This is a genomic window from Allobosea sp. BH3 (genome assembly GCF_025499465.1).
In the GTDB taxonomy this organism is placed as follows: Bacteria; Pseudomonadota; Alphaproteobacteria; order Rhizobiales; family Beijerinckiaceae; genus Allobosea.
This window is the reverse complement of sequence record NZ_JAIMCA010000003.1, coordinates 626,169-682,470: the sequence shown is the minus strand read 5'-3', so window position 1 is coordinate 682,470 and position 56,302 is coordinate 626,169. Positions and strand designations below refer to the sequence as shown.

Sequence of the window (56,302 nt, the reverse complement as noted above, 5' to 3'; positions counted from 1 at the left end):
GCGAGGAGATGGCCAGGCTCTATGGCTGGCTGAAGCCGCAGATCGCGATCCCCGCCCATGGCGAGGACCTGCATCTGGCCGAGCATGAGCATTTCGCCCGCAACCTCGGCGTCAAGCACGTGCTGCGCGCCGGCAATGGCGACGTCGTCGCGATCGGGGCCGCAGGCGCCTCCAAGATCGACGAGGTCCCGCATGGCCGGCTCTATCAGGATGGCGCCCTGCTGGTGAACGCGCTGGAGAAGACGGTGCAGGAGCGCCGGCGCCTCTCCTTTGCGGGCATCGTCTCGATCGCGGTCGCGGTCGACGAGAAGGGTAGCATCGCAGGCGAGCCGGAGATCGCCGTGCTCGGCCTGCCGCCGCGCACCCGCGACGGCACCGATTTCGACGAGTACGTTGCGGACACCGTCGCCGACCTGCTCGATAATATTCCGAAGGCCCGCCGCCGTGACCCGGAGGCGCTGCGCAACGCGCTGGAGCGCGGCGTCCGCAGCGCCGTCAACGAGGAGTGGGGCAAGAAGCCGCTGGTGCACGCGCTGGTGATCGAGGTGTAGAACAGGCCCTAGATCATCGCGCCGCCCATGGGAGGCGATAACGATGATCTATCGCATTGGTATCGCATCGGACCGAAAAGTGGATTCCACTTTTCGGTCCGATGCTAGAGTGCCGCGCCGGAGAAAGCGAAGATGATCGGACGCCTGAACCATGTCGCCATCGCCGTGAAGGATCTTGCGGCCTCGACAGCGCTCTATCGCGACACTCTGGGCGCACGCGTCTCCCAGCCGCAGCCCGAGCCGGAGCACGGCGTCACCGTCGTCTTCGTCGAACTGCCCAACACCAAGATCGAGCTGCTGGAGCCGCTCGGCGCCGATTCGCCGATCGCGAAGTTCCTCGAGCGCAATGCCGATGGTGGCATCCACCATATCTGCTACGAGGTCGACGACATCCTCGCCGCCCGCGACAGGCTGAAGGCGCAAGGCGCTCGCGTGCTCGGTTCCGGCGAACCGCGCATCGGCGCGCATGGCAAGCCGGTGCTGTTCCTGCACCCCAAGGATTTCCTCGGCACGCTGGTCGAGCTGGAGCAGGCCTGAGGCCATGGACGAGATCGCCTTTCTCGGAGAGCCGGAGCCCGGCTCGCCACGCCCCTTCAGCGCCGCCACCGTCGCCGGCGGCCTCGTGTTCGTCTCGGGCCATTCGGCGCCGCACGATCCTGCGCGGGGCATCCATCGCGGCGAGACGCCTGCCGAAGAGGTCCGCAACGCGCTCGGCCGTGTGAGTGAGATATTGGTGGAGGCGGGCAGCGGCCTCGATCGCGTCGTCCAGATGACCATGCTGATCACCGATCCGGCCGATTACGCTGCGTGCAACGCCGAATATGTGAAGCACTTCCCGGGCGGGCTGCCGGCGCGCCACACGGCCCGCTTCGGCGTGCCGACGCAGGCGCGGGTCGCCTTCTCGTGCATCGCCCTGGCCAAGGGAAGAACATGAACCTCGTCGGGGGCATCGCGCTTTATTTCGTGATCTGGTGGATCACACTGTTCGCCGTGCTGCCCTTCGGGGTCCGCAGCCAGCATGAGACGGGCGATGTCGTAGCAGGAACGGAGCCGGGCGCGCCGGTGTTGCCGGGCCTGCTCAAGAAAGCGGCAATCACCTCGGTCATCGCTGCGGTGATCTTCGTCGGTGTCTGGTATGTCTGGGTGACCTACGACATCTGACCGCGCGTCATTGCGAGGAGCGAAGCGACGAGGCAATCCAGGGGGCTGGGCGAGCCGTTCAACTCAGCCCCCTGGATTGCTTCGCAGCGCCTGTTCTCGAGCTTGCCGAAGGAAAGACCCGGGGGACTCGCAACGACGGACTGTTCGGTGAAATCGAATCGAGGCCGCTGAAAGACTTTCGCCCAAGAAAAAAGGCAAGGCCGATGCCTTGCCTCTTGGTAGTCTTTTTTTACCGCTGCATCAGCGCCCATTCAAAGCGGGCGGCTCATATGCAAGGCGGGCGTTTGCTCCTCCCGAGACCTGGTCCGCAGCGTCTTGTCTGACAAAACGCTCCCAGCGCGAAAAGGATTAGCTGATTGTGACGGTGCTGTCATCAGTTTAGGCATCGTAAGCCTCGAATTTTTGCAAAATTTGTTTCGACTGCTCTTGTGCAGTGCAGCAACGCTCGATTCGGCAACGCAGATGCCTTGTTCCGGCCAAAGGATGCGGCTATCGACCGGCCATCCGCCGGGTTCGCCGGCGGCCATGGAGATCTTCATGCTGCGCAGCTCGCTCGCCGCCCTTGCCGTCGTCGTCACGCTGGGGGCCGCTCAGGCCCAGGCGCCGAAGCCCGACCCCGAGAACACAGTCGTGCTGGAAACCAAGGACGGGCCTGTCACCATCCGCCTGCGGCCCGATCTCGCGCCCAAGCATGTCGCGCAGATAAAGACGCTGGTGAAGCGCGGCTTCTATGACGGCATCGTCTTCCATCGGGTCATCGACGGCTTCATGGCGCAGACCGGCGATCCGACTGGCACCGGCACGGGCAAGTCCGACCTGCCGAACCTCCCGGCTGAGTTCACGCCGACACCCTACAAGGTCGGCTCCCTCGGCATGGCGCGCTCGCAGTCGCCGGATTCCGCCAATTCCCAGTTCTTCATCTGCTATGAGGGCTGCGGCTCGCTGACTGGCCAGTACACGCTCTTCGGCGAGGTCGTCTCCGGCATGGAGGCGGTGCGCAAGATCAAGAAGGGCTCGAGTTCTAACAACGGCCAGGTGAGCGGCCCGGACAAGATCGTCCGCATGCGGATGCAGTCCGACGTCAAGTGACGCTGCCGGGCAAGTGACACGGTCCAGGTGACCCAGTGACACGGACAAGGAGGGCCGTGGCGATGAAACGGACGGCTCTCCTGTGTCTCGCCTTCGCCGGCCTGGCCTTCGGGCCCCCGGGCATCGCCGCCATGGCGCAGGATACGCGCGATCTCGGCCTGCCGCCGCCCTCCGGCTCGCAGAATCCGGTGCTGCCGCCGCCTTCGGGCTCGCAGAACCCGATCCTGCCCCCGCAGAGCGGGCAGCGCTACAATCCCGGCATCGGCGGACCATTCGGCGGCCAGGAGGACGTTCCCGGCCTCGAGCAGCGCCGTGTCGGCCCGCCGCTGAGGCAGGGCAGCGGAGAAATCGGCCTGATCGGCTCGGTTTCGCCCGAGACGCCTTCGCAGGAGGGCGGCGAGGCCGTCGACAAGCTCGTCGACCTCGCGCCGGCGCTAAGACGCTGCTGGAGCCCGCCAGCTCTGCCGGGCGATCTCACCGGCGCCATGGTTTCCGTCCGCTTCAGCCTGCGCCGCGACGGCAGCCTCTTCGGGCAGCCGCGCGTGACCTGGGAGACGCGCCGGGGCGATGCCGAATTCCAGAAGCGTTTCAGCGATTCGGCCGTCGAGGCCATTCGCAGCTGCACGCCAATGAGGTTGTCGGCGGGCCTCGGAGCGAGTATCGCGGGGCGCCCCTTCACTATCCGCTTCCACGGCCGTGGGCCGTCCAACGAAAGGCAAATCTGATGTCGCTTGATCCCGAGAACACCATCGTCATGGAGACGACCAAGGGCCCCGTCGTCATCAAGCTGCGTCCCGACCTCGCGCCGAACCATGTCGAGCGCATCAAGATGCTGGCCCGCGAGGGCTTCTATGACGGCATCGTCTTCCACCGCGTCATCGACGGCTTCATGGCCCAGGTCGGCTGCCCGCATGGCACCGGCACCGGCGGCTCGGACTATCCGGACCTTGCGCAGGAGTTCAACGCCGAGCCGCATGTGCGCGGCATCTGTTCGATGGCCCGCGCCCAGAACCCGAACTCGGCCAACAGCCAGTTCTTCATCGTCTTCGATGACGCCCGCTTCCTCGACAAGCAGTACACCGTCTGGGGCCAGGTGGTCGAAGGCATGGACAATGTCGACATGATCAAACGCGGCGAGCCCGTACGCGATCCCGACTCCATCGTCTCGATGAAGGTCATGGCCGACGCGGCCTGAGGACTTCGTTTAAGGCGAGCCCTCGTCCCGAGGAGCCGCGCTGCGCGGCGTCTCGAAGGGCAGTTCCAGTACGCACTGGAACATCCTTCGAGATACGAGCTTCGCTCGTTCCTCAGGATGAGGGCTCGCTGCTTTTGGACAATCCCTGCTGACGATGAACGTCGATCTCTTCGACTTCGACCTGCCCGAGGATCGTATCGCGCTGAGGCCCGCGAGCCCACGCGATGCGGCGCGGCTGCTCGTCGTCCGGCCGGATGCCGCCGAGCCCCTCGCGGACGCCCATGTTCGCGACCTGGTTTCGCTGCTGCAGCCGGGCGACGCGCTCGTCCTCAACGACACGCGCGTCATCCCCTCGCGCCTGCGCGGGCGCCGCTATCGCGGGGCGGATTCGGCCCGCATCGAGATCATGCTGCACAAGCGCGAGAGCGAGGATCGCTGGCTTGCCTTCGCCCGCCCCGCCAAGAAGCTCGCCGTCGGCGAGACGGTCGTCTTCGATGCGGAGGGCGCCAGCAACGCCTGCGAACTGGGCCGTCTGCAGGCCGAGGTGCTCGCCAAGAGCGAGGGCGGCGAGGTCGAGCTGCAGTTCAGTCTGACCAGCGCCTATCTTGACGAGGCGATCGCGCGGCTCGGCGAATTGCCGCTGCCGCCCTATATCGCGGGCAAGCGCCCAGCCGACAGTGCGGACGCCACGGACTACCAGACGGCCTATGCCCGGCAGGATGGGGCGGTCGCCGCGCCGACGGCGGGCCTCCACTTCACGCCGGAACTCTTTGCGGCGCTGGAAGCGCGCGGCGTCTCGCGCCATTTCGTGACGCTGCATGTCGGCGCCGGGACCTTCCTGCCGGTCAAGGCGGAGAACACCGACGACCACCGCATGCATGCCGAATGGGGAACGGTCACGGCCGAGACGGCAGGCGCCCTCAACGCATTGAAGGCAAGGGGCGGGCGGATCGTCTGCGTCGGCACCACCTCGCTGCGGCTGATCGAGAGCGCGGCGAGCGAGGACGGCACCATCCAGCCCTTCTCGGGCGACACGGCGATCTTCATCACGCCGGGCTACCGCTTCCGCGCGGTCGACATGCTGATGACGAATTTCCACCTGCCGCGCTCGACGCTGTTCATGCTCGTTTCCGCATTCTGCGGGCTGGACGTGATGAAACGCGCCTATGCTCATGCGATCGCGGCGAAATACCGCTTCTATTCCTATGGCGACGGCAGCCTGCTGTATCGGGCCTCGACCCCGTCATTGAGAGCGTAGCGAAGCAATCTAGAGGGCGGCAGCGCTCCACGTCCTCCTGGATTGCTTCGTCCCTTCGGTCCTCGCAATGACGGGAATGACGACAGAGCTGTTCCGGCTCGCATTCCCGGCCTGAAAATGCTACCGGGCTCCCAACAGGGATTTTGACAGTCAAATGGCCGATATTTTTCGCGAGATCGATGAGGAAGTCCGCCGCGACAAGGCGGCGGAGCTCTGGAAGAAATATGGCTGGGTGATCAGCGCCCTGGCCGTGCTGGCCGTGCTCGCCGTCGCCGGCTGGCAGTACTGGCTGCATCGCGAGGCCCAGGCCTCGCAGGCGGTCGGCGCGCGGCTCGAAGCGGCGCTGAAATCTTCCCGCGACGGCGACAGCGCACAGGCCGAGACCATCCTGAAGGAACTCGTCGCCAGCGCTCCGGCCGGTTATCGGCAGATCGCGCGCTTCCGCCTCGCCGCCGAGACGGGCAAGCGCGACCCTGCCGCCGGTGCCGCTGCCTTCGATGCGCTCGCCAATGACGCGACGCTCGACCAGACCTTCCGCGATCTGGCGAAGCTGCGCGCCGGCATCCTGCGCGTCGACCTCGCGCCCTATGCTGAGGTGAAGGCTGCGCTGGAGCCGCTTGCCGCGCCGCAGGGCGTCTGGCGCCACAGCGCCCGCGAGTTCCTCGGCGTCGCAGCGCTCAAGGCCAATCTCTACGACGAGGCCGGGCGCTGGTTCGACGCCGCCATCACCGATCCCCAGGTGCCGCAGGCGTTGCGCCAGCGCGTCGACCTCTATCTCGCTCTGGTTCGCGGCGGCCCGGTCACGGTGAAGAATTGAGCGTGTCGCCGTTTCGCGGGGGCTGGCCTAAAGCCGACACCCGGAGCCTTTGAACACCGCTTGCGCCGGGATGTCGGCGCAAATGGTGTTTCCTTTTTCCTTGGAGCCGGATCCGATCAGGTTGAATCGACCTGATCGGTGAATCCGCCTCTAAACTATTGATAGGGAACGCGTGATCCGATCTGATCGCATTGCGATCAGATCGGCGCGTGTTCTAGACCTGTGTTCATGGATTCCGGGATTGCCGCTGCGCGACGCCCGGAATGACGCTGCTGGGATTCGATCAAAGACCATGACAGCCATCGTCGCCCTCATCGGCCGCCCGAATGTCGGCAAGTCGACGCTGTTCAATCGGCTCGTCGGCAAGAAGCTCGCGCTGGTCGACGACCGGCCGGGCGTGACGCGCGATCGCCGTGAAGGCGATGCGACGCTGGGCCATCTGCGCTTCAAGGTCATCGATACCGCGGGGCTGGAAGATGCGGACAAGGATTCGCTCGCCGGCCGCATGCGCGCCCAGACCGAGACGGCGATCGCGCAGGCCGATGTCGTGCTCTTCATGATCGACGCCCGCCTCGGCCTCACGCCGATGGACCAGCCCTTCGCCGATCTGGTGCGCCGTTCCGGCAAGCCGGTGATCCTGCTCGCCAACAAGGCCGAGGGGAAGAAGGGCACCGAAGGGATCATGGAGTCCTATTCGCTCGGACTCGGCGATCCCGTCCCCTTCTCGGCCGAGCATGGCGAAGGCACCTCTGATCTTCTGGAAGCGCTGGCTCCTTTCATCCCGGACGAGCCGGAGGAAGACGAGGAGGAAGCCTGGGCGGACGTTCCCGCTGCCGATTCGGACGGCGACGAGGAGGATCTCGATCCCGACCGGCCGCTGCGCGTCACCATCATCGGCCGTCCCAATGCCGGCAAGTCGACGCTCGTCAACCGCATCATCGGCGAGGAGCGGATGCTGACCGGCCCGGAGGCGGGCATCACCCGCGACACCATCTCGGTCGACTGGGAATGGCGTGGCCGCAAGCTGAAGCTCTTCGACACCGCCGGCATGCGCAAGCGCGCCCGCATCGAGGAGAAGCTGGAGAAGCTTTCCGTGGCGGATTCGCTGCGCGCGATCCGCTTCGCCGAAGTGGTGGTCGTGCTGCTCGACGCGACCATCCCCTTCGAGAAGCAGGACCTGACGCTGGTCGACCTCACCGAGCGCGAGGGCAGGGCCGTCGTCATCGGTCTCAACAAATGGGACCTCGTCGCCGACAAGCAGGGCCTGCTCGCGGAGCTGAAGGAGAAGGCGCATCACCTGCTGGCGCAGGTGCGCGGCGTGCAGATCGTTCCCTTGTCCGGCATCGCGGGCGAGGGCATCGACAGGCTGATGCAGGCGGTGATCACAGCCTATGACGTCTGGAACCGCCGCATCTCTACGGCGCGGATCAATCGCTGGCTGGAGGGCGCGCTCTCTGCGCATCCGCCTCCGGCCGTGGCGGGGCGCCGCATCAAGATCCGCTACATGACACAGGCGAAGGCCCGCCCGCCGACGTTCGCGCTCTTCGGCAACCAGCTCGACCACCTGCCGGTGTCCTACACCCGCTATCTGGTCAACAGCCTGCGGGAGTCCTTCGAGCTGCCGGGAACGCCGATCCGCCTGCACAGGCGCGGCGGCGAGAACCCGTTCGACAAGGGCAGGAAGTAGGCGGTTCGCCGATGGTACGCCGGCTGGCTCGGCGGATTGTGCGGGCTATTGGGTCGGTATGGCCTTGGCAAAAAAGCCCAGGATAAGGGCGGCGACCTCCTGGTGGATGGCGTCCCTGCCGCGCGTGCCGCCATCCTTGCAGACGATGCCGTCGCCCGGCTCATCCGCTTCGAGCAAGGCCGCACCTTCCGGTTTGCAGCGTTGCATGAAGCTGAAATGCATCGCGTCCGGGATTTCGACATAGCGGGCGCCGGACGCGGGCAGATGCTCCGCGAGATAACCCGATTCGAGCCTCGCGGGCAGGTCGCCAATATCGGTTCCGGCTCCGATGATCAGGGCCGGCACGGGCAACGCCGCAAGGCTTTCCGGCGTAAAGCCGCGCGCCAAGCCGAGGTCGAGCGAGACCATCGCCCGGACGCGCATGTCGCGCATATCGTCGTTGAGCACAGAAGCAGGCGGAAATTCGTCGGCCCGTAGCGAGTTCAGCCGGCAGATCCGTGGATTCGGGTGCAGCTTGCACTCACGCGCGAAACGTTCCGTGCTGAAGCGCCCTCCCGTCAGCGCCGTCACAGTCCAGCCACCCAGTGAATGACCTATCGAGGCGATGCGGGACGGTTCGACCTTGCCGGCCAAGGCGTTGTCCCGGATGAGCGCGTCGATGACGCGGCTGAGATCGCGCGGCCTTTCCCAGAGTCTTGCTGCCTCCTTTGGGTCCTTGTTGAGCGTCGTCGTGCCGGGATGGTCGGGCGCGGCGACGATATAGCCGCTTCGGGAAAGAACGTCGGCGAGCCAGGAGAGGTTGCGCCAACTGCCGCCATAGCCGTGGGAGAGAACGACAAGTGGAAGCGTTCGCTGCGTCGCGGCGGCGTTCTTGATGACGGGCACGCCGTAGAAGGCTCGGTTCTCGCCGAGGCTGCTTTCGGTGCCGCCGTCCTCGCTTGGATACCAGAGCGATACCTGCAGGGCGCGGGAGCCGGATGGGTCCGCCAGTTCGAACTGGCGAAACCCTGTGCCCGCCATTGCCTGGGCTGCGGATATAAGGATTGCTGCGAGAGCCAGCGGGGCGAGCAGGAGCCGAAAACCAGGCATCGGAATCTCACATTGCGCCGGACAGATCCGGCTACGGCTTTTATACTGGCATCTGCGGCGTCAGCACCTTGCCCTGCGGGAAGTCGAAGATCTTGCCGCTCTCGGTCCAGCTGGGCGAGGCGATCTCGACGAGATGCGGCGCCAGATCCTCCGGTGTCCTGAGCGTCTGCGGGTCTTCGCCCGGCATGGCCTCGGCCCGCATCCGGGTCCGCAGCGGCCCTGGATTGACGAGCATCACCTTCATCGGGGTCGTTGCCGTCTCGGCCGCATAGGTGCGCCCCAGCGCCTCGACGGCCGCCTTCGAGATCGAATAGGGGCCCCAATAGGCGAGGCACTTATGCGCCGCGCCAGAAGACAGCAGGATCACCCGACCGGCGTCGGAAGCGCGCAGGGCCACGTCGAGCGATTTGATCAGCCGCAGGTTCGCCGTGACGTTGATGTCCATCACCTTGGCCCAGTCGGCCTCTGTGGCATGGCCGAGCGGCGTCAGCGAGCCGAGCACGCCGGCATTGGCGAGCAGGATGTCGAGCTTGCCCCAGCGCTCCATCAGCGCCGGCCCGAGCTTCTCGAGCCCGCCTGCGTCCGAGAGATCGAGCGGCACCAGCGTGCTGGTGCCGCCAAGCGCACGGATCTCGTCGTCGAGTTCCTCCAACGCGCCGGTGGTGCGGGCAAGCGCGACGACATGGGCGCCGGCATTGGCAAAGGCGAGCGCGGCCGCCCGCCCGATGCCGCGCGACGCGCCGGTGACGAGCGCGACGCGCCCCTCGAGAGGCTTGGTCATGACAGGTTCCGCTGGATCAGCCGGCTTCGGCCAGCAGGGAGATTTGCTGCTTGGCGCTCTCGCCGATCACGTCGGTCAGCGAGGTCGGGTAGTCGCCGGTGAAGCAATGGTCGGTGAACTGCGGCCGCGCCGGGTCACGCCGCTCATGGCCCATGGCGCGGTAGAGGCCGTTGACCGAGATGAAGGCGAGCGAGTCGGCACCGACGAACTGCCGCATCTCTTCCAGCGAATGGGTCGCTGCGAGCAGCTTCTCGCGGTCCGGTGTGTCGATGCCGTAATAGTCGGGATGGGTGATCGGCGGCGAGGAGATGCGGAAATGCACTTCGCGGGCGCCGGCCTCGCGCATCATCTTCACGATCTTGAAGGAGGTCGTGCCGCGCACGATCGAATCGTCGACCAGGACGATGCTCTTGCCCTCGACCACCGAGCGGTTGGCCGAGTGCTTCAGCTTGACGCCGAGCTCACGGACTTTCTGCGTCGGCTCGATGAAGGTGCGCCCGACATAGTGGTTGCGGATGATGCCGAGTTCGAAGGGGATGCCGCTCGCCTGCGCATAGCCCAGCGCAGCCGGCACGCCCGAATCCGGCACGGGCACGACCACGTCGGCATTGGCAGGTGCTTCCTTCGCCAGCACTGCGCCCATCGCCTTGCGCCGCTCATAGATGCTGCGGCCCTTCACGATGGAGTCCGGCCGGGCGAAGTAGATGTACTCGAAGATGCAGGGCCGCTCCGCGACCGGCGGGAAGGGCTTGTGGCTCTCGATGCCGTTCTCGGAGCAGATCACCACCTCGCCGTTCTCGATCTCGCGGACGAACTTGGCGCCGATGATGTCGAGCGCGCAGGTCTCCGAGGTCAGGATCGGGCAGCCGTCGAGATCGCCCAAGACGAGGGGGCGGATGCCGAGCGGATCGCGCGCGCCGATGAGCTTCTTGTTGGTCATGCCGACGAAGGCATAGGCGCCCTCGATCTGGCGAATGCCTTCGATAAAGCGCTCGATGAAATTCTGCTTCCGGCTGCGCGCAACGAGATGCAGCAGCACTTCCGTGTCGGAGGTCGACTGGTAGATCGCGCCGTCGCGGACGAGCTCTCGCCGCAGCGTCAGCCCGTTGGTGAGGTTGCCGTTATGCGCCAGCGCGAAGCCGCCGCCATGCAGTTCCGCAAAGAGCGGCTGGACGTTGCGCAGGATGGTCTCGCCCGTCGTCGAATAGCGCACATGGCCGATGGCCTGCTTGCCCTTGAGCTTGTCGATGACGCTCGCTTCCGAGAAGGCGTCGCCGACGAGGCCGAGCCGGCGCTCGGTGTGGAAGCGCTTGCCGTCGAAGGAGACGATACCTGTCGCCTCCTGGCCGCGATGCTGCAGCGCGTGCAGGCCGAGCGCAGTCAGCGCCGAAGCGTCGGCATGGCCGAAGATTCCGAAGACCCCGCATTCCTCCCGCAGCCGGTCGGCGTTGGGATCGAAGGCGGTCTCACTCTCCATCGAGATCATGTCGGGCTCCAACGCGCGGGGATGGGCTCTCTGTACGCGTCAATTAGGGTCGGGCTGGGGCAGGCGCAATGGGTGCTGGTGCACCCGGCGTGCGCGGTTCTTCCGCCGGCGCCTCGGTCGCATCCTCCGGTTTGGTCTTCTTGAGCAGGTTCTTGATGAAATCGGCGTTGACGTCCTGCGGCAGCATCGCGATCAGCGATTCGCCGGTCCTTTGCAGCATGTCCTTGGACTTGGCGTCCTTCGCCCAGACCGGCATCTTCTCACTGCCGACGAGGCCGACGAAGAAGAGATAGCCGATCACCGCCAGCAGCATGCCGCGTGCCGCGCCGAAGACGAAGCCAAGGGTGCGGTCGAGCGCGCCGATGCGCGAATCGAGCACGAAATCGGAGATTCGGGCCGTCAGGATCGAGACGATGATCAGCGTGCCGAGGAACAGCACGGCGATCGAGGCGACGAGCGCGATCGTGTCCTGCGCCGAGCTCGTCGGGATGTACTGCTTTACAAAGGGCACGAGCTGCGGGTGGAACACCCAGGCGACTCCGGCGGCCGCGACCCATGAGGCGATCGCGAGCACCTCGCGCGTGAGGCCGCGCACTGCCGCGAGCAAAGCCGAGATCAGAACCACGCCGATGACGACGAGATCGAGAATAGTTACAGGCATTGAAAAGCCGCTTCGCTGACGTCTGGTGTCGGCCGGGGGAGATAGGAGGCCGTTTCGGTTTTGCTATACGCGTTCCGGGCCTGTGCGTCACCCTTTCGGCAGAGTCATTTCACATCTCTGCGAGGTGCCCGGGCGGCGATATCGGCAACAAGTTCCGTGACATGGCCGAAACGCCGCAGGTTCAGCCCGCCGCCGTCGCCATGGTCGGCGCCGCCCGACGGCATCAGCGCCGCTTCGAAGCCGAGCTTGGCAGCCTCCCTGAGTCGCGCCGCGGTCACGGAAACCGGTCTTACCGCACCTGAAAGCGCGATTTCGCCGAAATAGACGGCCTGCGGCGGCAGGATCGCGCCACTGAGCGAGGAGACCAACGCCGCCGCCACCGCGACATCCGCCGCCGGCTCGTTGACGCGCAGGCCGCCCGCGACGTTGAGATAGACATCGTGCTGGCCGAGCCTGAGGCCGCCATGCGTTTCGAGCACGGCGAGCACCATGGCCAGCCGGCTGTTCTCCCAGCCGACGACGGCGCGCCGCGGCGTGCCGAGCGCCGTCGGCGCGACCAGCGCCTGAATTTCGACCAGCACCGGCCGCGTGCCCTCGATGCCGGCGAAGACGGCGGCGCCCGGCGCGGCCTGGTCCCGCCCCGCCAGGAAGAGGGCGGAGGGGTTCGTGACCTCGGAGAGACCCTTGCCGGTCATCTCGAAGACGCCGATCTCGTCGGTTGGGCCGAAGCGGTTCTTCTGGCCGCGCAGGATGCGGAACGAGTGCGCCCCTTCTCCTTCGAACGACAGCACGGCATCGACCATGTGCTCGACGACTCGCGGTCCGGCGATCTGGCCGTCCTTGGTGACGTGGCCGACGAGGATCAGGCAGGTGCCGCTTGTCTTGGCGTAGCGGATCAGCGCCTGCGCCGAGCCGCGGACCTGCGTCACTGTACCGGGCGCACTCTCGACCTCGCCGGACCACATCGTCTGGATCGAATCGATGACGACGAGGGCAGGGCGCTCGCCCTGGCCGAGCGTCGCGACGATGTCCTCGACATTGGTCTCGGCTGCGAGATCGACCGGCGCTTTGGCGAGGCCCATGCGTTCGGCCCGAAGCCTGACCTGGCCCGTCGATTCCTCGCCTGAGACATAGACGACGCGCCTTCCGCTCATCGCCAGCGCGGCGCAGGCCTGCATCAGCAGGGTCGACTTGCCGATGCCGGGATCGCCGCCGATCAGCAGCACCGAGCCCGGCACGAAGCCGCCGCCGGTGACGCGATCGAGCTCGCCGATGCCCGAGACGATGCGAGGCGCATCCTGCGTCTCACCCTTGAGCGTTTCCAGCGCGAAGACTCTGCCCCGCGCCCGACCACTTGAGGAGGGGCGTCCGCCACCCGGAACGGGCGCGGAAGCCGCATCCTCGACCAGCGAAGACCATGTCCCGCAGGCGTCGCACTTGCCCTGCCAGCGGTGATAGACCGCGCCGCAGGCCTGGCAGTGATAGGTTGGACCGCGCTTGGCCATCAGCCGCCGATATACCGCCGCGCATAACGGCGGCCGAGGCTGGTCAGGATCTCGTAGCCGATGGTCTTGGCTCCGGCGCCGACCGTCTCCAGATCGAGCGGGCCGCCGATCAGCGTCACGCTCGCGCCGCGCCGGGCCGCGCCGGCCGGTGCATCGGTGACGTCGATGATGATGAGATCCATCGAGACCGTGCCGGCGAAGGGGCAGGGCACGCCCTCGAGCAGAGCCGTGCCGCCCGTCGTCGTGTCGGTCCAGCTGGCATTGCGGGGATAGCCGTCGGCATAGCCGAGGCAGATCGTGGCGAGCTTGCGCCGCCCGCGCGCCGTCCAGCGGCCGTTATAGCCGATCTGCATGCCGTCCTCGACCTCGCGGATCTGGAGGATGCGCGCCTCCAGCCCGACGACGGGCTTCATCGGGTTCGGCCTGCCGGGCGTCGGGTTGCCGCCATAGAGCGCATAGCCCGGTCGGGTGAGCTGGTAGGACGGGCAATCCTTGAGGAAATGGCCCGACGAGTTCTTGAGCGAGGCAGGGATCTCGGGAAGGGCGGCCGCGATCTCGGCGAAGGCCCCGATCTGGCGGGCATTGGCCGGGTCTGCCTCGACCTCGGAGGAGGCGAAATGGCTCATCAGCAGCCCGATCCCGGCTGCGGCGACCACGCCGGAGCGCTCGCGCGCCAGGTTCAGTCCTTCACCCTGCCAGAGGCCCAGCCGGTTCATCGCGGTGTCGACATGCAGCGCCGCCGGCCGCACCTGGGCACCCGTCTGCCGGAAGGAAGCCCATTCCAGCAATTCCTCATGCGAGCCGAGCACCGGGGAGAGCGAATGCTCGGCATAGGTGCCGCAGGCTCCGGGCAAAAGGCCGTTCAGCACATAGATCGTAGCCTCCGGCGCGACCTTGCGGGCTCGAATCCCCTCGGAGACATGCGCGACGAAGAAGCTCTTGCAGCCGGCCTTCGCCAGAGCCGTCGCGGCCGGCTCGATGCCGATGCCGTAGGCGTCGGCCTTGATGACCGCCGCGGCTTCGGTGCCGGCGCGGGCGCCGAGCGAACGCCAGTTCGCGACCAGCGCGTCGAGATCGACGGTCAGCGTGGCGCCGTCAGCGCCGGTGTCAATCTGGTTTGCAGACATCATTCACGGTCCGGAAGACGAAGTTCGTCGGCGCGGTCGGAGAAGCGCGTCACATCGGCGTCGAACTGCAGGGCGACGGCTCCGGTCGGGCCATGGCGCTGCTTGCCGATGATCAGCTCGGCGACGCCGTGCATGGCCTCCATCTCGATCTGCCACTTGTTGTGCTCTTCGGTGCCGGGGCGCGGCTCCTTGCCCTTGAGATAATACTCTTCGCGGTAGACGAACATCACCACGTCGGCGTCCTGCTCGATCGAGCCGGATTCGCGCAGGTCGGAGAGCTGTGGGCGCTTGTCGTCGCGGTTCTCGACCTGGCGCGAGAGCTGGGAAAGCGCGATGATCGGGACGTTGAGTTCCTTCGCCAGCGCCTTCAGGCTGGTGGTGATCTCGGTCAGCTCCTGCACGCGGTTCTGCCCGGCGCTCTTGGCCGAACCGGAGAGGAGCTGGAGATAGTCGATGAACAGGACGTCGAGCCCCTTCTGGCGCTTGAGGCGCCGGGCGCGCGCCATCAGCTGGGCGATCGAGATGCCGCCGGTCTGGTCGATGTAGAGCGGCAGCTTCTCGATCTGCGCCGCGACGTCTGTCAGCCGGGCGAAGTCGCCCTCGGTGATGCGGCCCTGCCTGATCTTGTAGGAGGAAATGCTGGACTGCTCTGCGACGATACGCGTCGCGAGCTGGTCGGCCGACATTTCCAGCGAGAAGAAGCCGACGATGCCGCCATCGACGCTCTTGATCGAGCCGTCCTCCTGCCGCTCGCCGCGCCAGGCCTTTGCGATGTTGAAGGCGATGTTGGTTGCGAGCGAGGTCTTGCCCATGGCGGGGCGGCCGGCGAGCACCAGCAGGTCCGATCGCTGCAGGCCGCCCATGCGCTGGTCGACGTCGCGCAGGCCGGTCGAGATGCCGGAAAGGCCGCCGGCGCGCTGATAGGCGCTCGCCGCCATATCGATGGCGAGCCGGAGCGCCCCGTCGAACTTCTGGAAGCCGCCCTCGTACCGGCCTTTTTCGGCGAGCTCGTAGAGCTTGCGCTCGGCCTCCTCGATCTGCTCGCGCGGCGCCATCTCGACGGGGGCGTCATAGGCGACGTTCACGAGGTCCTCGCCGACGCCGATGAGTTGGCGGCGCACGGCGAGATCGTAGATGGTGCGGCCGTAGTCGCCGGCATTGATGACGGTCGTCGCCTCGGCGGCCAGCCGCGCGAGATACTGGCTCGGCGTGATATCGCCGAGGTCGAGATCGTTGACGAAAGTCTTGAGCGTGATCGGTGTCGCGATCTTGCCGGCCCGGATCAGGCTGCTCGTCAGCTCGAAAACGCGCTGATGGATCGGCTCGAAGAAATGGTCCGGCAGCAGGAAGTCGGAGACGCGATAGAAGGCGTCGTTGTTGACCAGCATCGCGCCCAGCAGCGCCTGCTCAGCCTCGATGTTGTGAGGCTGGACGCGGAACTCGGCCTCGCGGTTGTCGAGGCGGGCGACGAGAGCTGTAGCTGTGGACATGACCTTCGTTAAGGTAGAATCGCGTGGCGGAGAAACGGGAACATTTAAAGAACAACTCAATTAGCGCCGGCTGTTCCCGATGTCCACAACGCGGACGAAAAAGGGCGCCGTGTTGCCACGGCGCCCTTGACTCGTTTTGAGAGCGGTTAGGCTCAGAGCTCGACGTCGCCGGCCTCGGCCAGCGCCGCGCCAACCTCGAGGCCGAGATCGTCGAGATCGAACTCCTCGCGGGCCGTGACGTTCTCGCCGGCGGCCTGGCGCTGGGCCTCCTCGGCCGAACGCGCGATGTTGACGGTGACCGTGACCGAGACTTCCGGATGCAGCACGACCGGGACGGTGTGCAGGCCGAGCGTCTTGATCGGGGTGTTCAGCGTCACCTGGCTGCGGGCGACCTTGAAGCCGTCGGCGACGAGAGCCTCGGCGATGTCGCGGGTCGAGACCGAGCCATAGAGCACGCCCGACTCACCCGACTGGCGCAGGATCACGACGCTCTGGCCGTCGAGGCGCTCGGCGACCGCATCGGCCTCGGACTTCAGCTCGAGGTTGCGGGTCTCGAGCTCGAGCTTCTGGCTCTCGAAGCGCTTCTTGTTCTCCTCGGTGGCGCGCAGCGCCTTGCCGCGGGCGAGCAGGTAGTTGCGGCCGAAGCCGTCACGCACCTTAACGATCTCGCCCATCTGGCCGAGCTTGGCGACGCGTTCGAGCAGGATGACTTCCATGGTTCTTCTCCTTGAGGTTCGGGTATTCGGATTTCAGGCAGGTATTCGGAGTTCAGGAATGCGTAGGCGGAGGCGGCAGCGCGGCCCGCCTGCGCAGGCCGAAGGCTGTGTCGACCAGGCCGGCGACCGCGAGCAGCGGCGTCAGCACGGCCTGCATCACGACGAGCGAGACATAGACCGAGATCAGCATCGGCAGCCGCCAGGGGCGACCGCGCGAGATGTCGTGCAGCAGGCAGAGCCCGCTGAACATGAAGGCGGCGAGCAGCGCGCCGACGAAAGCCATCGCGGCGATGCCGACGAAGCCGCCGACCGCGGAAACCACGGCCGCGCCGACGAGCAGCAGCAGCGCGCGGCGCGGCAGCGCCGTCGAAGGGATGAACGGCCAGGGCCGGGGCAGCCGGTCGGAGAGCTTCACGGCGCGGGCGGCGAGCCAGAGATTGGCCGTGATGGTGGTGACGAAGGAGGCGCCGATGCCCAGCGGCACCGCCGGGGCGAGGTTCTGCGCCAGCTCCTTGATGTCGACATCTGCGGGCAGCGTGACCAGCCGGCCGCGCACCATCTCGTTCAGCAGGTTCTCGATCATCCGCGAGATCACCATGCGATAGGCGTCGTAGTCGGTGGTCATCACCAGCGCGCTGCCGATGGTGGCGAGGGCGGCGGTGGCGGCGATCCAGAGCAGCAGGTTGCCGAGGGGATACCATTCCGCTCCGCCTTGATCGTCGCCGCGGGCCAGCAAGGCGAGGTAGGCGATCCACCAGGCGGGCAGGCCGATGATCAGCGCGAAGGCGATGCCGCCGGAGGGCGAGAGCGCGACGGCAATGGCGAGGGCGCCGGCAGCCGTGGCCAGGAGGCCGGAACGGTGGTTCCAGCCCAGCGCGGCGATGAAGATCGGGAGGGGGGCAGCCGAATACAGCAACGCGGCGAGCGGCGATCCGGTGATCACCACTGCGAAGAGCAGGGCCGAAACGAGGCCCGCGCCGATGCCGACAATCGGAATCATGGTCCGTCCTGCTGTCCCGCTGCTCGCTGGCAGGGTGAGAGGCTCTTTGCCTCAACGAACCCGGGGGAGTCTCACCGCCGGGCGACTAATGGTTCTAACTTGGAAACGAAGCCGGAGGTGCCTGGGCACCTCCGGAAAAAGACTCACCCGCTCAGCGGATGACGTAGGGCAGCAGGCCGAGGAAGCGGGCGCGCTTGATCGCCTGGGCGAGCTCGCGCTGCTTCTTGGCGGAGACCGCCGTGATGCGGGACGGAACGATCTTGCCGCGCTCGGAGATGTAGCGCGAGAGCAGACGCACGTCCTTGTAGTCGATCTTCGGAGCGCCTTCGCCCGAGAAGGGGCAGGACTTGCGGCGGCGGAAGAAGGGGCGACGGGCGCCAGCGGATGCAGTCGACATGGATCAGGCCTCCGCTTCGGCGGTTTCGGTGGTCGCCGGCTCGTCTTCGCGGCGCGGACGATCGCGGCGCGGGCCGCGGTCGAAACGGTCGCCGCCACGCTCCGGACGGTCGTCGCGGTCACGCTTCTGGAGCATCGCCGAGGGGGCTTCCTCCAGCTCCTCGACCTTGACGGTCAGGAAGCGCAGGATGTCCTCGTTGATGCGCATCTGGCGCTCCATCTCCAGCACGGCGGCGGAGGGAGCCTCGATGTTCAGCAGCGTGTAGTGCGCCTTGCGGTTCTTCCGGATGCGGTAGCCGAGGGACTTGACGCCCCAGTACTCGACCTTGCGGATGGCGCCGCCATTCGCTTCGATCACGCCCTTGAACTGCTCGACAAGAGCTTCGACCTGCTGCGCGCTGACATCCTGCCGCGCGAGCAGCACATGCTCGTACAATGCCATGATTGGCCTTCCTTGTTTTACCCTGCTTCGCCCGGCGCGGAGCCCTCCGAGCCCTGGATAAGGCCCGACAGGATTTCATCGAAGGCGGAGACACGGGATGCCGGTTCCAGGGAACCTGCGCAAATCCAAGCGGACATGCGCCATCCGTTCAGCCTCCGGCCGAACAAGCAGGAGGCGGTCGTTACAGGGTTCGAGGCTTGATAGCAACCGGAATCTCGGCTGAGGAGCTTGCGCGGCGCATCATTCCGGCAGGCCGCCGTTCATCCATAAATCGGACGTCCCTTGGCGAGATTCCGCGATCCACGGCAGAAGCGCAAGATCGGTCGAGCGCTCAGGCCTGCGTGCGTTTAGCTGGTGCCGCCACGGAGGAGGGACGATGAAGGCGGCGCTTCAGAACTATCAGGCTCGGATGCGACGGGCGCTGGACTATATCAACCAGCATCTCGACCACGATCTCGACCTGGAAACGGTGAGCGCCGTCGCGGCCTTCTCGAAGTTTCATTTCCACCGGCAGTTCACGGCGACTTTCGGTTTGTCCGCGCATCGTTATGTCCAGCTTGCCCGCATGAAGCGCGCTTCGCACCAGTTGGCCTACATCGACGAAAAAAGCATCACGGACATAGCGATGCATGCCGGGTACGATGCGCCGGATGCCTTCGCCCGCGCCTTTCGGCAACGGTTCAGGCAATCGCCTTCATCGTTCCGGAAATCTCCCGACTGGGAGCCGTGGCTTGCGGCCTTCGGGCCTCTCGAGAACGCGAGGAGCAAGCTCATGCAGAAGAGTTTTAGCGCTGACGACGTCACGATTCGCGATGTCCCCGCCACAAGGGTGGCAATCATGGAGCATCGAGGCGACCCGGCGACGCTCAATGTCACCATCCAGCGATTCATAGCATGGCGCAGAGCCGCTGGCCTGCACCCCAGGACAAGTCCGACCTTCAATATCTGGCGTTCCGAGCGGCGCCCGGCCTCGCCTGGCGATTATAGCGTGGACCTTTGTGTCGGGACCGACCAACCGATCGAGGCGAATGGCGAGCAGATCGAAGCCGGCGAGATCCCTGGCGGACGCTGCGCGGTGCTGCGTGTCGTCGGCAATACTCATAACCTGGAGCCCGCCGCGCTCTACCTCTATCGCGACTGGCTTCCGGCCAGCGGCGAGGAGCCGCGCGATTTCCCGATCTATTGTCAGCGGCTCAGCTTCTTCCCTGAGGTGCCGGAGCACGAGACGGTCGCGGATCTGTTCTTGCCGTTGAAATAGTGCCCCCTGACGGCGGCCTGTCCCCTCTGGTCGCAAGGAGCGGGCAGGCCGCGATCCGCCCGGGCTCGGTTGTTGAGGGCCTCTGACCCAAGGCGCACCAGGCCGTCAGCCGGCCGCGGGCACCCGCGATATGCTTGGTATTCGCTGCCTAATGCAGGATAACTCCCGCGCGGCGCTTGACTTGGGCGGCAAACCGTTGTGACAGCCGCGTCATATAAAAAGAGTGACCAAAAGACAGGGCGTTCCGCAGATGACCACAGCCTTCATCTTCCCTGGCCAGGGTTCGCAGGCCGTCGGCATGGGCAAGAGCCTGGCCGAAGCCTTCCCGGTTGCCCGGGCGGTGTTCGACGAGGTCGATGCCGCGCTCTCGCAGAAGCTCTCCGTGCTGATGTGGGAAGGGCCGGCCGAAGAGCTGACCCTGACGGCGAACGCGCAGCCGGCGCTGATGGCGGTGAGTCTCGCGGTCGTGCGCGTTCTCGAGAGCGAGGCCGGTCTTGATCTCAAGCGCGATGCCGCATTCGTCGCCGGTCACTCGCTCGGCGAATATTCGGCGCTCGCCGCCGCCGGCACTTTCTCCGTCACCGACGCCGCCCGGCTGCTGCGCATCCGCGGCGACGCGATGCAAAAGGCTGTTCCGGCCGGCCAGGGCGCCATGGCGGCCCTTCTCGGCGCCGAGCTCGATCTGGCCCGCGAGATCGCGACGGCTGCCGCGCAGGGCGAGGTCTGCGAGGCGGCCAACGACAATGGCGGCGGCCAGGTCGTGCTGTCGGGTGCCAAGGCCGCGATCGAGCGCGCCATTGCGCTCGCCGGCGAACGCGGCGTCAAGCGCGCCATGCTGCTGCCCGTCTCCGCGCCCTTCCATTGCGCGCTGATGCAGCCCGCGGCCGAGGCGATGCGCGAGGCCCTCGCCAGGGTCTCGATGAATGCGCCCGTGGTGCCGGTCGTCGCCAATGTCGGCGCGGCCCCGCTCAGCGACCCGGATGCGATCCGGGATTCGCTCGTCGCTCAGGTCACCGGCACGGTGCGCTGGCGCGAATGCGTGCAGGCGATGGCCGCGGCCGGCGTCACGGATTTCGTCGAGGCCGGCAGCGGCAAGGTCCTCGCCGGTCTGGTGAAGCGCATTGTTGCAGGTGCGGCGCCGATCTCGATCGGCACCGCTGACGACATCGCGGCCTACAAGGCCCGAAACGGGTAAATGCAAGGCCCGGAACGGGCCATGACGGCAGAATGCCGAAAGGGAGCGAAGATGTTTGATCTGACCGGCCGCAAGGCCCTGGTCACCGGCGCGACCGGTGGCCTCGGCGGAGCCATCGCCAGGACCCTGCATGCGCAGGGCGCGAGCGTCGCCATTTCGGGCACGCGCGCAGAGGCTCTGGAAGCGCTCGCCGCCGAGCTCGGCGAGCGCGTCGTGGTGACCCCTTGCAACCTCTCCGACAAGGAATCGGTCGAGGCGCTGGTGCCGGCGGCCGAGGAAAAGCTCGGCGGGCTCGACATCCTGGTCAACAATGCCGGCATCACGCGCGACAACCTGTTCCTGCGCCTGAAGGACGAGGATTGGGACAATGTGCTGGCGGTCAATCTGACGGCTGCCTTCCGCCTCTCACGCGCGGCCGTGAAGTCGATGATGCGCCGGCGCTATGGCCGCATCGTCGCCATCGGTTCGGTCGTCGGCACGACCGGCAATCCCGGGCAGGGCAACTACGCCGCCGCAAAGGCGGGGCTGATTGGCATGTCGAAAGCGCTGGCCGCCGAGGTCGCGAGCCGCAACATCACCGTCAACATTGTTGCCCCCGGCTTTATCGAGTCGCCGATGACCCAGGCGCTCAACGAAAAGCAGCGCGAGGGCATCCTTGCGGATGTGCCGATGGGCCGGCTGGGAGCCGGTGCGGATGTCGCCGCCGCCGTCGCCTTTCTCGCCAGCGAGGAAGCAGGCTACGTCACCGGCCAGACGCTCCACGTTAACGGCGGAATGGCAATGATTTAGGCGTATTAACGTCGTTTCTGGATCGCTTTTGATAAGTTCGGGGCGCTCTCGCCAGCCCCGTAAGCATATGTTAACTAGCCCCGTCGCGCTGCCATCAGGCAGGCCGGGGGGCTTGACGAAACCCCGGTTGTTGCGTTTGTGCAGGCTTCGAGCGTTCCGGATCGCGGACATCGTCACGATGGCGCAGCGGCTCGGGATGAAGGTCCATCATACGCGCGTCGCGTCCCTGCGATGCGTTTCAGTTTCCAAGGAATAGACTCATGAGCGATGTCGCCGAGCGCGTGAAGAAGATCGTGGTCGAGCACCTCGGCGTCGAGCCCGAGAAGGTCGTCGAGGGCGCCAACTTCATTGAGGACCTGGGCGCGGACAGCCTCGACACCGTCGAGCTCGTGATGGCCTTCGAGGAAGAGTTCGGCGTCGAGATCCCGGACGATGCGGCTGAGACGATCGTGACCGTCGGCGATGCCGTGAAGTTCCTGTCGTCGAAGAGCGCCTGATCGGCCTCCCTCGGCTGATCGACGCAGAAAGAAAAATGGCTTCTCGCAGTTATCCGATGCGGCGCGTCGTCGTCACCGGCCTCGGCATGGTGACGCCGCTCGCCTGCGGCGTCGAGCCGACCTGGGAGCGCCTGCTCGCCGGCGCCAGCGGCGCCGGGCCCATCACCAGCTTCGACGCCAGCGACCTGCCGGCGCAGATCGCCTGCAACATCCCGCGGGGTGACGGCAGCGACGGGACGTTCGATCCTGACGCGTGGATGGAGCCGAAGGAGCAGCGCAAGGTCGACGACTTCATCGTCTTCGCCATGGCTGCTGCCACGCAGGCGCTGAAGGATTCCGGCTGGAAGCCTGAAAGCTACGAGGACCAGATCCGGACCGGAGTCGCCATCGGCTCCGGCATCGGCGGCCTCGGCGGCATCTACGAGGCCTCGCTCCTGCTCAAGGAGCGCGGTCCGCGCCGCCTCTCGCCCTTCTTCATTCCCGGCCGCCTGAGCAATCTGGCCGCTGGCTATGTCTCGATCGAGCACGGATTGAAGGGCCCGAACCACGCCGTGGTCACGGCCTGCTCGACCGGCGCGCATGCGATCGGTGACGCTTCCCGCATGATCGCGCTCGGCGATGCCGAGGTCATGGTCGCCGGCGGGACGGAATCGGCCATCAACCGCATCGGCATCGCGGGCTTCTGCGCCTGCCGGGCGCTTTCCACCGGCTTCAACGATACGCCCGAGAAGGCTTCCCGCCCCTATGACAAGGATCGCGATGGCTTCGTGATGGGCGAGGGTGCCGGCGTCGTCGTGCTGGAGGAGCTCGATCACGCGCTCGCCCGCGGCGCGCGCATCTATGCCGAGGTCGTCGGCTACGGCATGTCGGGCGATGCCTATCACATCACCTCGCCCTCCGAGGATGGCGACGGCGCTTATCGCTGCATGCAGGCGGCGCTGGACCGGGCCGGCATCACGGCCTCGGACCTCGACTACATCAACGCCCATGGCACCTCGACGCCGTTGGGCGACGAGATCGAGCTGCGTGCCGTCGAGCGCCTGCTCGCCAATGCGCCGAAGCGTCCCTCGATGTCCTCGACCAAGTCGGCGACGGGCCATCTGCTTGGCGCGGCGGGTGCGATCGAGGCGATCTTCACCGTGCTCGCCATCCGCGACCAGGTGGCGCCGCCGACGATCAATCTCGACAACCCTTCCGTCGAGACCGATATCGACCTCGTGCCGCACAAGCCGCGCAAGCGGGAGATCGACTACGCACTGTCGAACTCCTTCGGTTTCGGCGGCACGAACGCCTCGCTCGTCATGAGGCGTTACCGGGCCGACGCCTGAGCCGGCGCGCGGACAGCGCCGTTTCGCCATATTCTTGGGTAGAATCGACGCTCCGAGTCGGTGGTGGGCGATTTCGCGTTCACAGCCGCGAGGAAACCGGTTCTAATGCCGGATCGGCGACTTGGCGCGGCCGGCTCCTTGCTGAGGCCGGCGCCCGGGGCCGGTTCAAGCCGAAATCGTCTACCCCGTGCTGCGAGCCACCTGAACGTGAACGATACGCCCCGCGTCGCCCCGAAAAGCCCGAGCGAGGCCCTCAAGCCCGTAGCTCCGCCGGCGCCGCCGCCGAAAGCCCGCCGGCGTCGCCGCAGCAGCCCGTTCCTGTCGATGCTGAGCGGCCTGTTCACCGTCGCGCTCGTCCTGGCTGGCGTCATCGGCGCGGGAATCGCGGTCGTTTCGAACCAGAGCAAGTCGCCGGGCCCGCTGGCCAGCGACCGCGTTCTGATCATCCCCAAGGAAAGCGGGCTGACCGAGATCGCCGAACTTCTCCAGCGCGAGGGGCTGATCGAGCATCCGCTGAGCTTCCGCGTTTCGGCGATGATGGGCGGGGATTGGCACAAGCTCCAGGCCGGCGAATATCTGTTCAAGGCCCGCGTCAGCCCGCAGGAGATCCTCGACATCATCTCCAGCGGCAAGGTCGTCGAGCATTCGATCACCGTCCCCGAGGGATTGACGAGCGAGCAGATCGTCGCCCGTCTGCGCGACAACGAGCTCCTGACCGGCGAGATTTCGCAGGCGCCGAAGGAAGGCTCGATCCTGCCCGATACCTATCGCTTTCCGCGTGGCTTCTCGCGGCAGGCGATTCTCGATCGCATGGCCCGCGACCAGCGCGTGGTTCTGGCCCGCATCTGGGAGCGTAGGCCCGCGGATTTGCCGGTGAAGACGCCGCAGGATCTCGTCGTGCTGGCTTCCATCGTCGAGAAGGAAACCGGCCGCGCCGACGAGCGCCCGCGTGTCGCCGGCGTCTTCATCAACCGGCTGAATCGCAAGATGAAGCTGCAGTCCGATCCGACGATCGTCTACGGCATCGTCGGCGGCAAGGGTACGCTGGGGCGGCCGATCCAGCGCAACGAGATCACCCAGGCGACGCCCTACAACACCTATGTCATCGACGGGCTGCCGCCGGGTCCGATCGCCAATCCCGGCAGGGCGGCGATGGAAGCCGTGGTCAACCATTCGCGGACCAAGGATCTCTACTTCGTCGCGGATGGCAGCGGCGGCCATGCCTTCGCCGAGACGCTGGAGCAGCACAACCGCAATGTCGGCCGCTGGCGCCAGATCGAGTCGACACGCAACCAGCAGGGCAGCAAGCCGCCTGCGTCCGAGACCGTCGACCGGGTCGAGCCGCCACCGTCGCCTGATAACCGCACCGAGGCGCCGGCCACGACGCAGCCCGCGAGCGACAATGCCGGAGCGCCGCTTGCCCAGCCGGCGGGCGTTGCGGGAACGCGTGCCCGGGCCTTCGATGCCTCGGAGGGCACGGCGCGCGACCCGCTGCTCAATAAGACCTTCGACCTGAACTCGCCCAAGCAGGTGCCGCAGCTCAAGAACCCTTGAGGCGGCGGCGAGGGCGGACCATCCCCATTTTCAAGCCTTGCGGTGCTTGCCGCGGCTGAGTGGCGCCACTACGGTCCCGCGCATTGCCAGATCGCCGCGCGCCCGCCCGGGTGCGAAAGGTCGATTTGGCTTTTTGTTTCTGCGTCCGATTTTTCCGGGAAGCGGGTTTCGCTTGCCGGCCGACGCCAAGGAGACCGTAAAGGCATGGCCATCGAGAGCATGACGGGCTTCGCCCGCGAGGCGGGCACGGCCGGCGTCCATGGCTGGGCCTGGGAGATCCGCAGCGTCAATGGGCGCGGGCTCGATCTGCGCGTGCGCGTTCCGCCCGGCTTCGAGGTGCTGGCCGAGGCGGCGCGCAAGCATCTCGCCGGGGCTTTTGCCCGCGGCACCCTCCACGTCAATCTCGCGGTCACCAGCGATGCCGGTCCGCCGCGCCCGCGTGTCAACGAGGCAGTGCTTGCTGCGCTGCTTCAGGCCGTGGAGCGTCTGCGGCCGGCAGCCGGCATCAACCCGCCATCCTATGACGGCCTGCTCGGTATCCGTGGAGTCGTCGACTATGCCGACGAGGCCCAGGACGTGCTCGGCGCCGTCGAGGCGCCGGCTCTCGCCGGTCTGGAGGCCGCGGCGCTCGCCTTGAAGGAGGCCCGTCTGGCGGAGGGGCGCGCGCTCGAAGCCATCGTGCTCGGCCATCTCGAGACGATCGCCGGGTTGGCGGCCGAGGCGGAGGCGCATCCGGCGCGCAGCAGCGAGGCCATCCGGGCCCGTATCGCCCAGCAGGTCGAGACCTTGCTCGGCGCCAGTAGCGGCTTCGACGCGCAGAGGCTTCATCAGGAAGCGGCTCTGATCGCCGTGCGCGCCGACATCCGCGAGGAGATCGACCGGCTGCACGCCCATGTCGCGGCTCTGCGGGAGCTGCTCGCGAAGGGTGGACCGATCGGCCGCAAGCTCGATTTCCTGGCGCAGGAGTTCGGTCGGGAGGCCTCGACGCTCTGCGCCAAGGCCAATGATCCGGGCCTGTCCCGCATCGGTCTGGAGCTGCGCACGGTGGTAGACCAGCTGCGCGAGCAGGTTCAGAACGTGGAGTAAGGATCGATGGCCGAAACCGCACGCCCGGCCCGCCGCGGCCTGATCATGATCATGTCCTCGCCCTCGGGCGCGGGGAAGTCGACGCTGACGCGCACGCTCTCGAAATCGGCGAGCGAAACCAATCTCGACCTGTCGATCTCGGTGACCACGCGTCAGAAGCGGCCCTCCGAGATCGACGGGGTGCATTATCATTTCATTGACCGCGAGACGTTCGACGACATGCGCCAGCGCGACGAGCTGCTGGAATGGGCGGAGGTTCACGGCAACGGCTACGGCACGCCGCGCAAGCCGGTCGAGGCCTCGCTGAGGGCCGGCCGGGACGTGCTCTTCGATATCGACTGGCAGGGCACGCAGCAGATTCTCGAAAAGGCGCGGGAGGATGTCGTCTCGATCTTCATCCTGCCGCCCTCGATGGCGGAGCTGCGCTCGCGCCTCGTGCGCCGCGCCGAGGATGCGCCGGACGTCATTGCCAAGCGTCTCGCCAATGCCCGCGAGGAGATCGCGCGCTGGACGGTCTACGACTACGTCATCGTCAATGACGATCTCGAAAAGGCCTATGAGGCCGTGCGCTCGATCCTCGCCGCCGAGCGCCTGAAGCGCAGCCGCGCGGTCGGCATGGAGGCTTTCGTCGAGCAGCTGCTGTCGGAAAAGCTGCCGTAGTCCTTGGCTCGTGATGCCCGGGCTCGACCTGGACATCTAAACCGGCGCGTTCTCATCCTGAGATGCTCGGGTCAAGCCTGGACACGACGGCGGATTTTCACAACCTCTCGCCCAGCGCGTTCGCAAGCCTGACGAAGCCCGAGACCGGAATCTCCTCGGCCCGCGCGGTTTCGGACAGGCCCGCTGCGGCAATGATCTGCGCTGGATCAGGCAGAACGGCCTTGAGGCTCTGCCGCAGCATCTTGCGGCGTTGGCCGAAGGCGGCAAGCGTGACCCGCTCCAGCAGACGCCGCTCGCAGGGTTCCGGGTTCTCGCGTGGCAGGAGCTGGACGATCGACGAGGTGATCTTCGGCGGCGGCACGAAGGCGCTGCGCGGCACGTCGAACAGGATTCTCGTCTCGCAGCGCCAGTTGGAGAGCACGGCAAGGCGTCCGTAATCCGCCCGCTCCTCCGGAGACGCGACGATCCGCTCCGCCACTTCGCGCTGGAACATCAGGGTCAGCGAACTCCACCAGGACGGCCAGGGCTCGAGGCTGAGCCAGCCGACCAGCAGCGGCGTGCCGATGTTGTAGGGCAGGTTGGCGACGATCTTCGCCCGCCCGCCCTTGAGATGCGGCGAGAGGTCGACGGCCAGCGCATCGCCGTCAATGATCTCAAGCCGGCCGGGATAATGCGCCGCGATCTCGGCCAGCGCCGGCAGACAGCGCCGATCGCGCTCGATGGCGATAACCCGGCCTGCGCCGTTGGCGAGCAGCGCCCGCGTCAGCCCGCCGGGGCCGGGGCCGATCTCGACGACGGTCTCGCCTTCGAGCGGACCGGCGGAGCGTGCGATCCGGCTCGTCAGGTTGAGGTCGAACAGGAAGTTCTGGCCGAGCGCCTTCTGCGCCATCAGCCCGTGGCGTTCCACGACTTCGCGCAGCGGCGGCAGGTCGTCGATCTGGCTCATGAGGAGGCCGCCATCCGCGCTGCGAGCTTCAGGGCGGCACAGAGGCTGTCCGGCCGCGCGATGCCCTTGCCCGCGATGTCGAAGGCCGTGCCGTGGTCCGGCGAGGTGCGGATGAAGGGCAGGCCGAGCGTGACGTTGACGCCATCGTCGAAGGCAATGGTCTTGATCGGGATCAGCGCCTGGTCGTGATACATCGCCAGCGCGACGTCATATCCGGCCCGCGCGCGGGCATGGAACATGGTGTCGGCCGGGTAAGGGCCGCGCGCATCGATGCCTTCGGCCTGCAAGGCGGCGATGGCGGGCTCGATGACCATCCGGTCCTCCTCGCCCATCGCTCCACCTTCCCCGGCATGGGGGTTGAGGCCGCTGAGAGCCAGACGTGGCGCAGCGATGCCGAAACGCTTCTGGAGGTCACGGGCGACGATCCGGGCGGTCTCGACGATCAGCTCCTTGGTGAGAAGGTTCGGCACGCGCCTGAGCGGCTCATGGATCGTGACCGGAACCACGGCCAGTTCCTCGGACCAGATCATCATCACCGGCCGCGGCTCGACGCCCGCGTCGGCAGCCAGATAAGCGAGGTATTCGGTATGGCCCGGATGCCTGAAGCCAGCCTGGTAGAGCACCGATTTGGCAATGGGATTGGTCACGACGGCGGATGCTTCATCACGCCGCACTGCGGCGACCGCCCGGTCGATCGAGGCGATCGTTCCTGCCGCTGTGGCCGGGTCCGGCCGGCCCGGCTCGGCCCCGGTCGCTCCTTCGAGCGGGATTACGGGTAGCGATTCGGGGAAGATATCGGTCGCTTCGGCCCAGTCGCAGGCCAGCAACGGCACGTCCCAGCCCAGCCTTTCGGCGGTCCGGGCGAGGTGGTCGAGGCTGCCGATCAAGGCGAAGGCGGGCAGATTTCGCGCGTGGCGCTCCTGCCATGCGCGCAAGGTGAGCTCCGGCCCGATTCCGGACGGGTCGCCCTGTGTCAGCGCAAGCGGCAATGCCGGCAAGAGAACCTCCGCAGACAAGACGATCTCCGCGGATCGAAGGATCGACCGGGCCTCAGGCCCGGTCAGTCATTGGCTGGAGCTGACGCCATCGCTGGTCGAGGCGGCGCCGATGTTCTGCGAGTAGCTGATTTCACCCAGAGTACGCAGTTCGAGGCGGAACATGATCGTTCGGGTATCCTTCGTGGAACCCGCCTGACGGTCGGCGTAGCTTTGCAGGTACCGGATGTCGAAGACCGTGCATTCATCGGTGTAGTTCAGGCCGAACGAGGTCGATGCGGTCTGGAAGGGGCCGGTATTCGGGTAGACCGGCATGGCGGTGACGGTCGGCGCCGCGAGATAGGACGCGTAGAGATCGCGATAGCGCTCGCGGTCGTACTTGTACTTGTCGAGATCGAACAGCACGCCGGCGCGGACGCTCCAGTTCGTCGTGACGTTCACGGAGCCGTTCAGCGACAGGCCCTCGCGGCGACGCGAGATTCCAAGTTCCGGCTGTGGCTCGTAGCGGCCATAGCCGATCGAGGCCGAGAAGATTTTGTTCGAATAGGTCGCCGCGGCGTCGATCCGCTGAGCTTCGTAGGTGGTCGAGTCGAGGCGCGTCGCGCCCGTCAGGAAGAGGCCCTTGAAGGGAGAAAACTGAGCACGGGCGACGATGTCGGAGGTGTCGGTGTCCAGGCCGGAATTCAGCCCGGTATTGAGGAGATCACCACTCGAGAAGGAGTTGCGCCCAGCGATCTGGTAGGACTGGCCGATGAGGAGGTTGGCAAAGGCCTCCTTGCCGAAGCGGCCGGTGTAGAGCGCGCCGACATTGGCGCGCGTGCCGCCCTCGAGTCTGTCGTAGCCCGAGAACTTGCCGCTCCATTCGAACAGGTTGTTGGCGTCGAAAACGAGGCTCTGCGCGTCCTCGTTGGCGACCCTCAGGCTGTTCGTCTCGTTCGGGCGCGCCACAATCTGGGCAACGGGCTCGATGATATGCGTGCCCCAGTCCGTCTTGGCGACGAAGGGATAGCGATACATCAGGCCGATGGCCGGCATCACGCGGCCGAAGACCTCGTCCGAAGTGTCGGCGATGGTCGTGACGCGCGAGTTGATGACGCCGCTGGTGTCGGGGTTGATCGAGAAGAGGTCGGCCCGCAGCGAGGCATAAGGCGTCCAGACCTGGCCGAGCGGGTCGATGAAGTTGCGCCGCCAGGAGGCCTGCACCGTCGCGCGCGACATGTTCCCGGCCAGGCCGCGAACCAGGCATTGGTCCTTCTGGTAGACCGCGCAGCCGTCATAGAGGGAATAGGGGTTCGTGAGCAGATAGGTCTTCTGCGCGGGCAGTTCCGAGAACGCGGCCGTGTCCCGCGTCAGGCTGGTGATGTTGACGTTGAACTCCACTTCGCCGCCGAGGAAGGACGGCTTGTGGACACGCTTGTCGTAGTCGATCACCGGCAGCACGACGGGCTGCTGCTTCTGCCAGTCCTGATAATTCTGCGGCTGGAAATAATAGCCGCGCATATCGAACCAGGCCGTCTCGCTCTGTCCGTTCAGATAGGCCGTCGAGGTCACTTCCTGAAGATAGCTGATGCTGCTCAGGCTCTCGCTGCGAATGCGGTAGTTCTTGTAGAACCACCGATCCGTCGACATCGCGATGTTCCAGCCGAAGTTCCAGCGCGGATTGATGAAGAACTTGCCGGTCGTCTCGATCGCGCCGCGGAAGTCCTTGTCGGCCGGCCCGAGCGGGCTTGGCAAGTACGCGCTCGGCTCCTGCTGGAAGATGCCCGAGGCCCGGATCGAATAGGAGCCGTTCATCAGCCGGTGGCGCCACTCGGCCTGGCCGAGGAAGCCCTGCCGGCTGAGATAGGTCGGCGTGACCGTCAGGTCGTAGTTCGGCGCCAGGTTGATGAAATAGGGCAGGCCGACGCCGAAACCGAGCGCCGAGGTGTTGAAGAGCGTCGGCGCCAGGAAGCCGGACTTCCGCTTCACCGTCGAATCCGGCCCCGACATATAGGGGATGTAGGCCATCGGGATGCCGGCGAATTCCAGCCGCGCATCCTCGTAGTAGATCGTCTGCTCGGACTTCTTGTGGATGATCCGGGCGGAGCGAACCTGCCAGAGCGGCGGTCGCTCCGGGTTGTCCTTGCAGGGTTCGCAGGCCGTGTAGATGCCCTTCTCGAAGACGAAGGTCTCACCGTCCGTGCGCTCGGCGCGCGGCGCCGAGAATCGCGTCTTGTCCGGGTTCACGACGCGCAGCGAATCCATGAAGCCGTCGCGGAAATCGTCGGTCAGGTTGAACCTGTCGCCAGTGATGACCGTGCCGTTGCTCTCGGTGATGCGGGCATTGCCGATGGCGGTGACGCGCTTGCCGGCCTGGTCGTAGATCACGCGATCGGCTTCGATCGTCCGGCCCTGGTACAGGATCTGGACGTCGCCGACGGCCGCGACCGTCTTCTTGTCGTTGTCGTAGACGAGTTCGCGCGCATCCACGACCATCCGATCCGGCGCCTTGGCCGGAGTGGCGGTAGCAGCAGCAGCAGGCGCCGGCTTGGCGCCCGCCGCCCGATTCTGGGCGTGCGCCGGCGCCACCAGCAGATAAGCCAGGCTGGTGGCGAGAGCGGTCGCTGCGGCAAAGCGCGCGGCGCGTTTTACCCCTGGACCCATCCGCTCAACCCAAAATTAACCATAGGCACAGTATATTTCACCCGTCTTCCTGGTGAAGGAGAGCGAGCGCCCCGAGCATTGTTCCCAATGCTGCAGGTAGCCACGCCGCTACGATCGGATTGACGATCCCCGACGATCCGAGTTCCTCCGACAGTTGTGTCGCAACATAGAGCACGAACCCAGCCGCGACGCCACCTATCACCAGCTTGGTCACACCACCAAATCGGAAAAATCTTAAAGAAACGGATGCTGCCACCAGCACCATGGCGATCAGCAGCAGCGGGCGCGCCATAAGTGCTTGATATCGAAGCTCATACGGCGTCGTGTCGAGGCCGGCTCGCTGGGTGCGATCGATCACTGCCGGCATGGACCAGAAGCCCACCGCGTCCGGCGGCGTGAAGCTTTGGCGCATTTGTTCCGGCTCTAGTGTCGTTGCGATCACATAGTTGGCATAGGTCTGCGGCTCCTCCGACGCGGAGGTGTTGCGTGCGTCGGTCAGCTCCCAGTGTCCGGGTCGTAACAGCGCCTGGCGCGCGTCGATTCGCTCCTTGAAGCTGCCGTCCCGATTGAACAGGAAGAAGGCCACCTGCGAGAGCCCGTCTTCGTCGGGCATGGCGCCGGCGGCGCGGATGATCGCCTGCCCATCGACGCTGCTCTGCCTCAGCCAGATCTCCTTAGAGAGGCTGACGTTGCCGCCGCTGCGGACGAAGAGGCGGGTCTCCAGCGCGGTGGCCTTGCGCTTCAGGTCGGCGGCGACAGGGTTGTAGACCATGATCGAGAACAGGCCGACCACGCCGGCCACCACTGCGGCGGGCTGCAGGAACTGCCAGGCCGAGACGCCGACGGAGCGCGCCACCACGAGCTCGAGCTTACGGCTCAGCGTCAGCAGGGCGAACATGCCGCCGAACAGCGCGGCGAAGGGGAATATCTGCTCGGCGACCGCCGGCGCGCGAAACAGCGCGAGCTGGACGATGCGTGGCGTCGTTGCGATCGGAGAATCGCCGGCGCGACGCATCAGCTCGACGAAATCGAGCGTGCCGATCAGGAAGAAAAATGTGCCGAAGACGCTGAAGATGGCGCGGGCGAAGCGCTTCGTCAGATAGCGCCCGAAGGTCGTGAAGAGCAGCATCAGGCGCGCCGAAAACGGGCCGCGAAGGCGATGAGCGGCAGGGTGAGCGGAGCGGTCAGGCGGGTGATGATCGGCCGCAGCCGCTCTCCATGGAAGATCAGCGCCGTGGCCAGCAGGATGGCAACGATGGGCAGGATGTAGAGCAGCGCGGCGGCGAAGGGCGAGCGCACACTCGCGGTCCAGGCGGCATAGGCCGCGATTCGCGTTGCGCCGACGATCAGGATGGCGGCCTGGATCGCGAAAGCCCGGCCCTGGCGCGTGGTGCGCGCCTCGCCGATCGCGGCGAAGGCGATCAGCATGAAGGCAAAGGGATAAAGCGGGGAGGAGAGGCGGTTGTGCAGCTCGGCCCGAAACCGGCCTTCCTGGATCTTGTAGTAGCTCTCGTTCTTATCCTGGGTGAGGAGCTGCCAGGTCGAGCGTTCGCGCGGCTTGTAGATCACCTTGTCGCCGTCGCCTTCGCCCGGGCCGCCGCTTGTGTCGCCCGTCAGGGCTGAGAGGTTCAGAGCGTAGCGCTCGAAGGAGATGATCGACGTCGTGCTGGTGTTCTTGGCTTCGCGCTGGATGGTGCCCTTCTCCAGCATGAGGAAGCTCTGGCCCTCGGCCTCGACCGTGCGGCCGCGCTCGGCGAGGTAGATCGAGGGCTGCGCCGGGTCGCGGCGATCCTGCATGAAGATGCCGACTAGCGAGTCGCCCGCCTTCTCGCGGTAATGGAAGGTCACGCCCGAATCGAGCGAGACGAACTGGCCTTCCTTCACAACGTTGGCGACGAAATCGGCGCGGATCAGCGTGATCAGGTCACGCAGCATGCGGAAGCTGGCCGGCATCACCGAGATCGTCATCCAGGCGACGACGAGCGAGGTCGCGATCGTCAGCACGATGAACGGACGCGTAATGCGATGCGGCGCCACGCCCGCGGCGTTCATCACGATCAGCTCGGAATCGCCGTTGAGCCTGTTGAGCGTGTAGAGCGTCGACATGAACAGCGCGACCGGGGCGATGCCCGCGATGAGCGCCGGCAGCGAGAGCAGCGTGACGGTCAGGAAGATCAGGACCGTCTGGCCCTTGCCGGTGATGAGATCGACCTCGCGCAGCGCCTGCGTGACCCAGATGACACCTGTCAGGCCGAGCAGCAGCACGATCGCTGCCACCGCCGCGATCTTCAGGATGTATCGGTCGAGGCGGTTCAGCAGCACGCGTCGCTTTCCGGCGGTTCGGGAGACTCGCGGCCTCCCGAGGTGGTTAGTCGGACACACCCTATGGTATAGGCGCGGTCACGGCGCAAACGGGAATCGTGTCGCGCCTGTCCTCCTCGTATCCTTCCTGACCAGTTCTCCCAAGATTGTGAGCGGATCATGTCGCAGCGCCTGAAGCTCGATATCAAAGCCCTGAACGCCGTCGAAGGACAGGATCTGGTGGTCCTGGTTTCCGACAAGCTGGCCCTGGCCGCGGCGGCCGAGGTGCTGGCAGGCGAGGGCGCGCAGGCGCTGCTGACGCGGGCGGCGGCGGCCGAGCGGTTCAAGGGCAAGGTCTATGGCGGGCTGACGCTGCCGGCGCCGGAAGGCGCGGCCTATGAGCGCCTGATCGTGGTCGGCACCGGTCCCGAGGACGACAGGGCCACGCTCGATTTCGTGAAGCTGGGCGGCGCCATCGCCGGCCGGCTCGGCGCCGGCCGCAGCGCCGAGATCGTCCTGGCACTGGGCGAGAGCGAGGTCGCATCGGGGCAGGGCGCCGATCTGGCGCTCGGCCTCAAGCTGCGCGCCTATGCCTTCGACCGCTACAAGACGAAGAGCAAGGACAAGGACGAGGCTGCGCCCTATGCCGTGACGCTGCGCACTGCTGATCAGGCCGCCCTCAAGAAGGCGCTGAAGACGGCGGACGCGCTCGCTTCGGGCGTCGTGCTGGCGCGCGACCTCGTGAACGAGCCTCCGAACGTGCTCTACCCCGAGGAGTTCGCGGATCGCGCAGCCAAGCTGAAGAAGCTCGGCGTCGAGATCGAGATCCTCGACGACAAGGACCTCAAGAAGATCGGCATGCGCGCGCTGCTCGGCGTCGGCCAGGGCTCACGCCGCGAAAGCCGCGTCGCCATCATGCGCTGGAACGGCGCCAAGGACGGCGTGCAGCCCGTCGCCTTCGTCGGCAAGGGCGTCACCTTCGACACGGGCGGCATCTCGCTGAAGCCCGGCGCCGGCATGGAGGACATGAAGGGCGACATGGCGGGCGCGGCCTGCGTCACCGGCCTGATGCACGCGCTCGCGGCCCGCAAGGCGAAGGTCAATGCCATCGGCGTGATCGGCCTCGTCGAGAACATGCCGGACGGCAACGCCCAGCGGCCCGGAGATATCGTCACCTCGCTCTCCGGCCAGACCATCGAGATCATCAACACCGACGCCGAGGGCCGGCTCGTGCTGGCCGATGTGCTTTGGTACACGCAGGAGCGCTTCAAGCCGCGCTTCATGATCAATCTCGCGACTCTGACAGGCGCGATCCTGGTCGCGCTCGGGCAGGAGAATGCCGGCCTGTTCAGCAACAACGACGAGCTGGCCGAGAGGCTCGGTGCCGCCGGCCGGGCGACCGGCGAGACCGTCTGGCGCATGCCGCTCGGCAAGGCCTACGACAAGATGATCGATTCAAAGTTCGCCGACATGAAGAACTCCTCCGGGCGCCATGCCGGCTCGATCACGGCGGCACAGTTCCTGCAGCGTCACGTCAATGATACGCCCTGGGCCCATCTCGACATCGCCGGTACCGGAATGGGCGCCTCGAACTCCGAGATCAACCGCTCCTGGGGCCCCGGCTGGGGCGTACGCCTGCTCGACCGGCTGGTGGCGGAACATTACGAAGGCTGACACGTCGTTGCGAGCGAAGCGAAGCAATCCAGGGGAGCGCAGAGCTCTGCCGTGCGTGGATTGCTTCGTTCGCTTCGCTCCTCGCAATGGCGGTAGCCGCTGAAACCGACATGGCTGAAATCCTGTTCTTCCATTTGCAGTCCCGCCCGCTGGAGCAGGTGCTGCCGACGATTGTCGACCGCGCGCTTTCGCGCGGGCAGAAGGTCGTCGTCGAGGTGTCGAGCCAGGAGCGGCTGAGCGTGATCGACGATCACCTATGGACCTATGCGGATGAGAGCTTCCTTCCGCATGTGACGGCGCTGGAGGCCGATGCGCCCTCGAACCCGGTGGTGTTGACGACGCAGGCGCATAACCCGAACGCGGCCGCGGTCAGGGTCTGCGCCGACGGCGTTCGCATTCCCGACGCAATGGATGCCTACGAGCGCGTCGTTCTGATATTCGATGGAGACGATCCCGAGGCGCTCGATGCCGCCCGCGAGGATTGGAAGAAGGCCCGCGCCTCGGGCCATGCCGCCAGCTATTGGCAGCAGGACGAGGCCGGCCGCTGGGAGAAGAAAGCGTGAGACTGCCTATCCTGTTTCTCTGCACCGCCGCGCTCGCGGGCTGCTCCGTCGACATGGGCGGTTTCGCCTTCCAGTCCGAGACGAAGCGGGGCGTCACCACGACGACGACCACGACCGGCAGCATCGGCGTCTCGACGCGGGAGCCGGTGCTGACGCCGGAAGGCGAGTGCAGCGTCGGCGCCTCGCTCAATCCCTCGACGCGTCCGCTGCCGCAGGAGATCGCGCCCGGCATCACCGAATGCGAGCTGGTGAAGATCAAGGCCAAGGCACCGACCGACGTGCTGATCGGCGAGAGCGGCAAGGGCCAGCGCGAAGTGCAGGTGCTCTATTCCGAGCCAGGCGGACGTGAGCTCTATCTCTTCACCGACAACCGCCTGAGCCGGATCGTGAAGCCGGGCGGGGAGGGCTGAGCGGTACGTCCGTGATGCCAGTTGGTCGGATCTGCTCTCGGCACATTGCGGCCGATTGAATCTGTCGTGCCCGTCGGGGGGCATCGATCCGCGGGTGCGATGGCGCCGCCGCATCCGCGGCTGCCACTCGAATTTCGACGCGGTTTCGCCTTTGCCTTCAACCTGTAGGCAGTGCGCACGCGCCCGGTTTCACGTGTCCTCGGAAAGCTGACGAAGAGACGATGAGCTCTCTTTTTCCGTCGGGCTTGAAGCGGATCACGCTTCCGTCGTCCCTCAGGATGTAGGCCGATAGTCCCGCTCTTTTCATCTGCTGGATGGCGCTGCGATGGAACAGCGCGATTTTCTGATCGAAGGTGGGGGACATGGGCGCGCTCCGCGGCTCAGTTGGAAGCCATGGATACGCAATTCGCGGAAACTGAATGTGATACGGCTCACAGAACGGGGACGCGTCCAACATCTTCAGACGGGCCATGCGCGACACGCGGGCCGAGATGATGCGCCAGCGGATCGCTGATTCAGCCCGTTCGCCAGCAACCAACCATTTGAATTAACGCGTCTACAGCACTTGGGAGGCTAAGTGCCGTAACGGCAGATCCAGCATGGGCTGTCGCCCGGCGCGGTGGCGCGCCCGGCTTGAGTTGGCCTACCGAAGGTTGGAATGCGATGCCGAGCTGCTCCTGCACCACTGCCCATGAATTCTGCTGCGACGCGCCGGAGGATCCGGGCCGCCGCCAGTTCTTCACGGCGGCCATGGCCCTCGGCGCGGCGGGACTTCCGGTAACGCGAGCCGTCGCCGCCACGCCTTCGCCCGAGAAGCGCAAGTTCATGGAAGAGGCGACGCGTCTGGCGATCGAGTCGGTGGAGAAGGGCTGGGGCGGTCCCTTCGGCGCCGTCATCGTCAAGGATGGGCAGATCATCGGGCGCGGACAGAACCGCGTGCTCCTCACCGGCATCCCGGTCTTCCACGCCGAGATCACCGCGATCATGGACGCCTCGGCCCGCCTCAACCCCAAGGCGCTGCTCGGCAGCGAATACGGCACCGGCACGATCCTGGAGATGATCCCGCGCGAGGCCGGATCGCCCGATCCCGTGCCGGAGCGTGCGCGCATGCTCAAGGGCTGCGAGATTTACATCAACGGTGCTCCGTGCCCGATGTGCATGAGCGCGATCTACTGGTCTCGCATCGACCACGTCTATTTCGCCGCGAGCCTGAAGGACACCAGCGCGATCGGCTTCGACGACGCCTTCCAGTACGAGGACTTCGCCAAGCCGTGGGCCGACCGGCGGATCAAGGTGAGCGAGAACTTCGAGCGCGAGGTCGGCCTCAAGGCCTATGAGGCCTGGACGAACAAGAAGGATCGCCATCCTTATTGAGGGGCGGGTGCTTGAGAGTCCCGCGGCGAGAGCTGGGGGCTCTAGAGTGACGGTGGCCTCCAGACCCGACGTGGATGAAGCGCGGGGAACTCCTCTCCCGTGTGGGAGAGAGGTAGGGGTGAGGGACCGCCGTTGATCGTCAAGCAGCGACGCCGTGGAACCCTCTGCGGGTAGCGAAGGCCCTCATCCGGCGCTCCGCGCCACCTTCTCCCATCCGGGAGAAGGAAAGAGGCGTCGCGGCTGCCTCGCCGGGAAGGCTCAAGCCCCCTCCAGCTCCTCGCCCAGCGCCAGCCATTCTTCTTCAGCCGCCGTCAGCGCCTCGGCCAGCTCTGCGCGCTGGCGGGAAATCTGCAGTGCCTTGTCCGGCTCGCGGGCGAAGGCGCCGTTGGCGAGAGCGGCGTCGACCTTCTCGATCAGGCCGGTGAGCTTGGAGATGCGTGCTTCCGCAAGGTTGAGCTTCTGGCGCAGCGGCCCCTGTGCCGCGCGCTTCGTCGCGGCTTCCTTGCGCTCATCCGATTTCGGCTTGGCAGCGCCGGCTTCCGGCGCAGGCTTGCCGCGCCGCTCGGCCTTCGCCGAATCGAGCACATAGGAGCGGTAATCCTCCATGTCGCCGTCGAAATTCTTCACCGTCCCGCCCGAGACGAGCCAGAGCCGGTCGGCGCAGGCCTCGATCAGGAACCGGTCGTGGCTGACGAGCATGACGGCGCCCGGATAGTCGTTGATGGCGGTGACCAGCGCCGTGCGGCTGTCGATGTCGAGATGGTTCGTCGGCTCGTCGAGGATCAGCAGATGCGGCCCATGGAAGGTCGCCAGCCCCAGCATCAGCCGCGCCTTCTCGCCGCCGGAGAGCAGCTTCACCGGTGTGTCCGCCTTCGACGCCGGAAAGCCGATCTGCGCCGCCTTGGAGCGGACCTTCGCCTCGGGCGCGTCCGGCATCAGGTCGCGCAGATGGCCGACGGGGGTGTCCTCGATGCGAAGCTCGTCGAGCTGGTGCTGGGCGAAATAGGCCGTCTCCAGCTTGCTCGACTTCTTCATCTCGCCCGCCATCGCGGGAAGTCGCCCGCCGATCAGCTTGCAGAAGGTCGATTTGCCGTTGCCGTTCGAGCCGAGCAGGGCGATGCGGTCATCCGGCGCCAGCGAGAGATTTAGCCGGGACAGCACCTTGCGCTCGCCATAGCCGGCGCTCGCATCCTCCAGCACGATCATTGGCGGCGAGAGTGGCTTCTCCGGGCCGGGGAAGACGAAGGGCTGGACGTCGCGGTCGACGATCGCCGCGATGGTCTGCATCTTCTCCAGCCGCTTGACGCGGGACTGCGCCTGCCGCGCCTTGGTCGCCTTGGCCTTGAAGCGGTCGACGAAGGATTGCAGGTGCTTGCGCTCGGCGTCCTGCTTCTCCTTGGCGCGGGCGAGCTGCATCTGCTTCTCGGCGCGCTGCTTCTCGAAGGAGGAATACCCACCGCGATAGAGCGTGAGCTTGCCCTGGTCGAGATGCATGATGTGATCGACCGAGGTGTCGAGCAGCTCGCGATCGTGGCTGATGACGATCACGGTATGCGGGTAGCGCTCCAGATAGTCGTAGAGCCAGAGCGTGCCTTCGAGGTCGAGATAGTTGGTCGGCTCGTCGAGCAGCAGGAGGTCGGGCTCGGAGAACAGCACGGCCGCGAGCGCGACGCGCATGCGCCAGCCGCCCGAGAAATCGGAGCAGGGGCGCTGCTGCGCCTCCTCGTTGAAACCGAGACCGTGCAGCACCATCGCGGCGCGGGCCGGGGCGGAGTGCGCGCCCATGTCGGCGAGGCGCGTCTCGATCTCGGCGATGCGGTGCGGATCGGTCGCGGTCTCCGATTCCTTCATCAGCGCGGTGCGCTCGGTATCGGCGGCGAGCACGACCTCGATGAGCGTCTCGGGGCCACCCGGCGCCTCCTGCGCGACGCCGCCGATGCGCCGGCCCTTGGGCAGGCTGATATTGCCGCTCTCGGTGCCGAGGTCGCCGGTGATGATCTTGAACAGCGTGGTCTTGCCGGTGCCGTTGCGGCCGACGAAGCCGACGCGCGCGCCGTCGGGAATGGCCGCGCCGGTATGGTCGAGCAGGAGTCGTTCGCCCAGGCGGTAGGTGATGTCGTTGATCGTCAGCATGGCGCGGGGTTTGGCGTGAACCGCGCGAAAACGCAATGGAACGCTGGAACCGGAAGGGCGCCGTCACGGTTTAGTCACGATCTTGCCACGCGGGCGCCCGGCGCCACCCGCACGCAACCAGAGATTGGTATTCGCTGATTCGCAGGATCGTGCCCATGCATGCCGACCAGCCTTTCGCCTACCCGCGCCGCCTCTCCGCGGCCGCGTCCCTCATGGTTCTCGTCTCGATGATCGTCGGCTGCGCGGCCGCGCTCGTGGCGGTCGTGCCTATTGCCTGAGAGCTTGTCGTCCTCCGGGCCAGCCGCTAACGCTGGAACCATGGCACGCATCGCTTTCTACACAGGCTCCTTCGACCCGGTGACCAATGGTCACGCGGACGTCATTGCCGCGGCTGCCGGCCTCTGTGACCGGCTCGTGGTGGCGATCGGCGTGCATCCGGGCAAGACACCGATGTTCTCGGTCGAGCAGCGCGCCGATCTGCTGCGGCAGGTCGCAACGCCGCTGCTGGCTGCGAAGGGGGCGGTGCTCGATGTCGTGACCTTCGACGATCTCGCGGTCGATGCCGCGCGTCGGGCAGGGGCCTCGATCATCATCCGCGGCCTGCGCGACGGCAGCGATCTAGACTACGAGATGCAGATGGCCGGCATGAACGGCACCATGGCGCCTGACGTGCAGACCGTTTTCCTGCCGGCCTCGCCGGGCGTGCGCTACATCACGGCGACGCTGGTGCGCCAGATCGCGGCGATGGGCGGCGATGTCTCGCCCTTCGTGCCGACGCCGGTGCTCGCGGCGCTGAAGGCGCGCTTCGCGAAGGCGTAAGGCGGCACAACTTCGCCATCTTCCGCCGTTCTCTGCTGATTATGGTTTGCATTTCAGCTTGAGCGATGGTGTCTCTGGGCCGAAGCGACTCGTAAATTTCGATCCCGGCGCGATTCCCGCGCCATGCTTTCCGACAGGTTTGACGATGCGTCTGTCCCGCTATTTCCTGCCCCTCCTGCGCGACACGCCCAAGGAGGCGGAGATCGTCTCGCACCGGCTGATGCTGCGCGCCGGCATGATCCGCCAGCAGTCCGCGGGCATCTATTCCTGGCTGCCGCTGGGCCTACGCGTCCTCAACAAGATCAGCAACGTTGTCCGCGAGGAGCAGAACCGCTCGGGCGCCGTCGAGATCCTGATGCCGACCATCCAGTCGGCCGATCTCTGGCGCGAGAGCGGGCGCTATGACGCCTATGGCAAGGAGATGCTGCGCATCAAGGACCGGCATGATCGCGACATGCTGTACGGGCCGACCAACGAGGAGATGGTCACCGAGATCGTCCGCTCCTACGTGAAGTCCTACAAGGACCTGCCGCTCAACCTCTACCACATCCAGTGGAAGTTTCGGGACGAGGTCCGTCCGCGCTTCGGCGTGATGCGCGGGCGCGAGTTCCTGATGAAGGACGCCTATTCCTTCGATCTCGACAAGGATTCGGCGCGCCACGCCTATAACCGCATGTTCACCGCCTATCTGCGCACGTTCGCGAGGCTCGGCCTGAAGGCGATCCCGATGAAGGCCGATACCGGCCCGATCGGCGGCGATCTTAGCCACGAATTCATTGTGCTCGCCTCGACCGGCGAGAGCGAAGTCTTCTGCCACAGCGACTACCTGAACTTCGAGACCCCCGCCGCTGATACCGACTTCGACAGCGTCGCCGGCCTGCAGGGCGTCTTCGACAAGTGGACGAGCCTCTACGCCGCGACCGAGGAAATGCATGACAAGGCCGCCTTCGAGGCGGTGCCGGAAGACAAGCGCGTTTCGGCGCGCGGCATCGAGGTCGGCCACATCTTCTATTTCGGCACGAAATACTCCGAGCCGATGGGCGCCACGGTCGCCGGGCCCGACGGCCAGCCCGTGCTCCTGCATGGCGGATCCTACGGCATCGGGCCGAGCCGCCTCGTCGCGGCGCTGATCGAGGCCGGCCATGACGATGCCGGCATCGTCTGGCCCGAGGAGATCGCGCCCTTCGACATCGCGGTCATCAACCTGAAGGCCGGCGACGCCGCGACCGACGGCGCGGCGGAGCGCATCTACAGGGACCTGCTCGCCAAGGGCTACGACGCCGTGCTCGACGACACCGACGATCGGCCGGGCGCCAAGTTCGCCACGGCAGACCTGATCGGCGTGCCCTGGCAGATCATCGTCGGCCCGAAGGGGTTGGCCGAGGGCAAGGTCGAGCTGAAGCGCCGTGCCGGCGGCGAGCGCGAGCTCGTCTCGCTCGAAGCCGCGCTCGACCGCTTCAAGGGCCGGGCGGCGTAACGACATGAGCGCCGTCGCCGACAGCGGAGATATCCCGACCGGCACGAAGGCCTTCGCGGGCTTCGAATGGCTTCTGGCCGGTCGTTACCTGCGCACGCGCCGGCGCGAGGGATTCGTCTCGGTCATCGCCGGCTTTTCCTTCCTCGGCATTCTGCTCGGCGTCGCGACGCTGATCATCGTGATGTCGGTGATGAACGGCTTCCGCAAGGAACTGCTGGAGAAGATCGTCGGCGTGAACGGCCATATCTTCGCGACGCCCATCGATCGCCCGCTCGATGATTACGACAGCGTGGCCGAGCGGCTGCGCAAGATCCGCGGAGTCCAACTGGCCCTGCCGCTGGTCGAGGGGCAGGCGCTCGCCTCCTCGCAGACCGGCAATAACGGCGTGCTCGTCCGCGGCGTGCACGAGGCCGACATCAAGGCGATTCCCTTCATCGGCCGCAACATCCGGGCGGGCACGCTGGACGGCTTCGACGAGCAGCCGGGCGTCGCCATCGGCCGTCGCCTCGCCAACGCGCTCGGCATCCAGGTCGGGGATTCGATGACGCTGGTCTCGCCGCAAGGGGCCTCGACGCCCTTCGGCACGGCGCCGCGCATCAAGGCCTATCCCGTGAAGGCGATCTTCGAGATCGGCATGACCGAGTTCGACGGCACCTTCGTCTACATGCCGCTGGCCGAAGCCCAGGCGTATTTCAACCGCGACGGCGACGTGAACGTCATCGAGATCTTCGTCGACGATCCTGACCGCACCCAGTCGGTCCGCGATGCCATCGAGGCCGATGCACCGCGCCCGCTCGTCCTCTCCGACTGGCGTCAGCGCAATCGCAGCTTCTTCAACGCGCTCGAGGTCGAGCGCAACGTGATGTTCATCATCCTGACCCTGATCGTGCTGGTCGCGGCGCTCAACATCGTCTCGGGCCTCATCATGCTGGTGAAGGACAAGACCGAGGACATCGCGATCATGCGCACCATGGGCGCGACGCGCGGCACGGTGCTGCGGGTCTTCCTGATGACCGGGGCGGCGATCGGCGTCGTAGGTACATTGGGCGGCCTCATCCTCGGCGTGCTCTTCGCGAAGAACATCAAGTCGATCATGGCGGTGCTGAACTGGATCACCGGCGCCAATCTCTGGGACCCCACGGTGCGCTTCCTCAGTGACATCCCCTCGGTCACCGACTGGCGCGAGGTGGTCAGCGTGGTGGTGATGGCGCTGACGCTCTCGCTGCTGGCGACGCTCTATCCCGCCTGGAAGGCCGCGCGCCTCGACCCCGTGCAAGCCCTGAGGATGGGCTGAGCATGGCACAGGAGATGCCCACGCTCTTCCTCTCGCAGGTGGAGCGCTTCTATCCGCAGAGCGATGCGCCGCTGGAGGTGCTGCGCAAGGCCGATTTCGCACTCTGGCCGGGCGAGGTCGTGGCGTTGGTCGCGCCGAGCGGCACCGGCAAGTCGACGCTGCTGCATGTCGCCGGCCTGCTGGAGAAGCCCGACGCCGGCGAGGTATTCGTCGGCGGGCTCGCCACGACCAAGCTCGACGACGCCGGGCGCACGCGGCTGCGCCGCACCGAGATCGGCTTCGTCTACCAGTTCCATCACCTCCTGCCCGAGTTCACCGCGCTGGAGAACGTCGTGCTGCCGCAGCGCATCCGTGGCCTTCACCGCAAGGTCGCCGAGGAACGCGCGACCGAGCTCTTGAGCTTCCTCGGCCTCGGCCAGCGGCTCGACCATCTGCCGGGCGAGCTCTCGGGCGGCGAGCAGCAGCGCGTCGCCATCGGCCGCGCCGTCGCCAACGGGCCGCGCCTGCTGCTGGCCGACGAGCCGACCGGCAATCTCGACCCGCATACCTCGCAGCATGTCTTCGGCACGCTGATGGAACTGGCGCGCGCCTCCGGGCTGGCGGCGCTGATCGCGACGCACAACCTCGAACTCGCCCGCCAGATGGACCGGCGCGTGACGATCCGCGAAGGGCGCGTGGTTCCGCTGACCTGAGGCGGTTCTTCTCTCATCGCGCGCCACGCCCTCTGGATTGCTTCGTCGCTGGCGCATGACGGCTTTATGCGGAACCACGGCGTCATCCCGGGCCTGACCCGGGATTCATGTCGGAACGCTTCCGTAAGAGGTTCAGGAATGGATCCCGGATCTCCGCTTTGCTAGGTCCGAGATGACCCGCCTTTACTGTGCCGATGCACTGAGGCGCCTGGAGCCGTCATCCCGACATCGTTGTCGTGTCAATATTTCATTAACTCTTCCGGCGGCCGGCAAGCCCGAATTCTTTCTCAATCATTGACGAGAACAAAACGCGAACTAAACTGAACATATCGAAAACAACGGAGGTTCACATGACTGCAGCGCGCAAAATCGCCGTAGGCCTTGCCGAGGTTGCCTCGCTGGGTGTCTTCCTCGGCATGATCTGGCTCTGGGCCGCGATCTTCTCTTTCCCGCATGTTTGATCGCGCTCCTGCCCGATAGCGGCAGGAGCTGTTTATGAGGCCGGCCATCCACAGGGCCGGCAAAGGAATTCTCGACGCCGGCCCCGCTGACGCCCCATAAGAATTCCGAGGATCGGCGAGTCGCCCGAGGGGCGGCAGGAGAGGGACATGGCTCGGGAAGCGGACGAGGCGCGCATCCTGTCGGAGATCGGCTTCGTCCATCTGCATGTCCATTCGAGCTATTCGTTGCTCGAAGGCGCCATGACCATCGCGACGCTGACGAAGCTCGCGGCGGCGGACGGGCAGCCGGCCATGGCGCTGACCGACACCGACAATCTCTTCGGCGGCCTGGAGTTTTCAGAGAAGCTCGCGGGCTCCGGCCTGCAGCCTATCGCCGGCGTGCAGCTCTCGGTCGATTTCGCCGATGAAGGCGGCGAAGGCGGGCGCAGGCCCGTCCAGCAGCAGCGCCTGCCGCATCTCGTCCTGCTGGCCATGGACGAGGCCGGCTACGGCAATTTGATGAAGCTCGTCAGCGAGGCGGCGCTCGCCAGCGGCGGGGCAGGGCAGCCCGTTACCACCGTCGAGCGGCTCGCGGCCTATCATGCCGGTCTCATCGCTTTGACGGGCGGCTCGGACGGGCCGGTCGACATGGCGCTCCGCAATGGCCAGCGCCCGCTGGCGGCCTCGCGGCTGGCGACGCTTGTCGGCATCTATGGCGACCGGCTCTATGTCGAGCTGCAGCGCCACGGCCGCGAGAACGAGGCGGCGCTGGAGGCGCATCTCCTGCGCCTCGCCTATGATTCCGATCTGCCGATCGTCGCTACCAACGAGCCCTTCTTCGCCAAGCCGGCCGATTTCGACGCCCATGACGCGTTGCTCGCCGTGGCCGAGGGCCGGCTGGTCTCGGACGGCACGCGCCGCCGGGTCACGCCCGAGCACTATTTCGCCTCGCGGGCCGAGATGAAGAAGCGCTTCGCCGATCTGCCGGAGGCGCTGGCGAACACCGTCGAGATCGCGATGCGCTGCCATTGGCGCGTCTCGACCCGCAAGCCGATCCTGCCGCGCTTCGGCGAGGAGGGGCGCGACGAGGCCGAGGAGCTGCAGGAGCAGGCGCGCGCCGGCCTTGCCGCGCGGCTTGCCAAGCACGGCCCGGCCGAGGGCTTCAACGTCGAGGATTACGAGAAGCGGCTCGAATTCGAGCTTTCGATCATCACCAGGATGAAATTCCCGGGCTACTTCCTGATCGTCTCCGACTTCATCAAATGGGCGAAGAATCAGGACATTCCGGTCGGGCCGGGCCGCGGCTCGGGCGCGGGCTCGCTCGTCGCCTATGCGCTGACGATCACCGATGTCGATCCGCTGCGCTTCGGCCTGCTCTTCGAGCGCTTCCTCAACCCGGACCGCGTCTCGATGCCGGACTTCGACATCGACTTCTGCCAGAACCGGCGGGAAGAGGTGATCGAATATGTGAAGCATCATTACGGGGCGGAGCGCGTCGCCCAGATCATCACCTTCGGCACGCTGCTCGCGCGCGGCGTGCTGCGTGATGTCGGCCGCGTGCTGGAGATGCCCTACGGCCAGGTCGACAAGCTGACCAAGCTCGTGCCGCAGAACCCCGCCAAGCCCATCTCGCTGAAGGAGGCGATCGAGGGCGAGCCGAAGCTGCAGCAGGCGGCCGAGGAGGAGCCGATCGTCGCGCGGCTGCTGGAAATCGGCCAGAAGCTGGAAGGGCTTCACCGCCATGCCTCGACTCACGCTGCAGGCGTGGTGATCGGCGATCGGCCGCTTGAGCAGCTCGTCGCGCTGTCGGTCGATCCGCGCACAGGCATGCGCGTCACCCAGTTCAATATGAAGTGGGTGGAGCAGGCCGGGCTGGTGAAGTTCGACTTCCTCGGCCTCAAGACGCTGACGACGCTGACCACGGCGGTGAAGCTGATCGCCCAGCGCGACATCCAGATCGACCTCGCGCAACTCCCCTTCGACGACCCCACCACCTACGCCATGCTGGCTCGCGGCGAGACGGTCGGCGTGTTCCAGGTGGAATCGGCGGGCATGCGCAAGGCGCTGGTCGAGATGAAGGCGGACCGTATCGAGGACCTGATCGCGCTCGTCGCGCTCTACCGGCCGGGCCCGATGGACAACATCCCGACCTATTGCCGCCGGAAGCTCGGTCAGGAGGATCCCACCTATCTCCATCCCGGCATGGAGCCTTATCTGCGTGAGACGCACGGCATCATCGTCTACCAGGAACAAGTGATGCAGGTGGCGCAGGCGCTCTCGGGCTATTCGCTCGGCGAGGCGGATCTGCTGCGCCGCGCCATGGGCAAGAAGATCAAGGCGGAGATGGACGCCCAGCGCGACCGCTTCGTGAAGGGCGCGATCGACAACAACATCAAGAAGGACATCGCCTCCGAGATCTTCGACCTGCTGGCGAAGTTCGCCGACTACGGCTTCAACAAGAGCCACGCGGCCGCCTATGCGGTGGTCGCGTTCCAAACCGCATTCCTGAAGGCCAATTACCCGGTGGAGTTCCTGGCGGCGTCGATGACGCTCGACATGGGCAACACCGACAAGCTCTCGGAATTCCGCCGCGATGCCGAGCGGCTCGGCATCAAGGTCGAACGGCCGGCGATCAACCATTCCGGCGTTGAGTTCGATGTTGCCGAGGGCAAGATCTTCTATGCGCTGGGCGCCATCAAGGGCGTGGGCCGGGCGGCGGTGGAAGCGCTGGTCGCGGCGCGGCAGGCGGCCGGCCCCTTCCGCGATCTCGCAGATCTGGCACGACGCATCGATACCAGGCTGGTGAATCGCCGCACACTGGAGGCGCTGATCGCCGCCGGCGCGCTCGACGAGCTAGAAGCCGACAGGGCGCGCGCCATGGCCGCAATCGACGGCATGCTGGCCCTCTCGAACCGCACCCGCGACGAGGCGGCTGCCGGCCAGTTCGATCTGCTCGGCGGGGCCGCTGTCCCGGAAGCCTTCCGCATCCCGCAGGTCGAGCCCTGGGCGCCGGCGGAGAAGCTCAAGCGCGAGCACGAGGCGGTCGGCTTCTTCCTCTCCGGCCATCCGCTCGACGACTACGAGCACGTCCTCAAGCGCCTGCGGGTGCAGCGCTATGCCGATTTTGCGCAGGTCGTGCGGGCGAATGGCACCGGTGTCGGCAAGGTCGCGGTCTCGGTCATCGACAAGTCGGAGCGACGCACCAAGTCCGGCTCCAAGATGGGTATCGTCAACCTCTCGGACCCGAGCGGCCAGTTCGAGGCCGTGTTGTTCTCTGAGGGGCTGATGAAGTTCCGCGATCTGCTCGAGCCGGGCAGGGCGCTGGTGCTGCGCCTCTCCGCCGTGCTCGACGGCGAGGATGTCCGCCCGCGCATCGAGGGGGTCGAGGTGCTCGACGATCTCGCCTCGCGCCAGAAGCAGGACCTGCTGATCTATCTGCGCGACGACAAGGCGGTCGCCTCCATTGCGGAGCGTATCCGTCCCCGTGAGGGCACGCGTGCCGAGGGCAAGGTCTCGATCGTGATGATCCTCGACGAGGGGGCGCAGGAGGTCGAGATCGAGCTGCCCGGCAAGTTCCCGGTCAACCAGCAAATCGCCAACGCTGTGCGCGCCGCGCCGGGCGTCGTCAGTGTCGAGATGCTCTAGGAGGCTCCGGGAAGGCCGGGCCGTCAGGCCTCGGCGGTCTTGAGCTGTGCCTGGACGCGGTCTCGCCCGAGCCGCTTGGCGCGGTAGAGCGCTTCGTCCGCTTCCGCCAGCAGCTGTTCGAGACTCACGCCCCGCAAGTCCACCTCCGCCACGCCGATGCTGAGCGTCGGCGGCAGCGGCAGGTCGTCGACGATCGCGAGCGCGTCCCGGAAGACGTTGCGGATGCGATCGGCGATCCGCACCGCCTCGCGCACGCTGACGCCGGGCAGGATGATCGCGAATTCATCTCCGCCCTGGCGGGCGAGGATATCGTCGCTGCGCAACTGGCCGCGGACCGCGCTCGTGAAGATCCGCAGGATCTCGTCACCCGCCGCATGGCCGCGCGAATCGTTGAGTGCCTTGAAATGGTCGATGTCGACGAGCAGCAGCGAGGCCTTGGGGCCGACCCGCTGGGATCGGCGCCGCTGCTGCGCGAGCCATTGCTCGAGGCCCGAGCGGTTCATGGCGCCGGTGAGTGGGTCGTGCTGTGCGAGGCTCGCCAGCATCTGGTTGGTGCGTTCGCCGGCGAGCAGCAGCAGCGCCTGCCCCCTGAGAATGACGAAGGTCACGCCTGAGGCGGCAAGCCAGCCGGTCGCGCCCGAATCCTGGGGAAACAGCGTCGTGCCGATCTGGTCGAGCGCTGCCAGGATGATGCGACCGGCATAGATCAGGACGGTCGGCGCGAAGAGGGCGGCCAGCAGCCAGGCCGAACGCAGCCCTTCCTCCCGCGCGAGGCGGACGGCCTCGCGCACGATAGAGGCGTCGCACAGCGCCATGACCGTCGCCACGACCATGACCCGCGTCGTAAAACCCTCTTTTCCGGGAAACAGCGCGAGCAGGGTCCAGGTCGCGAGCAGGACGAGCCCGAAGAGGAACCAGTTCAGCTCCCGGCCGCCGAATGCGCGGATGCCGAAGAGCAGCAGCAGGCATCCGGCGAGCATCGCGGTGTTGGCGAACTCGACCGTGATCACGTCGGGGAGCGTGTCGCGGAAGGCCGCGCTAAGAAGGCCGAAGCCGATGCACAGGCTGCTCGCGCCCCACCAGACCGGGCTGCGCGTGAAGCGGCCGGTCACGAAGGTCATCAACTGCGTCACGCCAATGATGAAGCAGGTCAGCGCGCCTGTGACGAAAATCGTCCTGAGGTCGAGCGTCAACGCCATGGGGCGCTCGCGCTGCGTAGGGTTGCAGGGGCGCAGAGCTGGCTGCGGGTAGCGGTCAGGGCGTGGTAAGTGGCGTGCATGACGACATGCGTGGGACCATATTGCCTCAAAAATATCCAGCATGATCTTTTAAAAGTCGGTGATCGCCGCCTCGGTCGCGGCTTTTCCGGCGTGTGCCGCGCCTGCCGTCGCGCGGATGCGCCAGGCCGCCCCTAGGCTTTCCCATCAAGCGGGGGTGCGGCGTTTTACTCGGGTTTTTCAGGAGGCACGCCGGCTTTTCGGCTGCTTCGGCTTGCATTGCCGCGCTATCGCGTGTATGGCGCGCCTCATTCCACATGGGGAGCATCACCTCGACACCGAGGCGTTCCGGTGATCGGCCAGCCTATGGCCGTTTCATTCGCTCCCCAGAGGCTCAACCGGAAGGACAAGAATTACCATGGCTCTGCCCGATTTCTCCATGCGCCAGCTCCTCGAGGCCGGTGCGCATTTCGGCCACCAGTCGCATCGCTGGAACCCGAAGATGTCGCCCTACATCTTCGGCGTCCGCAACAACATCCACATCCTCGACCTGTCGCAGTCGGTGCCGATGCTGCACCGTGCCCTGCAGGCGGTCTCGGACACCGTCGCCCGCGGCGGCCGCGTGCTCTTCGTCGGCACCAAGCGCCAGGCGCAGGACGCCATCGCGGATGCTGCCAAGCGTTCGGCCCAGTACTACGTCAACTCCCGCTGGCTCGGCGGCATGCTGACCAACTGGAAGACCATCTCGGCTTCGATCCAGCGCCTGCGCAAGGTCGACGAGCTGCTCAACGGCGGCGGCTCGGGCCTGACCAAGAAGGAGCGCCTGATGCTGTCGCGTGAGCGCGACAAGCTCGAGAAGGCTCTGGGCGGCATCAAGGACATGGGCGGCACGCCGGACATGATCTTCGTGATCGACACCAACAAGGAGCAGCTGGCGATCAAGGAGGCTCAGCGCCTCGGCATCCCGGTCGCGGCAATCGTCGATTCGAACTCGGATCCGGACGGCATCACCTTCCCGGTCCCGGCCAATGACGACGCCGGCCGCGCCATCCAGCTCTACTGCGACCTGATCGCCCGCTCGGCGATCGACGGCATCGGCCGCGCCTCGGGCGACCATGGCATCGATGTCGGCGCCGCTGTTGCGCCGGTCGTCGAAGAGGCGCTGGAGCCGGTCGCTGCCGAAGGCCAGGTCTTCGAGACGCTGACCACCCCGCGCGGCGCACCGGACGATCTGACCAAGCTCTCGGGCATGGGTCCCGATGCGGTGCAGAAGCTGAACGACGGCGGCATCTACCATTTCTGGCAGATCGCGGCCATGTCGCCGGCTGACGTGACCAAGATCGACCACGATCTGAAGCTCGGCGGAAAGATCGAGCGCGAGGGCTGGGTCGCCCAGGCTCGCGAACTCGCCGACGCCTGATCAAGCTGCGTGATGGCGGCGCGTCATCGGCGCGTCGCAATCAAACTCTCGATTTGACGCCTACAAGCGCCGACGACCGGAAACGGAGCGTCGGCGTTTCCCCATAGGGCGTCCGGACATCCCGATCCGCGGCTGGTCTCCGGACCCGTGCCGCTCCGACAGCAAGGACAAGACAGATGGCAGCGATCACCGCCGCGATGGTGAAGGAACTCCGCGACAAGACCGGCGCGGGCATGATGGACTGCAAGACCGCGCTGTCGGCGACTGACGGCAACATGGAGGCCGCCGTCGACTGGCTGCGCGCCAAGGGCCTCTCGAAGGCCGCCAAGAAGGCCGGCCGCGTCGCCGCCGAGGGCCTCGTCGCCGTCGTCGTGCAGGGCAAGGAAGGCGTCGTCGTCGAGGTCAACTCCGAGACCGATTTCGTGGCCCGCAACCCCGAGTTCCAGGCGCTCGCCAAGACCATTGCCGAGGTGGCGCTGGAGCGCGGCGGCGACGTCGAGGCGCTGCTCGGCCATCACTATCCGGGTGGCGGCTCCGTCCAGGATGCCATCGCCAACGCCATCGCCACCATCGGCGAGAACATGACGCTGCGCCGCGTCGCCTCGCTGAAGGTCTCGTCCGGCGTGATCGGCTCCTATGTTCATGGCGCGATCACCGACGGCCTCGGCAAGATCGGCGTCATCGTCGCGCTCGAGTCGACCGCGAAGGGCGACGAACTCGCTGCGATGGGCCGCCAACTCGCCATGCATGTCGCGGCGACCAACCCGGTCGCACTCGACCTCGCCTCGGTCGCTCCGGAGGTCCTGGAGCGGGAGAAGGCGATCCTGGCCGAGAAGAACGCCGGCAAGCCCGCCAACGTGCTCGAGAAGATCACCGAGAGCGGCCTGAAGAGCTACGCCAAGGAATACTGCCTGCTCGAGCAGGCCTATATCCATGATGGCTCGAAGTCGGTCGCTCAGGTTCTCAAGGAGGCCGAGGGCAAGCTCGGTGCGCCGGTCAAACTGACGGGCTTCGCCCGCTATGCGCTCGGCGAGGGCATCGAGAAGGAAGAGCAGGATTTCGCGGCCGAGGTCGCCGCCGCCGGCGGCACCACCGGCTGATCCGGGTTATCCACGAACAAGAAAAGGCCGCGCATCGCGCGGCCTTTTTTGTAGGAAGAATGGCTAGAGCACGCGCCGATCAGATTGCGCAGCAATCTGATCGGATCACGCGTTCTCTATCAATGAGTGAGAGACGGATTTACCGATCAGGTTGAAACAACCTGATCGGATCCGGCTCTAGCATCGGACCGAAAAGGGGAATCCACTTTTCGGATCAATCCGGTGCGATAACAAAGCGGTCGATCATCATGGCCGCGTCCGGTAGGACGCGCGATGACCTGGGCGCGAATCGCGGCATGCGAAAAAAAACGGAGAGACATCGATGAGACCCCAACGCGTTCTCGTGAAGCTCTCCGGCGAAGCCCTTGCGGGGCCTGTCGGAAACGGCCTCGACGGCGTCACGCTGACGGCGCTCGCCGCCGACATCGCCCATGCCTCGCGCGAGGGCGTCGAGATCGGCATCGTCGTCGGCGGCGGCAACTTCTTTCGCGGCGTGCAGGGGCTGAACAAGGGGCTCGATCGCACCACAGCGGATTCGATCGGCATGCTCGGCACGGTGATGAACGCGCTGGCCCTGGAGCACGCCATCGAGGCCGCCGGCGCGCCGGCGCGCGCCATGTCGGCCGTGCCGATGCCTTCCCTCTGCGAGAGCTATGCCCGCAAGCGGGCGCTGGACCATCTCAGCAACGGCAAGGTCGTCATCCTCGGCGGCGGCACCGGCAATCCCTATTTCACCACCGATACGGGCGCGGCGCTCCGCGCTGCCGAGCTCGGCTGCAGCCATCTGCTCAAGGCGACGCAGGTCGACGGCGTCTACAGCGACGATCCGAAGAAGAACCCGGCCGCAACCCGCTACGACACGCTGACCCATGAGGACGCGATCAAGAGCGACCTCAAGGTGATGGATACGGCCGCCTTCGCGCTGGCGCGCGATGCGGGCCTGACCATCGTCGTCTTCTCCATCGCCGAAGGCGGGGCGCTTGCGGCCGTGCTGCGCGGCGAGGGCAGGGCGACCTACGTCACGCCCTGAGGCGGGGAAGCGCGGCATGCTCGGCCTTGATCCGGGCATCTCATGCAGGAAGAGGTTCCCGAGCATCCCGGAAACGCGAGCCTTCGGTCCGCAGATCCCGGGGGCAGCGCCTCGCTCCGCACGAGAAGACGTGCCGCCCGGGCACTGGCCCATACTGCGACAAGTCACTAGAATGAACTGGCTACCGGCCGCATCAGCCGTTTTTCCTTGCCTGACGGTGGGGAACATGCTGTTCGAGCACGAAATTCTTGACCCTGCGCGGCCCCGCCGCCATGGTCGCGCCGATTTTGAAATCACCGCAAGGTCTTGATTGAAATGGCCCAGACGACGTTCGACCTCGCCGATCTCAAGCGCCGCATGGCCGGCGCGGTGCAGTCCTTCAAGGGCGATCTCGCCTCGCTGCGCTCCGGCCGCGCTTCCACCAACATGCTCGACCCGATCATGGTCGAGGCCTATGGCGCGCGCACGCCGCTGAGCCAGCTCGCCACCGTCAGTGTGCCTGAGCCGCGCCTGCTGAGCGTCCAGGTCTGGGACCGCTCGATGGTTCAGGCGGTCGACAAGGCGGTGCGCGAATCCGATCTCGGCCTCAATCCGCAGACGGAAGGCCAGGTGCTGCGCATCCGCATCCCGGAGCTGAACGAGCAGCGCCGCAAGGAGATGGTCAAGGTCGCGCATAAGTACGCCGAGGAGGCCAAGGTCGCGGTCCGGCATGTCCGCCGCGATGGCATCGACGTCGTCAAGAAGCTCGAGAAGGACGGCGATATGACCAAGGACGATGCGGCGAAGAACTCCGATCTCGTCCAGAAGGCCACCGACCAGCACATCGCCGAGATCGACCAGGCGCTCGCGGCGAAGGAAAAGGAAATCCTGCACGTCTGATCCGTTCGCGCGGGCCTTCCCGCGCGTCCTTCCGGCCGGTAGCCGAGCGAGGCCCATTCCTATGTCGTCCAGCCAGCGCGACGCGGGCGTTCCGAACCCGACCCATGTCGCCATCATCATGGATGGCAACGGGCGCTGGGCGCAGATGCGCGGGCTGCCGCGGCAGGAAGGCCACAGGCGCGGACTGGAGGCGCTGCGGCGCACGGTCCGCAATGCCAGCGATCTCGGCCTCTCTGTGCTGACCCTCTATTCCTTCTCGACCGAGAACTGGCGCCGCCCCCATGCCGAGGTCAGCTTCTTGATGGGGCTGCTCAAGCATTTCGTCGAGAAGGACCTGGCCGAGCTCTCCGCCGCCAATGTCCGCGTCCGCATCATCGGCAGCCGCGAGGATCTCGCGCCCGATCTGCGGCGGCTCGTCGAGCATGCCGAGGCGAGCACGCGCGCCAATACCGGCCTCGTGCTGGTGATCGCCTTCAACTACGGCGCGCGCGACGAGATCGTGCGGGCCGCCCGCTCGCTCGCCGTCGATGCAGCGGCGGGACGTCTCGATCCGGCGGCGATCGACGAGGCGGCTCTTGCAGGCAGGCTCGATACACATGACCTGCCCGACCCGGAACTGGTGATCCGCACCTCGGGCGAGACGCGCATCTCTAATTTCCTGCTCTGGCAGGCCGCCTATGCGGAGTTCGTCTTCGCTCCGGTGATGTGGCCGGATTTCGACCGCGCTGCCTTCGAGGACGCTCTCGCCCAATACCGGCAGCGTGAGCGCCGCTTCGGCGGCATTTCCGCTTCGGCCGACCGCAGCGTGGACGTCGCGTGAATGACCGGCCTTCAGGGACGCCGCAGAAGGGCCCAGGCGAGCTGAAGCTCAGGGTCGTCTCGGCGCTGGTGCTCGCGGCCATGGTGCTGCTCGCGACGATCTGGGGCGGCTGGCCCTTCCGTATCATCTGGACGCTTGTCGCTGGCATCGTTGCCTATGAATGGCTCGCCATGGTCAACCGCGGCAACGCCATCCCGGCCGGTATCGGCGTCGTGGTGGCCGGGCTCGCGCTCGCCTTCTCGCCGGCAAGCCCCGCCGCGCTGGCCGGCGCTGCCGCTGCTGCGGCCCTGGTCGGTGCGCTCCTCACGCCCATGGTCCGCTCGCGACTCGCGCTGGAGCTCTGCGGCGTCGCCTATGCGCTCGCCTTCGCGCTGATCACGCCGGCGCTGCGCGATCTGCCGCAGATCGGCCTGGCGCTGATCCTCTGGAGCTTCGCCGTCGTCTGGTTCACCGACATCGCGGCCTATTTCACGGGGCGCAAGCTCGGCGGGCCGAAGCTGATGCCGAGCGTCAGCCCCAAGAAGACATGGTCGGGCGCGATCGGCGGCGCTGTCGCCGGGATGATCGGCGGCTACCTGATCTGGCGATTGGTGCCTGGGCTCGACGGCCTGACCGCGGCCGGCCCCGTCGTTGCCGCCTCCCTGGCGGGTTCGATCGTCAGCCAAGCCGGCGATCTTTTCGAATCCTCGCTGAAGCGCCGCTTCGACACCAAGGATTCGAGCCATCTCATTCCCGGCCACGGCGGCTTCCTCGACCGGCTCGACGGCTACTGGGCCGTGCTCGTGCTGGCGGGACTCGCTCTTTTCGCCGTTCATCTCAACGTCTGATTCATGGCCCTTCGCACCGTCACGCTGTTAGGGGCCACAGGCTCTGTCGGACGCTCCGTTCGCGATGTCGTCGCCGAAAATCCCGAGCGGCTGTCCATCGGGACCGTGGTTGGCGGCCGGGATGCGCAGGCGCTGGCGCGGGTCGCCATCGAGACGGGCGCGCGCTTTGCCGCGCTCGCCGATGAGACTTGCGGCCCGGCGCTGGCGGAAGCGCTGGCCGGCACGGGGATCGGCAGCGGGGCGGGGCGTTCGGCCGTGATGGAGGCCGTGGCCCGGCCCGCCGATATCGTCGTCAGCGCGATTGCGGGCGCCGCCGGGCTGGAGGCGACCTTCGCCGCGCTCTCGCCTGGCCGGACGATCGCGCTCGCCAACAAGGAAAGCCTGGTCTGTGCCGGCGAAGCGGTGATGGCGCGCGCGGTGGAAGTGGGCGCTAAGGTTCTGCCGCTCGATTCGGAACATAACGCGCTCTTCCAAGTGCTTGGAGCCGAGCCGCTTTCCGCGATTCGCGGCATGACGCTGACGGCCTCCGGCGGGCCGTTCCGGAACTGGAGCGCCGAGCGCATCGCGGCCGCCCGTCCCGAGGATGCGTTGAAGCATCCGAATTATGCGATGGGCGCGAAAATCAGCGTCGATTCGGCCAGCCTCATGAACAAGGGGCTGGAGCTTATCGAGGCGCGCTTCCTCTTCGGGCTGGAGCCCGGACAGCTCGACGTGCTGGTCCATCCGCAGCAGATCGTCCACGGCCTCGTCACCTTCCGCGACGGCTCGGTGAGCGCGGGCATGGC

At 66.4% G+C, this 56,302-nt stretch carries 54 protein-coding genes (2 of these 54 only partly in view); 35 read left to right on the top strand and 19 right to left on the bottom strand.

From position 1 onward, the window contains the following. The 10 genes from BoBH3_RS12065 to der all read left to right on the top strand — a co-directional run. Positions 1–551 carry the 3' end of a ribonuclease J gene (locus BoBH3_RS12065; RefSeq protein ID WP_262331029.1) on the top strand. 1,120 nt of this gene lie to the left of the window's left edge, so the window shows 551 of its 1,671 coding nt (coding positions 1,121–1,671); its start codon lies beyond the left edge, outside the window; the stop codon is at positions 549–551. A 132-nt stretch (positions 552–683) separates the two neighbouring features. Beyond that, positions 684–1,088, top strand: coding sequence for a methylmalonyl-CoA epimerase (mce, locus tag BoBH3_RS12060; RefSeq protein WP_262331028.1), 405 nt, complete (start codon positions 684–686; stop codon positions 1,086–1,088). A gap of 4 nt (positions 1,089–1,092) precedes the next feature. Next, positions 1,093–1,485, top strand: coding sequence for a RidA family protein (locus tag BoBH3_RS12055; protein WP_262331027.1), 393 nt, complete (start codon positions 1,093–1,095; stop codon positions 1,483–1,485). Then, positions 1,482–1,712: a DUF1467 family protein gene (locus BoBH3_RS12050; protein WP_262331026.1), complete on the top strand. Its 231-nt coding sequence runs from the start codon at positions 1,482–1,484 to the stop codon at positions 1,710–1,712. The genes BoBH3_RS12055 and BoBH3_RS12050 overlap by 4 nt, the downstream gene beginning before the upstream one ends. Positions 1,713–2,249: 537 nt before the next feature. Next, complete coding sequence (locus tag BoBH3_RS12045) at positions 2,250–2,801, top strand: peptidylprolyl isomerase (RefSeq protein WP_262331025.1); 552 nt, start codon at positions 2,250–2,252, stop codon at positions 2,799–2,801. A gap of 62 nt (positions 2,802–2,863) precedes the next feature. Next, complete coding sequence (locus BoBH3_RS12040; RefSeq protein ID WP_262331024.1) at positions 2,864–3,526, top strand: hypothetical protein; 663 nt, start codon at positions 2,864–2,866, stop codon at positions 3,524–3,526. Next, a complete protein-coding gene (locus BoBH3_RS12035) occupies positions 3,526–3,996 on the top strand; it encodes a peptidylprolyl isomerase (RefSeq protein ID WP_262331023.1) in 471 nt (156 codons plus the stop codon). Before BoBH3_RS12040 ends, BoBH3_RS12035 begins: the two co-directional genes overlap by 1 nt. A gap of 154 nt (positions 3,997–4,150) precedes the next feature. Next, complete coding sequence (gene queA, locus BoBH3_RS12030; protein ID WP_262331022.1) at positions 4,151–5,254, top strand: tRNA preQ1(34) S-adenosylmethionine ribosyltransferase-isomerase QueA; 1,104 nt, start codon at positions 4,151–4,153, stop codon at positions 5,252–5,254. 154 nt (positions 5,255–5,408) lie between these two features. After that, entirely contained in the window at positions 5,409–6,071 is a 663-nt protein-coding gene (locus BoBH3_RS12025; RefSeq protein WP_262331021.1) for a tetratricopeptide repeat protein, read from the top strand. Positions 6,072–6,363: 292 nt separating this feature from the next. Beyond that, on the top strand, positions 6,364–7,758 hold the full coding sequence (gene der, locus BoBH3_RS12020; protein ID WP_262331020.1) for a ribosome biogenesis GTPase Der: 1,395 nt from the start codon (positions 6,364–6,366) through the stop codon (positions 7,756–7,758). Positions 7,759–7,803: 45 nt separating this feature from the next. Here der and BoBH3_RS12015 read toward each other — a convergent pair whose 3' ends face one another. The 11 genes from BoBH3_RS12015 to rpsF form a co-directional block, all read right to left on the bottom strand. Continuing rightward, positions 7,804–8,847 carry an alpha/beta hydrolase family protein gene (locus BoBH3_RS12015; RefSeq protein WP_262331019.1) on the bottom strand — a complete coding sequence of 348 codons (1,044 nt, stop codon included), beginning with the start codon at positions 8,845–8,847 and terminating at the stop codon, positions 7,804–7,806. A 40-nt stretch (positions 8,848–8,887) separates the two neighbouring features. Further along, positions 8,888–9,628: an SDR family NAD(P)-dependent oxidoreductase gene (locus BoBH3_RS12010; protein ID WP_262331018.1), complete on the bottom strand. Its 741-nt coding sequence runs from the start codon at positions 9,626–9,628 to the stop codon at positions 8,888–8,890. A gap of 16 nt (positions 9,629–9,644) precedes the next feature. Further along, positions 9,645–11,114, bottom strand: coding sequence for an amidophosphoribosyltransferase (purF, locus tag BoBH3_RS12005; protein ID WP_262331017.1), 1,470 nt, complete (start codon positions 11,112–11,114; stop codon positions 9,645–9,647). Positions 11,115–11,157: 43 nt separating this feature from the next. Continuing rightward, the gene (locus BoBH3_RS12000) at positions 11,158–11,775 is read right to left on the bottom strand and encodes a CvpA family protein (RefSeq protein ID WP_262331016.1); all 618 of its coding nucleotides are present in this window, start codon (positions 11,773–11,775) and stop codon (positions 11,158–11,160) included. Between the two features lie 104 nt (positions 11,776–11,879). Then, positions 11,880–13,280, bottom strand: a complete 1,401-nt coding sequence (radA, locus tag BoBH3_RS11995; protein ID WP_262331015.1) for a DNA repair protein RadA — start codon at positions 13,278–13,280, stop codon at positions 11,880–11,882. Next, positions 13,280–14,407: an alanine racemase gene (gene alr, locus BoBH3_RS11990; RefSeq protein ID WP_410050595.1), complete on the bottom strand. Its 1,128-nt coding sequence runs from the start codon at positions 14,405–14,407 to the stop codon at positions 13,280–13,282. Before alr ends, radA begins: the two co-directional genes overlap by 1 nt. Beyond that, positions 14,407–15,897, bottom strand: a complete 1,491-nt coding sequence (locus BoBH3_RS11985; protein WP_262331013.1) for a replicative DNA helicase — start codon at positions 15,895–15,897, stop codon at positions 14,407–14,409. Before BoBH3_RS11985 ends, alr begins: the two co-directional genes overlap by 1 nt. 152 nt (positions 15,898–16,049) lie before the next feature. Beyond that, the gene (gene rplI / locus BoBH3_RS11980; RefSeq protein ID WP_262331012.1) at positions 16,050–16,613 is read right to left on the bottom strand and encodes a 50S ribosomal protein L9; all 564 of its coding nucleotides are present in this window, start codon (positions 16,611–16,613) and stop codon (positions 16,050–16,052) included. Between the two features lie 52 nt (positions 16,614–16,665). After that, complete coding sequence (locus BoBH3_RS11975; protein WP_262331011.1) at positions 16,666–17,613, bottom strand: hypothetical protein; 948 nt, start codon at positions 17,611–17,613, stop codon at positions 16,666–16,668. A gap of 151 nt (positions 17,614–17,764) precedes the next feature. Then, entirely contained in the window at positions 17,765–18,010 is a 246-nt protein-coding gene (gene rpsR / locus BoBH3_RS11970; RefSeq protein WP_038367644.1) for a 30S ribosomal protein S18, read from the bottom strand. A gap of 3 nt (positions 18,011–18,013) precedes the next feature. Further along, positions 18,014–18,451: a 30S ribosomal protein S6 gene (gene rpsF / locus BoBH3_RS11965; RefSeq protein ID WP_262331010.1), complete on the bottom strand. Its 438-nt coding sequence runs from the start codon at positions 18,449–18,451 to the stop codon at positions 18,014–18,016. A gap of 376 nt (positions 18,452–18,827) precedes the next feature. On the opposite strand from rpsF, the gene BoBH3_RS11960 reads away from it, so the two are divergent. The 8 genes from BoBH3_RS11960 to gmk all read left to right on the top strand — a co-directional run bounded on the left by BoBH3_RS11960 (position 18,828) and on the right by gmk (position 26,818). Continuing rightward, entirely contained in the window at positions 18,828–19,709 is an 882-nt protein-coding gene (locus BoBH3_RS11960) for an AraC family transcriptional regulator (RefSeq protein ID WP_262331009.1), read from the top strand. Between the two features lie 250 nt (positions 19,710–19,959). After that, positions 19,960–20,904, top strand: coding sequence for an ACP S-malonyltransferase (fabD, locus tag BoBH3_RS11955; RefSeq protein ID WP_262331008.1), 945 nt, complete (start codon positions 19,960–19,962; stop codon positions 20,902–20,904). A 51-nt stretch (positions 20,905–20,955) separates the two neighbouring features. Further along, entirely contained in the window at positions 20,956–21,693 is a 738-nt protein-coding gene (gene fabG / locus BoBH3_RS11950; protein ID WP_262331007.1) for a 3-oxoacyl-[acyl-carrier-protein] reductase, read from the top strand. 260 nt (positions 21,694–21,953) lie between these two features. Continuing rightward, positions 21,954–22,190 (top strand): acyl carrier protein, encoded by a 237-nt coding sequence (locus BoBH3_RS11945; RefSeq protein ID WP_262331006.1) that lies wholly within the window; start codon positions 21,954–21,956, stop codon positions 22,188–22,190. Between the two features lie 56 nt (positions 22,191–22,246). Further along, positions 22,247–23,518 (top strand): beta-ketoacyl-ACP synthase II, encoded by a 1,272-nt coding sequence (gene fabF, locus BoBH3_RS11940; protein WP_262331191.1) that lies wholly within the window; start codon positions 22,247–22,249, stop codon positions 23,516–23,518. 207 nt (positions 23,519–23,725) lie between these two features. After that, entirely contained in the window at positions 23,726–25,072 is a 1,347-nt protein-coding gene (mltG, locus tag BoBH3_RS11935) for an endolytic transglycosylase MltG (RefSeq protein ID WP_262331005.1), read from the top strand. Between the two features lie 204 nt (positions 25,073–25,276). Further along, positions 25,277–26,158: a YicC/YloC family endoribonuclease gene (locus BoBH3_RS11930; protein ID WP_262331004.1), complete on the top strand. Its 882-nt coding sequence runs from the start codon at positions 25,277–25,279 to the stop codon at positions 26,156–26,158. A 6-nt stretch (positions 26,159–26,164) separates the two neighbouring features. Next, positions 26,165–26,818, top strand: a complete 654-nt coding sequence (gene gmk / locus BoBH3_RS11925) for a guanylate kinase (RefSeq protein WP_262331003.1) — start codon at positions 26,165–26,167, stop codon at positions 26,816–26,818. Between the two features lie 97 nt (positions 26,819–26,915). On the opposite strand, the gene rsmA is transcribed toward gmk, so the two are convergent. The 5 genes from rsmA to lptF form a co-directional block, all read right to left on the bottom strand. Continuing rightward, positions 26,916–27,764 carry a 16S rRNA (adenine(1518)-N(6)/adenine(1519)-N(6))-dimethyltransferase RsmA gene (rsmA, locus tag BoBH3_RS11920; RefSeq protein ID WP_262331002.1) on the bottom strand — a complete coding sequence of 283 codons (849 nt, stop codon included), beginning with the start codon at positions 27,762–27,764 and terminating at the stop codon, positions 26,916–26,918. Continuing rightward, positions 27,761–28,762 (bottom strand): 4-hydroxythreonine-4-phosphate dehydrogenase PdxA, encoded by a 1,002-nt coding sequence (gene pdxA / locus BoBH3_RS11915; protein WP_262331190.1) that lies wholly within the window; start codon positions 28,760–28,762, stop codon positions 27,761–27,763. The genes rsmA and pdxA overlap by 4 nt, the downstream gene beginning before the upstream one ends. Before the next feature lie 66 nt (positions 28,763–28,828). Next, positions 28,829–31,402, bottom strand: a complete 2,574-nt coding sequence (locus tag BoBH3_RS11910; protein WP_262331001.1) for an LPS-assembly protein LptD — start codon at positions 31,400–31,402, stop codon at positions 28,829–28,831. Positions 31,403–31,439: 37 nt separating this feature from the next. Beyond that, positions 31,440–32,531: an LPS export ABC transporter permease LptG gene (lptG, locus tag BoBH3_RS11905; RefSeq protein WP_262331000.1), complete on the bottom strand. Its 1,092-nt coding sequence runs from the start codon at positions 32,529–32,531 to the stop codon at positions 31,440–31,442. Next, positions 32,531–33,724, bottom strand: a complete 1,194-nt coding sequence (gene lptF, locus BoBH3_RS11900) for an LPS export ABC transporter permease LptF (protein WP_262330999.1) — start codon at positions 33,722–33,724, stop codon at positions 32,531–32,533. The genes lptG and lptF overlap by 1 nt, the downstream gene beginning before the upstream one ends. A gap of 159 nt (positions 33,725–33,883) precedes the next feature. On the opposite strand from lptF, the gene BoBH3_RS11895 reads away from it, so the two are divergent. The 3 genes from BoBH3_RS11895 to BoBH3_RS11885 all read left to right on the top strand — a co-directional run bounded on the left by BoBH3_RS11895 (position 33,884) and on the right by BoBH3_RS11885 (position 36,350). Beyond that, a complete protein-coding gene (locus tag BoBH3_RS11895) occupies positions 33,884–35,377 on the top strand; it encodes a leucyl aminopeptidase (protein WP_262330998.1) in 1,494 nt (497 codons plus the stop codon). A gap of 110 nt (positions 35,378–35,487) precedes the next feature. After that, positions 35,488–35,940 carry a DNA polymerase III subunit chi gene (locus BoBH3_RS11890; protein ID WP_262330997.1) on the top strand — a complete coding sequence of 151 codons (453 nt, stop codon included), beginning with the start codon at positions 35,488–35,490 and terminating at the stop codon, positions 35,938–35,940. After that, the gene (locus BoBH3_RS11885; protein WP_262330996.1) at positions 35,937–36,350 is read left to right on the top strand and encodes a hypothetical protein; all 414 of its coding nucleotides are present in this window, start codon (positions 35,937–35,939) and stop codon (positions 36,348–36,350) included. The genes BoBH3_RS11890 and BoBH3_RS11885 overlap by 4 nt, the downstream gene beginning before the upstream one ends. 157 nt (positions 36,351–36,507) lie before the next feature. Here BoBH3_RS11885 and BoBH3_RS11880 read toward each other — a convergent pair whose 3' ends face one another. Next, positions 36,508–36,714: a hypothetical protein gene (locus BoBH3_RS11880; protein ID WP_262330995.1), complete on the bottom strand. Its 207-nt coding sequence runs from the start codon at positions 36,712–36,714 to the stop codon at positions 36,508–36,510. 299 nt (positions 36,715–37,013) lie between these two features. On the opposite strand from BoBH3_RS11880, the gene BoBH3_RS11875 reads away from it, so the two are divergent. Beyond that, on the top strand, positions 37,014–37,724 hold the full coding sequence (locus tag BoBH3_RS11875) for a nucleoside deaminase (RefSeq protein WP_262330994.1): 711 nt from the start codon (positions 37,014–37,016) through the stop codon (positions 37,722–37,724). Positions 37,725–37,982: 258 nt separating this feature from the next. On the opposite strand, the gene BoBH3_RS11870 is transcribed toward BoBH3_RS11875, so the two are convergent. After that, on the bottom strand, positions 37,983–39,857 hold the full coding sequence (locus BoBH3_RS11870; RefSeq protein WP_262330993.1) for an ABC-F family ATP-binding cassette domain-containing protein: 1,875 nt from the start codon (positions 39,855–39,857) through the stop codon (positions 37,983–37,985). A gap of 155 nt (positions 39,858–40,012) precedes the next feature. Between BoBH3_RS11870 and BoBH3_RS11865 the strand changes: the two genes are divergently transcribed. The 6 genes from BoBH3_RS11865 (at position 40,013) to dnaE (ending at position 48,224) form a co-directional block, all read left to right on the top strand. Next, the gene (locus BoBH3_RS11865; RefSeq protein WP_262330992.1) at positions 40,013–40,135 is read left to right on the top strand and encodes a hypothetical protein; all 123 of its coding nucleotides are present in this window, start codon (positions 40,013–40,015) and stop codon (positions 40,133–40,135) included. 40 nt (positions 40,136–40,175) lie between these two features. Then, positions 40,176–40,676, top strand: coding sequence for a pantetheine-phosphate adenylyltransferase (gene coaD, locus BoBH3_RS11860; protein ID WP_262330991.1), 501 nt, complete (start codon positions 40,176–40,178; stop codon positions 40,674–40,676). 145 nt (positions 40,677–40,821) lie between these two features. Continuing rightward, positions 40,822–42,153 carry a proline--tRNA ligase gene (gene proS, locus BoBH3_RS11855; RefSeq protein WP_262330990.1) on the top strand — a complete coding sequence of 444 codons (1,332 nt, stop codon included), beginning with the start codon at positions 40,822–40,824 and terminating at the stop codon, positions 42,151–42,153. 4 nt (positions 42,154–42,157) lie between these two features. Next, a complete protein-coding gene (locus BoBH3_RS11850) occupies positions 42,158–43,447 on the top strand; it encodes a lipoprotein-releasing ABC transporter permease subunit (protein WP_262330989.1) in 1,290 nt (429 codons plus the stop codon). A 2-nt stretch (positions 43,448–43,449) separates the two neighbouring features. Then, a complete protein-coding gene (locus tag BoBH3_RS11845; protein WP_262330988.1) occupies positions 43,450–44,139 on the top strand; it encodes an ABC transporter ATP-binding protein in 690 nt (229 codons plus the stop codon). A 608-nt stretch (positions 44,140–44,747) separates the two neighbouring features. Then, positions 44,748–48,224 carry a DNA polymerase III subunit alpha gene (dnaE, locus tag BoBH3_RS11840; RefSeq protein WP_262330987.1) on the top strand — a complete coding sequence of 1,159 codons (3,477 nt, stop codon included), beginning with the start codon at positions 44,748–44,750 and terminating at the stop codon, positions 48,222–48,224. A 23-nt stretch (positions 48,225–48,247) separates the two neighbouring features. Here dnaE and BoBH3_RS11835 read toward each other — a convergent pair whose 3' ends face one another. Then, positions 48,248–49,423: a GGDEF domain-containing protein gene (locus BoBH3_RS11835; RefSeq protein ID WP_262330986.1), complete on the bottom strand. Its 1,176-nt coding sequence runs from the start codon at positions 49,421–49,423 to the stop codon at positions 48,248–48,250. Between the two features lie 436 nt (positions 49,424–49,859). On the opposite strand from BoBH3_RS11835, the gene BoBH3_RS11830 reads away from it, so the two are divergent. The 7 genes from BoBH3_RS11830 to dxr form a co-directional block, all read left to right on the top strand. After that, entirely contained in the window at positions 49,860–50,861 is a 1,002-nt protein-coding gene (locus BoBH3_RS11830) for a 30S ribosomal protein S2 (protein WP_262330985.1), read from the top strand. A gap of 176 nt (positions 50,862–51,037) precedes the next feature. Next, the gene (tsf, locus tag BoBH3_RS11825) at positions 51,038–51,961 is read left to right on the top strand and encodes a translation elongation factor Ts (protein WP_262330984.1); all 924 of its coding nucleotides are present in this window, start codon (positions 51,038–51,040) and stop codon (positions 51,959–51,961) included. Between the two features lie 322 nt (positions 51,962–52,283). Beyond that, entirely contained in the window at positions 52,284–52,991 is a 708-nt protein-coding gene (pyrH, locus tag BoBH3_RS11820) for a UMP kinase (RefSeq protein WP_262330983.1), read from the top strand. Positions 52,992–53,306: 315 nt separating this feature from the next. After that, positions 53,307–53,870 (top strand): ribosome recycling factor, encoded by a 564-nt coding sequence (gene frr, locus BoBH3_RS11815; protein ID WP_262330982.1) that lies wholly within the window; start codon positions 53,307–53,309, stop codon positions 53,868–53,870. A 61-nt stretch (positions 53,871–53,931) separates the two neighbouring features. Beyond that, positions 53,932–54,690 (top strand): isoprenyl transferase, encoded by a 759-nt coding sequence (locus BoBH3_RS11810; protein WP_262330981.1) that lies wholly within the window; start codon positions 53,932–53,934, stop codon positions 54,688–54,690. Continuing rightward, on the top strand, positions 54,687–55,517 hold the full coding sequence (locus tag BoBH3_RS11805; RefSeq protein ID WP_262330980.1) for a phosphatidate cytidylyltransferase: 831 nt from the start codon (positions 54,687–54,689) through the stop codon (positions 55,515–55,517). Before BoBH3_RS11810 ends, BoBH3_RS11805 begins: the two co-directional genes overlap by 4 nt. A gap of 3 nt (positions 55,518–55,520) precedes the next feature. After that, a protein-coding gene (dxr, locus tag BoBH3_RS11800) for a 1-deoxy-D-xylulose-5-phosphate reductoisomerase (RefSeq protein WP_262330979.1) crosses the window boundary here: on the top strand, positions 55,521–56,302 show its 5' portion. The gene runs 400 nt beyond the window's last position; only the first 782 of its 1,182 coding nucleotides appear in the window; its start codon is at positions 55,521–55,523; the stop codon falls past the right edge of the window.

Coding starts and splice junctions, on each gene's coding strand:
- BoBH3_RS11880 (WP_262330995.1), bottom strand. CDS start 36,714: ATGTCCCCCACCTTCGATCAGAAAATCGCGCTGTTCCATCGCAGCGCC.
- tsf (WP_262330984.1), top strand. CDS start 51,038: ATGGCAGCGATCACCGCCGCGATGGTGAAGGAACTCCGCGACAAGACC.
- BoBH3_RS12040 (WP_262331024.1), top strand. CDS start 2,864: ATGAAACGGACGGCTCTCCTGTGTCTCGCCTTCGCCGGCCTGGCCTTC.
- dnaE (WP_262330987.1), top strand. CDS start 44,748: ATGGCTCGGGAAGCGGACGAGGCGCGCATCCTGTCGGAGATCGGCTTC.
- BoBH3_RS11895 (WP_262330998.1), top strand. CDS start 33,884: ATGTCGCAGCGCCTGAAGCTCGATATCAAAGCCCTGAACGCCGTCGAA.
- coaD (WP_262330991.1), top strand. CDS start 40,176: ATGGCACGCATCGCTTTCTACACAGGCTCCTTCGACCCGGTGACCAAT.
- lptG (WP_262331000.1), bottom strand. CDS start 32,531: ATGCTGCTCTTCACGACCTTCGGGCGCTATCTGACGAAGCGCTTCGCC.
- rpsR (WP_038367644.1), bottom strand. CDS start 18,010: ATGTCGACTGCATCCGCTGGCGCCCGTCGCCCCTTCTTCCGCCGCCGC.
- gmk (WP_262331003.1), top strand. CDS start 26,165: ATGGCCGAAACCGCACGCCCGGCCCGCCGCGGCCTGATCATGATCATG.
- BoBH3_RS12010 (WP_262331018.1), bottom strand. CDS start 9,628: ATGACCAAGCCTCTCGAGGGGCGCGTCGCGCTCGTCACCGGCGCGTCG.
- alr (WP_410050595.1), bottom strand. CDS start 14,407: ATGTCTGCAAACCAGATTGACACCGGCGCTGACGGCGCCACGCTGACC.
- BoBH3_RS11810 (WP_262330981.1), top strand. CDS start 53,932: ATGTCGTCCAGCCAGCGCGACGCGGGCGTTCCGAACCCGACCCATGTC.
- purF (WP_262331017.1), bottom strand. CDS start 11,114: ATGATCTCGATGGAGAGTGAGACCGCCTTCGATCCCAACGCCGACCGG.
- queA (WP_262331022.1), top strand. CDS start 4,151: ATGAACGTCGATCTCTTCGACTTCGACCTGCCCGAGGATCGTATCGCG.
- BoBH3_RS12025 (WP_262331021.1), top strand. CDS start 5,409: ATGGCCGATATTTTTCGCGAGATCGATGAGGAAGTCCGCCGCGACAAG.
- radA (WP_262331015.1), bottom strand. CDS start 13,280: ATGGCCAAGCGCGGTCCAACCTATCACTGCCAGGCCTGCGGCGCGGTC.
- der (WP_262331020.1), top strand. CDS start 6,364: ATGACAGCCATCGTCGCCCTCATCGGCCGCCCGAATGTCGGCAAGTCG.
- BoBH3_RS12050 (WP_262331026.1), top strand. CDS start 1,482: ATGAACCTCGTCGGGGGCATCGCGCTTTATTTCGTGATCTGGTGGATC.
- fabG (WP_262331007.1), top strand. CDS start 20,956: ATGTTTGATCTGACCGGCCGCAAGGCCCTGGTCACCGGCGCGACCGGT.
- BoBH3_RS11945 (WP_262331006.1), top strand. CDS start 21,954: ATGAGCGATGTCGCCGAGCGCGTGAAGAAGATCGTGGTCGAGCACCTC.
- mce (WP_262331028.1), top strand. CDS start 684: ATGATCGGACGCCTGAACCATGTCGCCATCGCCGTGAAGGATCTTGCG.
- BoBH3_RS11985 (WP_262331013.1), bottom strand. CDS start 15,897: ATGTCCACAGCTACAGCTCTCGTCGCCCGCCTCGACAACCGCGAGGCC.
- BoBH3_RS11845 (WP_262330988.1), top strand. CDS start 43,450: ATGGCACAGGAGATGCCCACGCTCTTCCTCTCGCAGGTGGAGCGCTTC.
- rsmA (WP_262331002.1), bottom strand. CDS start 27,764: ATGAGCCAGATCGACGACCTGCCGCCGCTGCGCGAAGTCGTGGAACGC.
- BoBH3_RS11865 (WP_262330992.1), top strand. CDS start 40,013: ATGCATGCCGACCAGCCTTTCGCCTACCCGCGCCGCCTCTCCGCGGCC.
- pyrH (WP_262330983.1), top strand. CDS start 52,284: ATGAGACCCCAACGCGTTCTCGTGAAGCTCTCCGGCGAAGCCCTTGCG.
- BoBH3_RS12035 (WP_262331023.1), top strand. CDS start 3,526: ATGTCGCTTGATCCCGAGAACACCATCGTCATGGAGACGACCAAGGGC.
- fabF (WP_262331191.1), top strand. CDS start 22,247: ATGCGGCGCGTCGTCGTCACCGGCCTCGGCATGGTGACGCCGCTCGCC.
- BoBH3_RS12045 (WP_262331025.1), top strand. CDS start 2,250: ATGCTGCGCAGCTCGCTCGCCGCCCTTGCCGTCGTCGTCACGCTGGGG.
- BoBH3_RS11870 (WP_262330993.1), bottom strand. CDS start 39,857: ATGCTGACGATCAACGACATCACCTACCGCCTGGGCGAACGACTCCTG.
- BoBH3_RS11830 (WP_262330985.1), top strand. CDS start 49,860: ATGGCTCTGCCCGATTTCTCCATGCGCCAGCTCCTCGAGGCCGGTGCG.
- rpsF (WP_262331010.1), bottom strand. CDS start 18,451: ATGGCATTGTACGAGCATGTGCTGCTCGCGCGGCAGGATGTCAGCGCG.
- BoBH3_RS11850 (WP_262330989.1), top strand. CDS start 42,158: ATGAGCGCCGTCGCCGACAGCGGAGATATCCCGACCGGCACGAAGGCC.
- BoBH3_RS11960 (WP_262331009.1), top strand. CDS start 18,828: ATGAAGGCGGCGCTTCAGAACTATCAGGCTCGGATGCGACGGGCGCTG.
- BoBH3_RS12015 (WP_262331019.1), bottom strand. CDS start 8,847: ATGCCTGGTTTTCGGCTCCTGCTCGCCCCGCTGGCTCTCGCAGCAATC.
- frr (WP_262330982.1), top strand. CDS start 53,307: ATGGCCCAGACGACGTTCGACCTCGCCGATCTCAAGCGCCGCATGGCC.
- proS (WP_262330990.1), top strand. CDS start 40,822: ATGCGTCTGTCCCGCTATTTCCTGCCCCTCCTGCGCGACACGCCCAAG.
- BoBH3_RS11890 (WP_262330997.1), top strand. CDS start 35,488: ATGGCTGAAATCCTGTTCTTCCATTTGCAGTCCCGCCCGCTGGAGCAG.
- BoBH3_RS12000 (WP_262331016.1), bottom strand. CDS start 11,775: ATGCCTGTAACTATTCTCGATCTCGTCGTCATCGGCGTGGTTCTGATC.
- rplI (WP_262331012.1), bottom strand. CDS start 16,613: ATGGAAGTCATCCTGCTCGAACGCGTCGCCAAGCTCGGCCAGATGGGC.
- BoBH3_RS11835 (WP_262330986.1), bottom strand. CDS start 49,423: ATGGCGTTGACGCTCGACCTCAGGACGATTTTCGTCACAGGCGCGCTG.
- BoBH3_RS12055 (WP_262331027.1), top strand. CDS start 1,093: ATGGACGAGATCGCCTTTCTCGGAGAGCCGGAGCCCGGCTCGCCACGC.
- fabD (WP_262331008.1), top strand. CDS start 19,960: ATGACCACAGCCTTCATCTTCCCTGGCCAGGGTTCGCAGGCCGTCGGC.
- BoBH3_RS11875 (WP_262330994.1), top strand. CDS start 37,014: ATGCCGAGCTGCTCCTGCACCACTGCCCATGAATTCTGCTGCGACGCG.
- BoBH3_RS11930 (WP_262331004.1), top strand. CDS start 25,277: ATGGCCATCGAGAGCATGACGGGCTTCGCCCGCGAGGCGGGCACGGCC.
- BoBH3_RS11975 (WP_262331011.1), bottom strand. CDS start 17,613: ATGATTCCGATTGTCGGCATCGGCGCGGGCCTCGTTTCGGCCCTGCTC.
- BoBH3_RS11910 (WP_262331001.1), bottom strand. CDS start 31,402: ATGGGTCCAGGGGTAAAACGCGCCGCGCGCTTTGCCGCAGCGACCGCT.